Annotated in this window: 48 protein-coding genes (2 of these 48 only partly in view); 18 read left to right on the top strand and 30 right to left on the bottom strand. The window is 44.5% G+C overall.

Annotated elements, in window-relative coordinates; translation table 11 throughout:
• The 16 genes from ftsZ to rplM all read right to left on the bottom strand — a co-directional run.
• On the bottom strand, positions 1-200 hold the 5' end (the start) of the coding sequence (gene ftsZ / locus X939_RS0108725; RefSeq protein WP_052353429.1) for a cell division protein FtsZ. 1216 nt of this gene lie to the left of the window's left edge; the window shows 200 of its 1416 coding nt (coding positions 1-200); its start codon is at positions 198-200; the stop codon falls past the left edge of the window.
• Between the two features lie 37 nt (positions 201-237).
• Positions 238-1602: a cell division protein FtsA gene (ftsA, locus tag X939_RS0108720; protein ID WP_025762878.1), complete on the bottom strand. Its 1365-nt coding sequence runs from the start codon at positions 1600-1602 to the stop codon at positions 238-240.
• A gap of 17 nt (positions 1603-1619) precedes the next feature.
• Positions 1620-2390, bottom strand: coding sequence for a cell division protein FtsQ/DivIB (locus X939_RS0108715; protein WP_025762877.1), 771 nt, complete (start codon positions 2388-2390; stop codon positions 1620-1622).
• A 29-nt stretch (positions 2391-2419) separates the two neighbouring features.
• Positions 2420-3808 carry a UDP-N-acetylmuramate--L-alanine ligase gene (murC, locus tag X939_RS0108710; protein ID WP_044198845.1) on the bottom strand — a complete coding sequence of 463 codons (1389 nt, stop codon included), beginning with the start codon at positions 3806-3808 and terminating at the stop codon, positions 2420-2422.
• 27 nt (positions 3809-3835) lie between these two features.
• Positions 3836-4930 carry an undecaprenyldiphospho-muramoylpentapeptide beta-N-acetylglucosaminyltransferase gene (murG, locus tag X939_RS0108705; protein WP_025762875.1) on the bottom strand — a complete coding sequence of 365 codons (1095 nt, stop codon included), beginning with the start codon at positions 4928-4930 and terminating at the stop codon, positions 3836-3838.
• 11 nt (positions 4931-4941) lie between these two features.
• Positions 4942-6096: an FtsW/RodA/SpoVE family cell cycle protein gene (locus X939_RS0108700; RefSeq protein ID WP_044199036.1), complete on the bottom strand. Its 1155-nt coding sequence runs from the start codon at positions 6094-6096 to the stop codon at positions 4942-4944.
• Between the two features lie 26 nt (positions 6097-6122).
• Positions 6123-7484, bottom strand: coding sequence for a UDP-N-acetylmuramoyl-L-alanine--D-glutamate ligase (gene murD, locus X939_RS0108695; RefSeq protein ID WP_025762873.1), 1362 nt, complete (start codon positions 7482-7484; stop codon positions 6123-6125).
• 144 nt (positions 7485-7628) lie between these two features.
• The gene (gene mscL, locus X939_RS0108690) at positions 7629-7955 is read right to left on the bottom strand and encodes a large-conductance mechanosensitive channel protein MscL (protein WP_025762872.1); all 327 of its coding nucleotides are present in this window, start codon (positions 7953-7955) and stop codon (positions 7629-7631) included.
• Between the two features lie 27 nt (positions 7956-7982).
• Positions 7983-8927 carry a DUF3078 domain-containing protein gene (locus X939_RS0108685; protein ID WP_025762871.1) on the bottom strand — a complete coding sequence of 315 codons (945 nt, stop codon included), beginning with the start codon at positions 8925-8927 and terminating at the stop codon, positions 7983-7985.
• Positions 8928-8951: 24 nt separating this feature from the next.
• A complete protein-coding gene (locus X939_RS0108680) occupies positions 8952-9782 on the bottom strand; it encodes a mechanosensitive ion channel family protein (RefSeq protein WP_025762870.1) in 831 nt (276 codons plus the stop codon).
• A gap of 77 nt (positions 9783-9859) precedes the next feature.
• Positions 9860-10069, bottom strand: coding sequence for a hypothetical protein (locus tag X939_RS0108675; RefSeq protein WP_025762869.1), 210 nt, complete (start codon positions 10067-10069; stop codon positions 9860-9862).
• An 11-nt stretch (positions 10070-10080) separates the two neighbouring features.
• Positions 10081-10710 (bottom strand): RNA polymerase sigma factor, encoded by a 630-nt coding sequence (locus X939_RS0108670; RefSeq protein WP_044198841.1) that lies wholly within the window; start codon positions 10708-10710, stop codon positions 10081-10083.
• A 138-nt stretch (positions 10711-10848) separates the two neighbouring features.
• Positions 10849-11685 carry a translation elongation factor Ts gene (tsf, locus tag X939_RS0108665; RefSeq protein ID WP_025762867.1) on the bottom strand — a complete coding sequence of 279 codons (837 nt, stop codon included), beginning with the start codon at positions 11683-11685 and terminating at the stop codon, positions 10849-10851.
• A 188-nt stretch (positions 11686-11873) separates the two neighbouring features.
• Positions 11874-12686 (bottom strand): 30S ribosomal protein S2, encoded by an 813-nt coding sequence (rpsB, locus tag X939_RS0108660; protein WP_025762866.1) that lies wholly within the window; start codon positions 12684-12686, stop codon positions 11874-11876.
• Between the two features lie 143 nt (positions 12687-12829).
• Positions 12830-13216: a 30S ribosomal protein S9 gene (gene rpsI / locus X939_RS0108655; RefSeq protein WP_025762865.1), complete on the bottom strand. Its 387-nt coding sequence runs from the start codon at positions 13214-13216 to the stop codon at positions 12830-12832.
• Between the two features lie 3 nt (positions 13217-13219).
• Positions 13220-13663: a 50S ribosomal protein L13 gene (rplM, locus tag X939_RS0108650; protein ID WP_025762864.1), complete on the bottom strand. Its 444-nt coding sequence runs from the start codon at positions 13661-13663 to the stop codon at positions 13220-13222.
• A 248-nt stretch (positions 13664-13911) separates the two neighbouring features.
• Here rplM and X939_RS0108640 point away from each other — a divergent pair, with 248 nt between their 5' ends.
• From X939_RS0108640 to X939_RS0108625, 4 genes are all read left to right on the top strand, one after another.
• Positions 13912-14622 carry a 3-keto-disaccharide hydrolase gene (locus X939_RS0108640; RefSeq protein WP_131694724.1) on the top strand — a complete coding sequence of 237 codons (711 nt, stop codon included), beginning with the start codon at positions 13912-13914 and terminating at the stop codon, positions 14620-14622.
• Between the two features lie 54 nt (positions 14623-14676).
• A complete protein-coding gene (locus X939_RS0108635; protein ID WP_025762862.1) occupies positions 14677-15483 on the top strand; it encodes a Rossmann-like and DUF2520 domain-containing protein in 807 nt (268 codons plus the stop codon).
• 64 nt (positions 15484-15547) lie between these two features.
• On the top strand, positions 15548-16069 hold the full coding sequence (locus X939_RS0108630; protein WP_025762861.1) for a KdsC family phosphatase: 522 nt from the start codon (positions 15548-15550) through the stop codon (positions 16067-16069).
• Between the two features lie 52 nt (positions 16070-16121).
• Positions 16122-17246, top strand: coding sequence for an acyltransferase family protein (locus X939_RS0108625; RefSeq protein ID WP_025762860.1), 1125 nt, complete (start codon positions 16122-16124; stop codon positions 17244-17246).
• Between the two features lie 3 nt (positions 17247-17249).
• On the opposite strand, the gene X939_RS0108620 is transcribed toward X939_RS0108625, so the two are convergent.
• Complete coding sequence (locus X939_RS0108620; RefSeq protein WP_229236032.1) at positions 17250-18098, bottom strand: polysaccharide deacetylase family protein; 849 nt, start codon at positions 18096-18098, stop codon at positions 17250-17252.
• 44 nt (positions 18099-18142) lie between these two features.
• On the opposite strand from X939_RS0108620, the gene X939_RS0108615 reads away from it, so the two are divergent.
• Positions 18143-19363 (top strand): metallophosphoesterase family protein, encoded by a 1221-nt coding sequence (locus tag X939_RS0108615; protein ID WP_025762858.1) that lies wholly within the window; start codon positions 18143-18145, stop codon positions 19361-19363.
• A gap of 348 nt (positions 19364-19711) precedes the next feature.
• Here the strand turns inward: X939_RS0108615 and X939_RS0108610 are convergent, their stop codons facing one another.
• The 5 genes from X939_RS0108610 to X939_RS0108590 all read right to left on the bottom strand — a co-directional run bounded on the left by X939_RS0108610 (position 19712) and on the right by X939_RS0108590 (position 28328).
• Positions 19712-20095 carry a TraR/DksA family transcriptional regulator gene (locus X939_RS0108610; RefSeq protein ID WP_374754295.1) on the bottom strand — a complete coding sequence of 128 codons (384 nt, stop codon included), beginning with the start codon at positions 20093-20095 and terminating at the stop codon, positions 19712-19714.
• Between the two features lie 175 nt (positions 20096-20270).
• On the bottom strand, positions 20271-21251 hold the full coding sequence (locus tag X939_RS0108605) for a pyruvate dehydrogenase complex E1 component subunit beta (protein ID WP_025762856.1): 981 nt from the start codon (positions 21249-21251) through the stop codon (positions 20271-20273).
• Between the two features lie 179 nt (positions 21252-21430).
• Positions 21431-22306, bottom strand: a complete 876-nt coding sequence (locus X939_RS0108600; RefSeq protein WP_229236031.1) for a transglutaminase family protein — start codon at positions 22304-22306, stop codon at positions 21431-21433.
• Positions 22293-24845, bottom strand: a complete 2553-nt coding sequence (locus tag X939_RS0108595) for a circularly permuted type 2 ATP-grasp protein (protein WP_025762854.1) — start codon at positions 24843-24845, stop codon at positions 22293-22295. Before X939_RS0108595 ends, X939_RS0108600 begins: the two co-directional genes overlap by 14 nt.
• A 69-nt stretch (positions 24846-24914) precedes the next feature.
• Positions 24915-28328, bottom strand: coding sequence for a transglutaminase family protein (locus tag X939_RS0108590; RefSeq protein ID WP_025762853.1), 3414 nt, complete (start codon positions 28326-28328; stop codon positions 24915-24917).
• A 287-nt stretch (positions 28329-28615) separates the two neighbouring features.
• On the opposite strand from X939_RS0108590, the gene proC reads away from it, so the two are divergent.
• Positions 28616-29419: a pyrroline-5-carboxylate reductase gene (proC, locus tag X939_RS0108585; RefSeq protein ID WP_025762852.1), complete on the top strand. Its 804-nt coding sequence runs from the start codon at positions 28616-28618 to the stop codon at positions 29417-29419.
• A 353-nt stretch (positions 29420-29772) separates the two neighbouring features.
• On the top strand, positions 29773-32322 hold the full coding sequence (locus X939_RS0108580) for an adenosylcobalamin-dependent ribonucleoside-diphosphate reductase (protein WP_025762851.1): 2550 nt from the start codon (positions 29773-29775) through the stop codon (positions 32320-32322).
• A 75-nt stretch (positions 32323-32397) separates the two neighbouring features.
• Here X939_RS0108580 and purB read toward each other — a convergent pair whose 3' ends face one another.
• On the bottom strand, positions 32398-33753 hold the full coding sequence (purB, locus tag X939_RS0108575; RefSeq protein ID WP_025762850.1) for an adenylosuccinate lyase: 1356 nt from the start codon (positions 33751-33753) through the stop codon (positions 32398-32400).
• Between the two features lie 161 nt (positions 33754-33914).
• Between purB and X939_RS0108570 the strand changes: the two genes are divergently transcribed.
• Both X939_RS0108570 and X939_RS0108565 read left to right on the top strand, forming a co-directional pair.
• Positions 33915-34655, top strand: coding sequence for an MIP/aquaporin family protein (locus X939_RS0108570; RefSeq protein ID WP_025762849.1), 741 nt, complete (start codon positions 33915-33917; stop codon positions 34653-34655).
• Between the two features lie 39 nt (positions 34656-34694).
• Positions 34695-35183, top strand: coding sequence for a heme-binding domain-containing protein (locus X939_RS0108565; RefSeq protein ID WP_025762848.1), 489 nt, complete (start codon positions 34695-34697; stop codon positions 35181-35183).
• A gap of 91 nt (positions 35184-35274) precedes the next feature.
• Here X939_RS0108565 and X939_RS0108560 read toward each other — a convergent pair whose 3' ends face one another.
• The 3 genes from X939_RS0108560 to X939_RS0108550 all read right to left on the bottom strand — a co-directional run bounded on the left by X939_RS0108560 (position 35275) and on the right by X939_RS0108550 (position 41313).
• Positions 35275-37455, bottom strand: a complete 2181-nt coding sequence (locus X939_RS0108560) for an FN3 associated domain-containing protein (protein ID WP_025762847.1) — start codon at positions 37453-37455, stop codon at positions 35275-35277.
• Positions 37455-38909 carry a DUF1501 domain-containing protein gene (locus X939_RS0108555; protein WP_025762846.1) on the bottom strand — a complete coding sequence of 485 codons (1455 nt, stop codon included), beginning with the start codon at positions 38907-38909 and terminating at the stop codon, positions 37455-37457. Before X939_RS0108555 ends, X939_RS0108560 begins: the two co-directional genes overlap by 1 nt.
• Positions 38910-38991: 82 nt before the next feature.
• Complete coding sequence (locus X939_RS0108550; RefSeq protein WP_025762845.1) at positions 38992-41313, bottom strand: PSD1 and planctomycete cytochrome C domain-containing protein; 2322 nt, start codon at positions 41311-41313, stop codon at positions 38992-38994.
• A 199-nt stretch (positions 41314-41512) separates the two neighbouring features.
• On the opposite strand from X939_RS0108550, the gene X939_RS0108545 reads away from it, so the two are divergent.
• Positions 41513-42433: a DUF1338 domain-containing protein gene (locus X939_RS0108545; RefSeq protein WP_025762844.1), complete on the top strand. Its 921-nt coding sequence runs from the start codon at positions 41513-41515 to the stop codon at positions 42431-42433.
• 74 nt (positions 42434-42507) lie between these two features.
• Here the strand turns inward: X939_RS0108545 and X939_RS0108540 are convergent, their stop codons facing one another.
• Positions 42508-44445: an SGNH/GDSL hydrolase family protein gene (locus X939_RS0108540; RefSeq protein ID WP_025762843.1), complete on the bottom strand. Its 1938-nt coding sequence runs from the start codon at positions 44443-44445 to the stop codon at positions 42508-42510.
• Between the two features lie 269 nt (positions 44446-44714).
• Here X939_RS0108540 and X939_RS0108535 point away from each other — a divergent pair, with 269 nt between their 5' ends.
• The 3 genes from X939_RS0108535 (at position 44715) to X939_RS0108520 (ending at position 48533) form a co-directional block, all read left to right on the top strand.
• Positions 44715-46538: a cytochrome-c peroxidase gene (locus X939_RS0108535; protein ID WP_025762842.1), complete on the top strand. Its 1824-nt coding sequence runs from the start codon at positions 44715-44717 to the stop codon at positions 46536-46538.
• 21 nt (positions 46539-46559) lie between these two features.
• Positions 46560-48002: a purple acid phosphatase family protein gene (locus X939_RS0108530; protein WP_198034380.1), complete on the top strand. Its 1443-nt coding sequence runs from the start codon at positions 46560-46562 to the stop codon at positions 48000-48002.
• Between the two features lie 246 nt (positions 48003-48248).
• A complete protein-coding gene (locus X939_RS0108520; RefSeq protein ID WP_025762840.1) occupies positions 48249-48533 on the top strand; it encodes a hypothetical protein in 285 nt (94 codons plus the stop codon).
• 241 nt (positions 48534-48774) lie between these two features.
• On the opposite strand, the gene X939_RS0108515 is transcribed toward X939_RS0108520, so the two are convergent.
• Positions 48775-50388, bottom strand: coding sequence for an acyl-CoA carboxylase subunit beta (locus tag X939_RS0108515; protein ID WP_025762839.1), 1614 nt, complete (start codon positions 50386-50388; stop codon positions 48775-48777).
• A gap of 174 nt (positions 50389-50562) precedes the next feature.
• On the opposite strand from X939_RS0108515, the gene X939_RS0108505 reads away from it, so the two are divergent.
• The gene (locus X939_RS0108505) at positions 50563-51207 is read left to right on the top strand and encodes a flavin reductase family protein (RefSeq protein WP_025762838.1); all 645 of its coding nucleotides are present in this window, start codon (positions 50563-50565) and stop codon (positions 51205-51207) included.
• Positions 51208-51221: 14 nt separating this feature from the next.
• On the opposite strand, the gene X939_RS0108500 is transcribed toward X939_RS0108505, so the two are convergent.
• Positions 51222-51599 (bottom strand): TfoX/Sxy family protein, encoded by a 378-nt coding sequence (locus X939_RS0108500; protein ID WP_025762837.1) that lies wholly within the window; start codon positions 51597-51599, stop codon positions 51222-51224.
• A gap of 705 nt (positions 51600-52304) precedes the next feature.
• On the opposite strand from X939_RS0108500, the gene X939_RS0108495 reads away from it, so the two are divergent.
• The gene (locus tag X939_RS0108495; RefSeq protein ID WP_025762836.1) at positions 52305-53837 is read left to right on the top strand and encodes a SulP family inorganic anion transporter; all 1533 of its coding nucleotides are present in this window, start codon (positions 52305-52307) and stop codon (positions 53835-53837) included.
• 246 nt (positions 53838-54083) lie between these two features.
• On the opposite strand, the gene X939_RS0108490 is transcribed toward X939_RS0108495, so the two are convergent.
• Complete coding sequence (locus tag X939_RS0108490; protein ID WP_025762835.1) at positions 54084-55256, bottom strand: AIR synthase-related protein; 1173 nt, start codon at positions 55254-55256, stop codon at positions 54084-54086.
• A 184-nt stretch (positions 55257-55440) separates the two neighbouring features.
• Between X939_RS0108490 and X939_RS0108485 the strand changes: the two genes are divergently transcribed.
• From X939_RS0108485 to X939_RS22225, 3 genes are all read left to right on the top strand, one after another.
• Positions 55441-55938 (top strand): C40 family peptidase, encoded by a 498-nt coding sequence (locus X939_RS0108485; protein WP_025762834.1) that lies wholly within the window; start codon positions 55441-55443, stop codon positions 55936-55938.
• Between the two features lie 213 nt (positions 55939-56151).
• Positions 56152-57486, top strand: a complete 1335-nt coding sequence (gene argH, locus X939_RS0108480; protein ID WP_025762833.1) for an argininosuccinate lyase — start codon at positions 56152-56154, stop codon at positions 57484-57486.
• A gap of 82 nt (positions 57487-57568) precedes the next feature.
• A protein-coding gene (locus tag X939_RS22225; protein ID WP_025762832.1) for a thioredoxin domain-containing protein crosses the window boundary here: on the top strand, positions 57569-57671 show its 5' portion. It continues 476 nt past the right edge of the window; only the first 103 of its 579 coding nucleotides appear in the window; its start codon is at positions 57569-57571; the stop codon falls past the right edge of the window.

The following is a 57671-nucleotide window of genomic DNA, read 5'->3' as shown; positions in this document are numbered from 1 at the left end:
CGATCGGTATTGCATACTGCAAATTCTACATCTTTGATTTTTTTCTCAAACATGTAGTTTACAGCATTACTACCTCCACCTCCAACACCTATGACTTTGATAATGGCAGGTTCCAACTGGGAATTACCATTGGGTTGTTCTCTGACGATCTCATTCACGATATAATCTTGGTCTAATGCGTGTAATAAACTGCTGTTCATATGCTCCCTAAGTTAACGTTTCTCCCTTTCCTTTTTGCTAATACTCGTCTGCCTGCTGGTCTTTCTTTCCCAGCAAACTTTCCCAAAAATTCAAACCCGGTTTTTTGGGTTCTGGCTTTGGCTTTTGTTCTTGCCTGGCAGCTGCGGGCGCCGGTTGCCCGGTTGGCTGCCTCATCTTATCTTCATGAGAGGGTTTACAGACGGATTTCACTCGAGGGTCTATCGACTTCACGCCGGCCCAGGCTAAGCCTATGGCAGTCGTATAAGTAGAGTTACTTACGGCGTCAGCCTTGGAAGTATGCGCCAGATTTTCTGGGAAGCCTACCCGCACCGACATATTCGTAACTTTTTCGAACAACAATTCGATATCCGGAATATTGGCAGTACCACCTGTTAGGACAATACCACCGATTAACTTTTCTTCATAACCTGAATTCAAAATTTCGGCATAGATCATGGCCGCTATCTCCTTCAGGCGTTCTTCAATGATGAGCGCAACATTCTTTTTTAATACCTGTTTCGGGGGTCTCCCTGCCAAGAAGTTCACTAAAATCTCAATGTTCAAGGGGATATCTTCGGACAGGGCCGATCCATAGACCTTCTTAAGCTGCTCGGCATTGTCGGGTTGAATGCCACAGCCTATCGATAGGTCTCCGGTAATATGTCTTCCACCAATGGGGAAAGAGATAATATGTCTTACAATTTTGTCTTGATAGATAATCAGATCAGTAGTATGGTCGCCTATGTCTACCAGGGCGATTCCGGCCTTCATTTCATTCTCTGCCAAAACGGCTAATCCGGTCGCCAAAGGGGCAAAAATCATCTTATCATATCCCAGATGGGGGTCGGCATCTAACAGGCTTTTTCGCGTACGCTGAATAGACTGATTATTGCCAGAGACTATCAAAAAGTTAGCTCCCAGTTTGATACCCGTACGCCCCACCGGTTCTTTAACACCTGCGGAGTTGTCCACAACAAAATCCATGGGAAGCACATGAAGCACCTCATAATTAGGTTCGGTTTTGGCTCGGTACATATCTTCCACGAGCTGGTCTACATCCTTTTGGGTTACCTCCTCGCCCGTAGAGGCTGAGGGCCTGAGAACGCCGTCCGCTTGTTCGGTAACCTTCACGTGACTCCCGCTGAAACTAACATTGACGACTCCAATCTCCAGATCAGACAAGATAGCTGTTTCGGCCAGGGCCGTCCGTATAGCCTTACCTACTTGTTTTATATTTTCTACGGAACCGTTCACTACAGCTCCCGCTGGCATTAGCACCTCACTAAACCCTAATATCTCCATCGTATTCTGATAGCCATGATCGGCCTGCATCTGAGCAGCAACCACGGCTATTTTCGTACTTCCAATATCAACTCCAACTACAATATTTTCCTGTGCCATGCTATACCAGTGAATCTCTATTCACAAACTATTTGATCCTGAAATTTTACTACAATTTTGGAATATCTACCCCAATCCTGGCTGAGTACGTGTTCGTAAAACAGCCTTACTTTTTCCAATTTCTTTCGATAATCCTCCGCCGATCCAAAAACGACACGCTGATCGCCCAGTAAAGTTAATAAACTTATTTCTCCCTGCCCATCTATATTCATTTCGGTGACCTGTGCTTTCCAAAAAGGGTCCTGATCCAGAAACCGTATCATTTCCATCAAAGGACTTTCCGGATCCAGGCGCTCAATCTTAGAAAGATAAGAGCCTGAAAGCAACAAGGTCCGTGCAGAATAACTGTCGGACAACGGGAAAACCTGGCCCTCCTCATTTAGGTAATGGCCTTCGGCACTATGCCATTCGCCCACCGGAGCACTATTAATCCAGCGAGCTAATGGACGCTCCTGATCTACATTTACTACTATATTACCTTTAAGGTCACGAAAAACCTGACATTTTTTTATCAGTTTATTTCTAGATATCCTTTGTTCTACATCGGCCAGGTTAATTTCTTTTAATCTAGCTCCTGTTAATGGTGCCCCTCCGTTCTCGGTAGCCAGCAATAAAATAGCCCTTTGATCCAGAAAATTGGTGCCAGGGTCTCCTGCGATATTAATGACCAAATTCGCACAGCGCTGATGGTCAATTCGATGCTCGGCCATTCCTATACCCAGACAAGGTATAACAATCCAAAGGCTTTTTTTCAAAAAGTGCCAAGAATAATCAAATTTACGTAACATCTCAGTAATATTAAAAGGGTCCCGGCCAATTAATTAGTTAAAGGTCTATCAAATAAATTTTGGATTCCTTTGACCAAGGTATCGATATCTCCCGCTCCAATCGTTAGAAGGACTTCCACATCATCTGCTTTAAAGATATTTAAAACTTCCGACTTCGTCACTATCTGTTTATGTTCTATGTTCACCTTTTCCATCAACTGCTCTGAACTCACGCCCGGTATGGGCTGCTCCCTTGCCGGATAGATGTCCAATAGTAGCAGGCGATCGACTGCGGAAAGGCTTTCTGCAAAATCTTCCATAAAGTCCCGGGTCCGGGAGAATAAATGCGGCTGAAAAATGGCCGTAATTTTTTTCCCTGGATAAAGAGCCCTTACCGAAGAGATCAAGGCATTGATTTCGGTTGGGTGGTGCGCATAATCATCAATATATATCAAATCTTCCCGATCAATGTGATATTCAAATCGACGTTTCACACCTTTATAACTCTCTAATGCATTTTTTATTTCGTCGGGTGCTATGCCAAGATACAATCCTACACAGGCTGCCGCTATGGCATTTTCAATATTATGATAGCCAGGCACCCTCATTCGTATTTCTTTGATCTCCACATCAGGGTGAATGATATCGAAAACAAAACGTGCATTCTCGATACGTATATTTTCCGTCCTGGCGTCCCCATTTTCTAGAGAATAGGTGAGCACTGGCGCTTTCGACGCGCTGGCTAGCTCCAGGCTATCATGCATCACCAAAAGTCCTGTAGGTTCGGTTTGCCCAACAAAATCTCTGAACGAATCTAGTAGCTCCTCATGTCTGCCGTAGATATCCAGGTGATCGGCATCCGTTGAAGTTACAATGGACACTTCAGGAAACAGGGTTAAAAAAGACCGGTCGAACTCATCGGCTTCCACCACACAGACCACCTCGCTAAGTCGATCAGCGGGTTCATTCATCAGCATATTCGTTCCGTAATTTTGGGTGATACCACCTAAAAATGCCGCACTGTTGACCCCGCTAGCGCGAAGAATATGCGCCAACATCGACGAGGTTGTAGTCTTTCCATGCGTACCCGCTACCCCTATCGTCCGCATAACTCCTGCCATTTTACCCAGCACCTGCGAACGCTTTAATATCATAAAATTATGGTCTCTTAAATAGTTCAGTTGAACATGTTTAATAGGTATGGCCGGTGTATACACGACCAATGTAGCATCTACATCCTTACGAAACCGCTCAGGAATGGTATCTACCTCATCCATTAACGTAACTTCAACCCCTTCCTTTTGTAGTGTTTCTATCAGCGGAGTAGCCGTCTTATCATAGCCTGCCACATCATAACCGTTAGCCTTAAACCATCGTGCCAATGCGCTCATGCCTATACCACCTATCCCTACAAAATATACTTGCTTATACGTTTCCATAGATTTTTAATCGCTACCGTCCTATTATTATTTATCAACCAATCCTATAATTTCCTTCGCAATGTGCATAGCGGCATCAGGCTGTGCTAGGGTGCGGATATTCTTTGCCAGAATTTCTTGTTGCCCGACATCCGACAATAGTGCTAAGGTTTTGGTAATCAGCTCCGATGAAGCTAAGTCGTCCTTAACCATCCATGCTGCATTGATATTCACCAGACTCAATGCATTCTGCGTTTGATGATCCTCGGAGGCATATGGATAGGGGACCAGTATGCAAGGCTTGGCTACCAAACACAGCTCCGAAACGGATAGGGCTCCAGCTCTTGACACCACAACATCGGCAAGAGCATAGGCCAAATCCATATCATAAATAAAAGTCAAAGAACGCACTGGCCGACCCTTCATTTTGAGGATAAGTTCTTCTGCCTGACGAGCATAGCCCTTCCCTGTTTGCCAAAGGATCTGATATCCCTGATCCAGCAGACGCACTAGGCCTGCAGCAATACTCTCGTTGATAGAACGGGCACCCAGGCTACCTCCAATAATTAGCAAAGTTTTTTTAGAAGCATCCAGTTGAAAAAGCTTCGCGGCCTGATCGCGTTTACTAGAAATGTCTAGGATATCGCTCCGTACAGGATTTCCATAAAACAAAATTTTCTCATTAGGGAAAAACTTCTCCATATTGGGGTAAGCCACAAATATCTTTTTGGCCCATTTTGACAACACTTTGTTGGTTATTCCCGCATAAGAATTTTGCTCCTGAATCACGGTGGGCAGGCCCAGCATAGAAGCAACCAATAGCAAAGGTCCACTGGCATAGCCACCTACCCCCACCGCTATATCAGGTTTAAAATTCTTGATTATTCCCCTGGCCATCGCTAAGCTCTTTATTAATTTGAATGGGAAGGCCAGATTAGATAGACTCATACTTCTTTGGATTCCGGTAATGGGTAGCCCAATAATCAGATAACCTGCTTTTGGAACCTTTTCCATCTCCATTTTACCCTCCGCTCCCACAAATAATATTTCGATTGTAGGATCCAAAGACTTTAAGGCATTGGCTATGGCCACTGCCGGATAGATATGCCCTCCAGTTCCTCCTCCGCTAATTATCACCTTCATACTCAAAAATATTAAATTCGTTGTTCTTCTGCATTCTCTCCCCTGCTGACACTGAGGATCATTCCCATAGCAATGCCCGTAAACAATAAGGAGGTTCCTCCCTGGCTAAAGAATGGGAGGGTCTGACCTGTGACGGGCACCAATCCAACGGTTACAGCCATGGCCGATAATGCCTGTGAAACTACTGTGAAGGTAAGACCTGCCGAAAGTAACCCTCCAAAGGGTCTCTTGGTGAGTTCTATGGCTTTCAGTCCCCTGAAAAGGATAATCAGGTAAAAACAGATGAGAACTAATCCGCCAATGGTCCCATATTCCTCGACAGTCACGGCAAAAATAAAGTCCTTCTGAGGTTCGGGAAGGAAGCGTCTTTGCCGGCTTTTGGCTACCCCTTCACCATACAATCCCCCCCGGGCCATAGCCATATAGGATTGCTGTGATTGATATACCACAACATCTTTGTCCAGAAATGACGCAATACGATTCTGAGCCGTACCCGAGCGCTGGGTTGAATTGAGCAGGATTGCCACAGTAGCAAAGAACAAGACCCCCACTGCTGTCAGGGCCAGGTAATGAAGCGGGACCTTACCCACAAACATCAGCAGAAAGCAAATGCCGGCCAGCATTAGGGCGGTAGAAACATTGCTGGTGAAAATAAGGCCACATACCACGCCAACCAGGGCCAAAGGCTCCATAAATAATTCCCGTGTATTCCAGCCCCCCTTGATATGGCGAGCCAATATCAGAGATAAATGCGCAATCAGGGCGACTTTGGCCCATTCTGATGGTTGAAAGCGTTGGCCTATAATGGGTATTTCAATCCATCGGGAAGCCTCATTGACAGAGGTCCCAAAAAACATTGTAAAAATAAGCAGACAGATAGAACTCCAAACTGCCAAACGTGTCACATAGACAAATCGGATATATGGGATTTTATGAACAACATACATGATTACTAAAGAAAGCAAACATAAAAAAGAGTGCTTCAGAAGGTAATATTCTGTATCTCCCTGTTTGTGACTATAGGCATCTTTTACACTGGCACTGTATACTACAACAATACTCCATAAAAGCATGATGATACAGATAAACCAAATCCATCGATCCCCCTTCAGGTTACGTGCAAACCAGTTTTGTGTATAATCCTTTATTCTTAACAAAGCCTCCATGGCAACCATCGATTCTAGTATATGTATTATAAGCTAACGCCCATTTCATGGGCATATTCCTTTACTGCTTGTTTAAACTTTTCGCCCCGGTCCTGATAATTTTTAAATAAGTCGAAGCTGGCACAAGCTGGAGACAGTAGTACCACATCTCCAGACTCTGCCCATTTCGCTGCCGTTTGCACGGCCTCCTCCACTTTTTGAGTAACGAATATCTGGGGTACGATTCCCTCAAAATAGGTCTCTAGTTTTTGCGAATCAGGGGTAAGAATTATCAAACCCTTTACCTTTTGTCTTACCAAGTCTTCGATCTGGCTATAGTCGTTGCCTTTGTCTACTCCCCCTGCAATGAGTATGATGGGCTGCGTATAACTTCCTAAAGCATAGTAAACGGAGTCTACATTCGTGGCTTTGGAATCATTGACGAATGAAACACCTTGAATATTACCAACGGGCTCCAGCCGGTGAGGCGCATTCACAAATGTGGCCAGACTACTGCGTATCCTTTGAGATTCGACTCCTAAAAGTTGTGCTATGGTAATAGCTATCAGAGCATTCACTGCATTATGTGGCCCTTGGATCGGTAAGTTGGGAAAAGGTTCTATAAATTCTCCCTCCGGTAGCTGACTCACCAATATATCATCAGCCAGATACCCTCCTATGGGAGGCTGAGAAGCCAAGGAAACTGGAATAGCTCGGACAGGTAGCTTTCGCTTGGCGAACTCCGTGAGGAGCACCATACTATCAGCAAAATAGATGAAGGCGTCTTCCTCAGTCTGGTTTTTCGTAATGAGGAATTTGGAATTCACATATTTCTGGAAATCGTAGTCGTATCGATCTAAATGATCCGGCGTAATGTTCAGTATTACTGAAATATTAGGTTTAAATCGGTCAATATCGTCCAGCTGAAAACTACTAATTTCTAACACGTAATAATCGAAGGATTTTTCAGCTACCTGCCAGGCAAAGCTGTCGCCGACATTTCCTGCTAATCCAACCGACAACCCTGACTCCTTCAGCAGATGATAGGTAAGCATGGAAGTAGTCGTTTTGCCGTTGCTGCCAGTAATGGCAATAATTTTTGCGGAAGTGTACCAGCTGGCAAATTCAATTTCGGAAACTACAGGGATCGCTCGCTCCCGGATACGTTGGATTAGTGACGATTTCTCAGGTATGCCCGGACTCTTGATAATGAGCTCGGCTGTTAGTATCTTCTCCTCGGTATGACCCTTTTCTTCATAAACTATTTGGTAGTCCTTCAGTACCTGCTGATAATGCATCAAGATGGACTGACTATCGGACAAGAAGACCTGATAACCTTGCTTTCTGGCTAGAATTGCGGCTCCTACGCCACTCTCACCTCCTCCTAATATCACTACTTTTCTGGTCACTTTTTGCTATTGATGGTTGTTATGGGTCGTGAAAGACACGAAGGTAGAATTTTTTAAGGGAAGTTGTAGAAGGAGGCTTTAAAAATAAAGCAACACAAAAAAGGGACATGATATCACGTCCCTTTTTTGCTGTGTTAAGGCTTATTATTCCTTCTTTTCTTCGGTAAGTCGCATTCTGTTGGCTCCTTTCACAATCAGGAAAATAACCCATGCAATGAGCAAGAACTGGATAACGGATTGAATAAAATTACCATACATTATGGCCACTTCAGGTGTTTCTCCCACTGCCTCTTTCAAAACATATTTCAGCTGAGATAGGTCCGTGCCTCCGATCACAAGGCCAATTATTGGGTTAAGAATATCTTCTACCAGAGAGGTTGTTATTTTGCCGAAAGCTGCTCCGATGATGACACCTACGGCCAGATCTAATACATTTCCCTTGGCTATAAAGGTTTTAAACTCTTGTAACATGATTGTGTGCTGTTTAAATGAACTATATTATTTAATTTGATAAAGGAAACCAACCCCTAAACCCTGAGCGAACTGAACATTAGCATGCTGATCCTTATCGTAAACCAGGATAGCACTGAGATTCACATTAAAATATTTGGCGATCTTGGCATTTATGGAGGCATCGAAGCGGTGATCCCCGTTAAACTCCTTCTTATCCGTCAATATGTTTTTATTATAGGAGGTATAAACGAGGTATCTAAATTTCAGGTTGACATCCTTAGCTATATCCTTGTCAAAATTGGCCACCAGCTGAATGATACCTACCTCATTCCTGATTTTCTTATTGAAAGGAACCCCGTAATTGGTAGGTACCGACTCCTGAATATTCTTGTCTATCACAATGGTCTGACGGAGAGCCGCCGGAGCGAAATCTACAAAAAAGTAAGGGACAGGCTTATATTCTATACCAATAGCCTCAGTAAGATAAGCTGGCGAAAAAAGCCCGGAAACATGTTTGCGATATTCGGGTGCTCCATCTTCTGATACGTATTCAAAACCTTTGCCGAACTGGGATAGAAAGTTAAAATTACCAAACAAGCTCCAATGCTCAGATAACTCCCGATTGTATTTGCTGTCAAAATAGATTTTGTCAATATTCTTTCGGCTTTCCTGCCCCTTATTCTTTACGATACCGTACTGAGACTGGAAGTCGTTACGCCAGGAATGTACACCTTTTTTGTTTAGACTAAGTGCATTGAAAAACAAGCCCAAAGCTACAGAATTTACACCACCACCAGTCCAATTGGTACTAAAGGAGCCTTGATTGAGGTTAGCCCCAAATTCAATTTTTCTTGCGGTAGTGTCATTTGTAACGCTAAGCTTGGACTTACTTAGCTCGTTGTCGAGCTCTACCTTTTGTGCTTGAACCTGTATGGCCAAGCCCATACCGCATAGACTTAGCAGGCAGATTTTTTTTAAAGAAATGTGCATAAGTGAGAAAAAAAATAAAATAAACTATGAATTAAAGACTTCCACCTGGTGTGACTGGAACATTTGCAGGGGAACGATCGTGGTGGCGTGTTCACTGACGACTGTAACGGAAGTTGAATCAATCTTAGAGATTACACCTTTTACGTCGCCTATTTTAATTACCTGACCAATATGGTGATTTTTACGGCTGTAGAAAGAAGAAATGATATTGGCCAGCACATCGCGGGAAGCGATTCCATAGCCCAAGCCAAATGCTGCAATAGCCCCACCGAAGATGATGGTGAAACTAGACTCGAGCAGTGCAGTTTCAATGCCTACCTGCCCCAATGCCGTGATAAACGTAATGATTAAGAAAAATACAAAGACGATATTACCAATTAGCTTGGCTGCGGAGATGTTGAATGATTTACAGATAGAGATAACTCCCGTTTTCAACGCATCGGATAGCATGATTCCAACTTGAAGCATAATAGCTCCGGCTATTAGTTTGGGGATAAAACTTACCAACGAAAGTACCATATTGGTAATAGTATCCACCCCGAGGGTATCTGCCGCAAAGGTCAGAAAAATCAGTAATATGTAATAGTAGAATATGGTCGCTACGACATCACTTAACTTGATCTCTGTTTTAAGTTTCTTGATGATGTCAATTTCATTGAGCCTGTCTCCGATTCGATCGAGCCCTACTCTGCTCAGCACCTGGGAAATTAGGATCCGAACTCCTCGGGCCACTAGATAACCGACCACCAATATTACCAGACAGCCAATCACCCGAGGGACAAACTCTACAAATTGATTGATCAGGGTGTGAAAAGTGTTGAGTAAGATCTCAGTAATGTTCGGAAAATTATTCATAATCTAATAAGCGTTATAGTGCAATTATTGTTTCTATGGGTAAGATAAGTATAGTGTTATGGTCCTGGCTTTGCAACTCATGGGTTCTCCTGACGGCTTTCCGAATCATCTGTATCATCGGGAGAAAGCACAGCCACAAAGGTATTAAGGTAGTTTTCAGTAAAATGATTGAGAATTTGCATAGCATCTCGGATCGCATTGACCTCACTCACCAGTGCATTTTTAAGGTATTCCGGAACCTTAGCATCGGGAGCAATCTCTTTAAAAATATCATTACCATTTGGCATAACGATTCGGGTTAAACGATGACACGGATAATTTCAATTAGCTTTAAAGCAAGAATGCCCAGGAAAACAATGGTCTCCAGGTATTTCTTTCGTAACTTCTCTCTAGACCGTAAGAGCCTCATTTTAACCGCACTTTCGGTAATATCGAAAACCGTAGCAATGTCTTTGATGCTCATATCGTCCATGTATTTCATAAACAATATACCCTTTTCGTCGACGGTAAGATGGCTCATGGCCAATTTTAAATTTTTTACCTGAACGTCCTCCCCGTCAAAAATCGTGTCCAAATCTACATCGTCGGGCACCTCAATGGGGTCATCGCTGGTTACCTCGCCCCTTTTCTTATAGGTACGAAGCTGATCCATACACTGGTTATAGGTGATACTATACAGCCAAGTGGAGAACTTGGCATCTTGCTTGAAAGTCCCCAGCTTAAAAATAAGCTTTAAAAAAATATCATGTGTTAAATCTTCTGCTTTGGCAGGATCTTTAACAAAGGAAAGACATTTTTGATAAACCTTATCGGAATAGCGTTCATAGAGCACCTCAAAGTACTTATTCTGTTGAGAATCTACAAACATACTAACCAATTCCTCGTCAGAATGATTATTCAGGGCGTTGGACTTTGAAGCTTTAATCATAAGTGTGCGGTATTCAAGCTACGTAAAAGTATCAAATTTTTCACAAACTGATAAATATCATGTAAATATTAAAAAACAACGCCCAGTATACAAGACTATACCAGGCGTTGTTTCGAAATATTACGATAAAATACCTACTTAGGCACCTATCGCTACCCGCTTAAAGGATTTTACAGTAAGGCCTTTGGCCGTTTTTTCCAATAACTGGCGGATAGTCAAGGAAGAATCTTTTACAAACTCCTGATTCAACAAAGTATTGTCCTTGTAGAATTTCTGCAGCTTACCTTGGGCGATGCGCTCAAGCATGGCTTCAGGCTTACCTTCAGCTCTTGCCTGGTCCTTACCCACTTCTATTTCACGCTCAACAGTAGCTGAATCGACTTCGTCCTTATCCAAGGCGATAGGCTTCATGGCTGCAATTTGCATGGCCACATCTTTTCCTAATTCTGCAACGTCAACACCGTTTACGCCATCGAACGCTACCAATACACCCAATTTTCCATTTGAGTGGATATAAGGAACTACTTTATCAGCCTGAACAGATTCGAAAGAAATAATCTCTAGCTTCTCACCTAACTTACCAGTAAGGTCGATAATATGTTCAGAAACAGGACGACCATCTGCCAAAGGAGTTGCCATTAACGCCTCTTTGCTATCTGCACCAGAGGAAACGGCGACATCCAAAATGCTTTGTGCAAGATTTTTGAAGTCTTCCACATTAGAAACTGGTTCTGTTTCGCAGGCCAATGCCATCAATTTACCAGTAGATCCATCTTCACTGATGTTAACCAAAACGGTTCCTTCAGAAACGGCGTTGTCCGCACGCTTGGCAGCCACTTTCTGGCCTTGCTTACGTAGAATATCCACCGCTTTATCGAAGTCACCTTCAGCTTCTTGAAGAGCCTTCTTACAATCCATCATACCAGCACCGGTCATCTGGCGCAGCTTGTTTACATCTTGTGCAGTAATTGCCATGGTCTTATTTATGTTTATTCTTTGTAATAACGAACTGTAACAACCCCTAGCTTCAAAAGGGTGTTACGGGAATATCAATTTTATCAAAAAATTATATTCTAAAAATAATAGCCCATAGCATTGAGGCTATGGGCTACATGATCTATATTCAGACAGAAAGGATTATAAGCCTCTCCTTATCGCCCTGATTATTCTGCGTCGCCTTCGGCAACCTTAGCGGCTGCTGCTGGAGCTGCTGCTTCGGCTTGTGCCTTGTCGGCTTGTCTTTTAGCCTCTTCTTCTTCGGCTAGGCGCTGATCGTCCTTATCTTGCTTGCGCTCCATAAGTCCTTCTTCGATAGCCTTACCAACTGCCAGAGTAATTAACGATATTGCTTTGTAAGCATCATCGTTACTCGGGATGGGGAAGTCTACCAATTCAGGGTTAGAGTTGGTATCGCAGATAGCAAAAATGGGGATGTTCAACCGCTTGGCCTCTGAAACGGCAATGTGCTCGCGTTTTACATCAACGATGAAAAGAGCAGCTGGAAGGCGTGTTAGGTCCGCTACACCACCTAGAACTCGCTCCAATTTGTCCTTTTCACGTGTAAGCATCAGGCGTTCTCTCTTCGCAATATTGCTAACCGTGGTATCGTCTTTTAGCATCTTCTCAAGTGTCTGCATTTTCTTCAAAGACTTGCGAATCGTACCAAAGTTTGTAAGCATCCCACCCAACCAACGATCGGTAACATAAGGCATTTTCAACCTTTTTGCTTCTTCCGAAACGATTTCTTGAGCCTGTTTTTTGGTAGCTACAAACATGATCTTACGTCCTGAACGAACAATCTGCTTGATGGCTGCTTCCACTTCTGAAAGGCAGCTCAAGGTTTTGTTCAGGTCAATGATGTGGATCCCGTTCTTCTCCATAAAAATGTACGGAGCCATACGTGGATCCCACTTGCGGGTAAGGTGTCCAAAATGCACACCTGCATCCAATAAATCCTTATATTCTAACTGTGCCATTGCCTAGTTTGATTTAAAATATTAATAATTTGAATACGCAGCACAGCACATCGGGCACGATAAGTACTGTCTGGACTATTCAGCATGCGTTTCGTATCAGCTGACCAAAGGGCGCCAAAGCCCGAAACCCATGTACCGAAATATTAACGTTTCGAGAACTGGAATCTACGACGTGCTTTCCGACGACCGTATTTCTTACGCTCAACCATACGTGGGTCACGAGTAAGGAATCCTTCTTTCTTCAACGCTGGACGGAATTCTCCATTATACTCTACCAAAGCACGAGATACGGCCATACGGATAGCCTCAGCTTGTCCTGTAACACCACCACCTCTTACGTTAACTTTGACATCGTAACCATTGCCTTCTTCCAAAGTAACGAATGGCTGCTGAAGCACAATTTGGTGTACTTCAAATGGAAAATACTCCTTGAAATCACGGCCGTTCACCTTGATCTCTCCTTTGCCTGGCGTTAGGTAAATACGCGCTACGGCAGTTTTTCTTCTACCTATTGTGTTGATAACTTCCATGAATTACAACTGGATTTCTTTGGGCTGCTGAGCACTATGTGGGTGCTCACCGGCAGCATAAACAAACAGATTGGTGAACAAACGGCGACCTAAACGATTCTTAGGTAGCATGCCTTTTACGGCTTTCTCGATCACACGCTCTGGGTGTTTTTCGAGTAACTCGCGAGGAGTCTGAAAACGTTGACCTCCTGGGTAACCAGTGTGACGAACATAAACTTTGTCCGACATCTTCTTACCTGTCAACTTTACTTTATCGGCGTTGATAACGATCACGTTATCACCACAATCAACATGAGGAGTATAATTGGTCTTGTGCTTGCCTCTGATCATCTTTGCAATTTCACTGGCCAAACGACCTAAAACTGCATCCTTGGCATCGACAACGATCCACTCCTTGTTTACTGTGTTTTTGTTCGCCGAGATGGTTTTGTAGCTTAACGTATCCACGATTAACAAAAAATTTAATTGATTTTCAATAATTTACACCCCAGCAAGAACAGCTCACTGGAAAATGGAGTGCAAATATAGCGTTTAACATTTTGATTTACAAATATGTTTCGAAATGTCAAAAACAATCCTACGCTTCCTTGGGATGCCCAAATTATCATTATCCCATTTAATACAAGGTTTAGTCAGTATGAGCGCCTGTTTTCCTCCTTCTATTATTTCCAGTTCACCCGAATTATTTAACTTTTATGATTTCTATTCCCCACCTCCGCTTTTCCATGTGCCTGCTGCTTACCCTGCATATTTCTGCCATTTGCTCCGGCCAGGACCTGACTTTTCGACCTCTATTTAATGGAGATAATCTGGACGGTTGGGTGAATGTTAATACCGCAGAGGATACCTGGAAAGTAAAAGATGGCTTGCTTATCTGTTCAGGCTTACCTATCGGAGTCATGCGCACCGCCAGGCAGTACGAAAATTTTATCATGGAGATAGAATGGCGCCATATGGAAGCCGGCGGAAACTCAGGAGTATTCGTCTGGAGCGAAGGCACCCAATTTAAAGACGATCCGCTGACCAAGGCTATAGAAGTCCAAATGTTGGAGCTTCAATATGCCCCCCTTCACCAAGTTACAGACGATTATGTTCATGGCGAGCTTTTTCCGACTATGGGCATGACAGCCATCCCCGACAATCCCAGAGGAATCCGCAGCAAATCTTTGGAAAAAAGGTGTAAAGGTGCAGGCGAATGGAATAAATATGTGGTCGTTTGTGTGGATGGTGTGGTAAAATTATCGGTAAATGGCAAATTTGTTAACGGCCTACGGGAGTCTGAACGAAAGAGAGGCTATATCTGTCTGGAGGCAGAAGGTGCCGAAATCCACTTCCGCAATATACGAATCATGGAGTTACCCGATGGCATTACCTCCGCTCAACAAACCGCCCCACTCGTGGATTGATTTGGGAAAATTAGTTCCACCACTTAACTTGGCCATGATAAAATCACCAGTTTTATGAAAATATCAATTGTTGGCTCAGGCAACGTGGCCTGGCACCTCTCCCAAGCACTTGAAGATGCGGGCCATTGGATTTGTGAAATTTATAGCCGCAATCCGCATCATGCCGCTCTTCTCGCCGCTCAGCTATATGACACGGACGTAGTAGATTCCTTGAATTTTTCTGAAAGTCCTGCAGAGTTGATTCTGCTGGCAATCAGCGATCATGCCCTGGATGAAGTGATGCAGCAGATCGTGCTTCCAGAGAATACCATTCTGGTGAATACCTCGGGCACAACAACCTTGGCCGCTCTCCAAAATCTGGTAGATATATATAGCGACGTCGACGTACAGACTGGTATTTTTTATCCCCTACAAACCTTTACGAAAGGGGTACCTCTCAACTATAATACCATCCCATTCTGCATAGAAAGCCGAGACAAAGAAACCGAAGAAAGGCTCATCTCATTGGCAGAAACAATTAGCGGACAAGTAAAAGTTCTGAATTCCTACGAGCGGCTGGTGTATCATGTTGCTGCAGTGTTTGCCAGTAATTTCACCACGCATCTACTCGCTATTTCTCACCATATCGTGCAAAATGAGGATTTGGACTTCGAACTGCTCAAACCGTTGATCAGCGCCACTATTGAGAAAGCCCTCAGTGCTGAAGATCCGGCAGAAGGCCTAACCGGACCGGCCCTCAGGGGGGATAGTAATACCTTGGATCGACATCTGGAGTATCTCGAAGAAGCCGATCCAAATATTAGCGCAATATATAGCCTGCTCACACATCATATTCAGGAAAGCCAGGGACCTAATTCCTGACATTTTACGCATACCCCAAAAAAGATCGACTATATTTGCAAAAAAAGCCAATACACCCCCAATGATGGATCTTAACATTACCGACCGTTTTAAAAGGATAACCACATTCATTTTCGATATCGATGGCGTCATGACCGATGGCAGTGTAATCGCCCTTGAAAGTGGGGAACAACCTCGGGTCTTCAATGTTCGCGACGGATATGGAATTAACAGAGCCATCAAACTTGGCTACAGGGTAGCCATTATCTCGGCCCAAAATCAAACAGGGGTTCGCAAACGCCTGGAATATTTAGGTGTTTCAGATATTTACATAGGAGCCTCCCCCGACGGCAAACTTCCTATTTATAAAAAATATATGGCGGAACATGGGCTGACAGAGGATGAGGTCGTGTTTATGGGAGATGACCTGCCCGATTATGAGGTGATGCGCACCGGCGTGTTAGCAGCTTGCCCCGCAGACTCCGCTCCGGAAATTCTAGATCTGGCCGATTACATCTCTCCATGCAATGGAGGCCGCGGGGCTGTTCGCGACTTAGTAGAACAGATTTTAAAGGCTCAAAATAAGTGGATGAGCTGGTTTAACTAATCCTCTACTATCCTGAACACACATTATACTGATATCCCATAACTACGATCCCGTGTCGGCTGAGAAAAAACGCTATTTCCCCAATCTCAACGGCGTGCGCTGCATAGCTGCACTCCTGGTGGTATTTCACCATATAGAGCAAGCCAAGCATGCATTAAACATTCCTAACATCTACGACTCGGCTATCATCAAGCATGCCGGCCGACTCGGTGTGGGGCTATTTTTTGTGCTCAGTGGATTCCTGATTACCTACCTATTGCTGGACGAAAAAGCCCGATTTGGGAATATTGACGCCAAGAAATTTTATCTCAGAAGAGTGTTTCGTATTTGGCCCATCTATTTCCTGATGATCTTACTCAGCCTGTTCTGGTTCCCGCATCTTGCCTTGCTGGAATATCCAGGAATAGACAATACTCTTCAGCAATACTATCCTGAACGGCTGGCCTTGCTATTGCTCGTATTACCCAATTATGCTTTCGTATTATACGATCTTCCCTACTGGTGTGCCCAGGCCTGGTCTATCGGGGTGGAAGAACAGTTTTATTACCTATGGCCATGGCTGATTAAATATCCCAAACGAAAAATACTGATTCTTCTCCTCTTTTTGGCTGCAACTGCTTTACTACTTTGGATAGGTATTCACTTTAGAGGCGATATCCCTGTAAGCGAAAAACTACGAATTATCGGCACCTTTGTGGGCCAATTCCGTATCCAAACGATGGCTTTGGGCGGGGGCTGCGCCTGGCTCGTTTTCCATAACAAGGAGAAAATACTCAATATCCTGTTTAGAAAAGACAGCCAACTCCTTGTTTACACCTTGCTGCTGGTACTATTCTTCTCGGGATTACATTTTACGGGTTTCCTGGAAGTTTATGCCTTATTCTTCGGATTCTTCGTCTTAAATGTGTCTTGCAATCCTGACACCATCATCCATCTTGAGAACCCTGTGGTTAAATATATAGGGAAAATTTCCTACGGACTTTACCTCTACCATGTGGCTGTCTTGGTATTGCTGATGAATCTGCTGGAAAGGTATTTCCCAACTTTAGAGGGCTCCTTTTATCACATTATTCTGTACGTATTTACCGTATTGCTATCGGTAGGGGTCTCCGCTTTATCCTTTAACTATTTCGAAAAACCGCTATTAGCATATAAGGACAAGCGATTTGGACGGTAGAAACTAGTTTTTCACCAGATCGGACATTCGGTAAAATTTTAAATTACCGATTTTGGCTTCTTTAAGGATGCCTTCCAGCAAGCCAATATCAAAGCCGTATTGTCCCTGTTTTGCTTTACCTTGGAGAGGTTGGTGGCCAAACAGCATGAGGGCGGTCCCTGTATTTTTCGCTTTCTCCATAGCCTCCTTGATGGAGTCAATATCCACCCTGGCATCCATATCTATGGACAATGCATCTACGATAGGCGCCTGGTCAAAGGAATAGTAAATCCAGGGCATAATCCGTGGTGCCATCTGGTAAAGGGGAACGCCCTTGTATTCCCTACGTGAAAGGGCTACATCCCGCAGAATCTGAAAACCTTGGGCCAATAATACCGAATCTACCCGGGAATTGTGGTTGCCTCCAGGATGGGCGTAAGAGGTGGGGTAGAATCCTGCAGCACGCATATATCCTAACCCTGGCGTTAATTCTGTTTCAATATATCCCTCCGGACCATGGGCAGCTATCATTTCCGTAGCACGGCCATGTATGGTGCCATGAAATCCAATTTCATGCCCGTCGCTCTCCAATTCCTTTAACAACCGAATCTCACGGGTGGTCAGACTATCGGGACAGGTTATAAAAAAAGTAACTTTGGCATCATACCGGTCAAAAAGTGGCTTTAAAGCATACCAGTCTTCAATAAAGTGGTCGTCGAAGGAAATGGCTACACCCGCTTTAGAGACATCGCCTGAGCCCGAAATACAACCCGTAGCGATTAATGCCAGAATAACCCAACTATAAAGTGGGACGATAGAATACCCCGGAGTCCGAAAGCCCCCCATCCGAAATCTTACCTTGGTATATTTCAATTCTGTACGTTGATATGTTAGTTTTGCTAAATTAATGATTGAATATGAAAATACTGCATACCGCCGACTGGCATATTGGGAAAAAATTGGACTTGTATTCGCGTCTGGACGAACAACGTTTGGTGCTAGCTGAAATCTGTGATATCGCAGATCGGGAGTCGGTAGATGCCGTAGTAGTTGCCGGTGACCTCTTCGACAATTTCAACCCTTCGGCAGAAGCAACTGAGCTATTATATAGCACGCTTCACCGTCTCTCCGACCAGGGACGCAGGGCAGTGATTGCTATAGCCGGCAATCATGACTCCCCGGAACGCATCCAGGTTCCCGACGCCCTGGCACGGGTTTGCGGAATTATATTTGTAGGGTACCCCAACACCCAAATTCCCCAATTTACTACCCAGGGTGGCATTGCTGTTACGAAAACAGAGCCAGGATTTTTTGAATTGATGCTCCCCGCTTGTACTTTCCCCCTGCGTGTCGTACATACTCCCTATGCTAATGAGCAACGGCTAAAGACCTACCTGGGTAGCGACAAAGAGGAAGAGGCCTTGCGTACCGATCTACAGCATCATTGGGACACCATTGGCTCAACACACCTTGATGCTAATGGGTTTAATCTTCTGGTAACTCATCTTTATGTGATGAAAGAAGGGGGAGAGGCCCCCGAGGAGCCAGAGGACGAAAGACCTATCCTGCACATTGGGGGCGCTCAGGCGGTATATACTCATAACTTCCCTTCACAAGTGCATTATATTGCATTGGGTCACCTACATCGTTTCCAAACCGTGGATAGTCAACCTGCACCCTGTGTGTATGCGAGTAGCCCATTGGCTTACAGTTTTTCCGAGGCCGACCAACAAAAATACGTTGTCATCCTCGACGCCGAAATGGGACAATTAAAGGAATATCGTAAGCTTCCGCTCTTATCCGGTAAGAGACTCAAAAGAGCGAAATTCTATCAGATCGATGAGGCTTGTGCCTGGCTGGAGGCCAACCAAGATGCGCTCATTGAGCTCACGATATTTTCGGACTCTTACTTAGAAGCCAGTGACAAGAAACGCATGACCGACGCCCATACAGGCATTATCCAGATAATTCCACAGATCAAGAATATAGATACTCCGGATGATTCCTCCACCATAGACCTAAGTTTAAGTATGGATCAATTATTTGAGGCTTATTTCAAAAGTAAAAATAAAGGTCAGGTACCTTCAGAGGGATTGATGGAAGTATTTAAGGAAGTTCTGGGAGCTCAAGAGGATTAATATGGATATCTACTCTCCATATTCATGGGCTAGCTTGACAAATTGATTGAAGGTTACAACTTCAAAGCAACTAAACCAGCCGTCCAAGCGGAGACCTGCGGATTCGCTTTTGTGCATGGCGATCATTAACAGTTACCAGGGCACTCCCTCTAACGCCCTAAGCTTTAACTTTTGAAATGGAAGCAACGTCTCTGATATCAAATAATAGTTGTCACCAGATTCACTGAAAGCCATTACAAAAGGCCCAAAATTACGGGGCGTACCTCAATACCCGATTTGGGTGAAAACGAAAAGACGGCATATCAACTGAGGGTCAATATACCGTCTTCATCCTAAAGTTTTTTGAAACTAATTAGCCCTCTTCAATTTGGCTTCAATAGTTTGTTGTGTATGTGGTACAATGCGTAGTCGCTCTTTTGGAATTAACTTCCCTGTATCGATACAAACACCGTAGGTGCCATTCTTGATACGCACCAAGGCATTTTCCAACTGAATAGAATACTTCTGCAACCTGGAAGCCAATTGGCTTAAATTTTCACGCTCACTGGCATCGGCACCATCTTCCACGGCCTTCGTGGATCCCGAGGTGATATCCGTTCCTGTGTCATTCTTTTTGCTCAACCCGGTTTTAATGTAATTAAGCTCATTCATGGTATTTTCAAGCTTAGTACGTATAAGCTCTTCAAATTCCTTTAGTTCTTCTTCTGAATAACGGGTTCTTTCTTCTTGCATAATCTTCAATGATTAATTTAGGCTAACAAGTTAGTCAAATGTGAAATTACACATTTCTACTTAAAGGTACGTTTGCAAAGGAGGGGAGCAATTACTCCATTTTCCACCAGTTCGGCACTTCGTTGAGTAAACAACAGGGATGCTATAAAAGGTTTTACAGCATCCCATTATTTAATTATTTATACATCACTTGCTTCACAGCTTCTACTACCCGTTTCTGACTAGGCAAGATTTCTTCAATCAGGGTCGGAGCGTAAGGCAATGGCACATCGCGATTCGTAACTCTGATTACCGGAGCGTCCATATAGTCGAAGGCGTGGCGTTGGATATGGTAGGTAATTTCTGTCGAAATCGAGGCCAAAGGCCATGCTTCTTCTACCACTACTGCTCGGTTGGTTTTCTTCACCGACTCGATAATGGTGGCATAGTCGATAGGACGAACCGTACGCAGATCGATCACTTCCACATCGATACCCTCCTTTTCAAGTTCGGCTACCGCAGGATTAACCACTCTAGGAATCATTTTACCGAAAGAGATGATGGTAACATCCTTACCAGAGCGCTTTACATCTGCTTTCCCCAAAGGAATAATGTATTCTTCCTCAGGAACCATCATTTTATCTCCATACATCACTTCGGACTCCATGAAAATTACGGGGTTGTTGTCGCGAATGGAAGCTTTTAGCAGCCCTTTGGCATCGTACGGATTGGAAGGTACGACTACTTTCAAGCCAGGAGTATTCGCAAACCAGTTCTCGAAGTTTTGCGAATGTTGTGCCCCTAACTGGCCAGCATTTCCAGTAGGCCCTCTGAAAACGATGGGACAGCCATATTGGCCGCCTGACATGGAAAGGATTTTGGCTGCGCTGTTGATAATCTGGTCTATGGCGACTAGCGAAAAGTTGAAAGTCATAAACTCGATGATAGGGCGCAAACCATTTCCTGCAGCTCCTACTCCAATACCTGCAAAGCCAAGCTCAGCGATAGGCGTGTCGATTACACGCTCAGGACCAAACTCATCAAGCATTCCCTGGCTGGCTTTGTAAGCACCGTTATATTCGGCAACTTCTTCACCCATCAGAAATATATTTTCGTCCCGACGCATCTCTTCCGACATTGCGTCGCGAATGGCATCTCTAAATGCTATTTCTTTCATCCGTAATTTTATGATTATTAATTCACAGGCCAACTAAGTTCCAAAAGCATACCTACTTTCATTGCTCTATTTACTTCCTGTATTACTACTGGTTTCAAACACTCGCGTAAAATTAGAGAAACAAGGCCAATTCTCAAATTCTTTCAAAAAAAGCAATCCATTAATTTGACGCATAATCTCTAACTAAGGGGGATCACGTCCACTTCTACCTTTAATTTTTGCTGACCGGAGCTAAAAATAATCCCTTTCATGGGGGGTACATCACTATAGTCTCGCCCCCAGGCAGTGATAATATGCCGGCTACCAGGAACCAAATTATTGGTAGGATCAAAGTCACACCACCCGTATTGAGGGATATATACCGATATCCAGGCGTGGCTAGCGTCGGATCCCTGCAATTTTGCGCTTCCCGGCGCGGGGAGGGTTTCCAGATACCCACTTATGTATCGCACCGGAAAACCCAGCCCCCGAATACAAGCAATGGCCAGATGAGAAAAATCCTGGCAGACACCCTTTTTCGCCGCCAATACTTCTTTGATTGGTGTGTTTACCGTAGAGAATTGAGGAGTAAAATCGAAAACCACGAAAATTTTTTGACAAAAAGTCTTAACACAATCATACAAGGGGCGATGATCCTCAAAGCAGTCCTTTGCAAAAGACACGATCTCTTCATCCCATCTTACCATAGGACTGGCCAGCATGTATTCCAGCATTTTAATGCGCAAAGAACGGTCGTGGGCCAGCAAATCCTTGGCCTCTTTACAAGTAATAGCAGGATTCATCTTAACATCGGCAATAGCTTCCCTTTGTACCAGACTGGTGGCCGTTACCGATAGTTCAGTATGGGGCCGGTGCAAGGAGAAATAATGTGTACTGTTACCGTAGAAATCAGTCCTCTGGACAATTTCGGCGGGAGCAGGATCTATATCCAGCTGAAATGATTCACACTCCTGCCCCAGCATGGTCTTGGGTTCGAGGCATAACAGACTCTGATACCCTGTCACCAGACTGGGATATTTGTAAATAGTTTTATGGATAAGTTTATATTTCATCATCTTCCTTGGGAATAACAAAAGAATGCTGCATAAAGCTATGACTAAAATATAGGTTGGTCAATTCCACCGAAACCTGCTTTACCAGATCGCTTAGCCGCTCCAGCAAATCAACAAGTCTCTGGCGCTCCCCTCCCCCGTACACTAATGCGAGCTGTGTGACATCAGCAAGCTCAACCGTGGAAAGAGCCTTCAAAATTGCTTTTCCCGCTGCATTCAGGCGCTCCTTCTCCGATGTTCTTGGCAAACTTTTCAAACATTCATCCAACTCTTTTAACATACTCACAATAGAAAAAGGATGGGCTTTTTCTAATAAGACCATATCTAACATCGGGACCATATGCATCTGGGACTTATACAACTGGCGGTAATTGACCAGTAAATGCTGATTTAGTAGAACCGCTTCCACTAGCTCTTCCTGAGCAGTTTCCTGTTGCTGCAGGCAGAAACAGTATTTGATAACGGTAAGCTTCCCCAAAATACGTTCGATAAGTTTACCGGCATTTATTAAGGAGTAACTATGATCTCGGGGCATTGTTTCGGCAACAACACCTAGAAAGGTAAACATATTACTATAAAGCGAGTCCATATGCTTCTGGACGTTATGCTTGGTCACCGCTTCGGATTTTTGGGTCAGACTGTAACCATTTTCTATCTGATCAATAATTCGCCACACTTCTATATCCCACTGATTGCGTACTGAGCCTACCGCGTTGAGAAAGTAGGTAATACTGGCAGCGATAGAACCTACCCGCCCCTGATTGATAAACACATCAATAATTTCGGGATAAGGGTCCATGGATTCGGCATTACCTTCCAAAAATCCTGGTCTGGTTGCCGTTAAATGCGTCAGGGTTTGCAGCAATACCTTGATATGATCGGGCTTGGAAGTACCTGCGAAGTTGCGATCGAGGTTGAGTACGTTAACCAGAATATTCATAAATTTTATTCCCCCCATGGCACGCTCACAATACCGCCCCACCCAGAACAAATTCTCAGCACTGCGACTGGGAAGGCTTACCTGCTTAGGGGCTACTGTCAATCCGGGCAGCTTTATTTTTTCATTGCGGCGCTCCAGTTCATCGGACACGATCCAGGTATCCTTCGAAAGCCCCCCTTGCTGGTTAGAGACAACAAATCGATCCTTTACCGATGAACTTCTGGTAAGGCCGCCTTCCATCACCCGGTAACCTCCTTCCCCATCACTGACCATAAATGCCCTTAAAGCCGCATTTCTTGGCACGATCTTCCCCTCCACTAAAGAGGGTGTTGTCGACAAGCTAACCTCCTCCTGCGCCACATAATCGTGGGGGGCCCGCAGAATCTGCCGCTTCAGAATCTCCCTATCCTTGGCGGTAAGCATACGCCCGTATATGGATGGGAACTTGGATTTTCGATTGGCTTTTTTTATTATTAATCCGCCTAGGTTGTCCAACACATAACGTAACTCCTTAGCATGCCCACACCACCAGGTAGCTACAGAAGGCATTTTCAATTCCTCTCCTAAGAAATACCTACTGATATTGGGCATAAATGCCAAAAATGCATGGTTTTCAACCAAACTGACACCAGGAGGATTCATCACTTGTACCGTCCCTTTTCTGATAGCCTGAAGGAGTCCAGGAACTCCTAATTGAGAGTCTTCTCTCAACTCAAGCGGATCGGACCAGTCATCGTCTATACGCCTGACTATTACATCAACACGCTGTAATCCATCAATAGATTTCAGATAAACGGTACTATCCCGCACCAACAAATCTTCTCCCTGAGCCAGGGTATAGCCCAGATAGGAGGATAAATAGGCATGTTCGAAATACGATTCATTTCGGGGTCCGGGTGTAAGATATACGACATTGGACGAATCTTCCCCGCGTTCAGAAAGGGAAAGAACACGCTCCTGGACCCCACCAAAATAGGGAGACAACTTCTGAATATGCATTCCCTCGGCTAGCTCAGGAAGTAGTTTGCTGGTAACCAAACGATTTTCCAGAGCATAGCCCGATCCGGAAGGAGCCTGTGTACGATTATCGACGATCCACATACGCCCATCGGGCCCTCGCGACATGTCGGCAGCAAAAAGGGACAGCACCGGTCCCTTCCCCTGATACAAATCCGTGCAGGGCCTAAAAAAACCGGTGTTGGCGTAAAGCAGCTCAGCAGGAATCACAGCATCTTTAACCAGGTTTTGAGGCCCGTATAGATCTTTCAAAATCAATTCCATGAGTACGGCCCTCTGTTCAAGGCCTAAAGTGATTTCCCTCCATTCCTTTTGCTCTATCAGAAAAGGTATGGGATCCAGACGCCAGGGCCTTGCGGGCCCTTCTGCCGACTCATAAACGTGATAGGTTACTCCATTTTCTTTCAGCTTGGCAATGACTTCCTGATTGCGCTGGACAAGGTCGTCCATGCCCAAACGCTGCAGATTGGCAAAAAGAGCCATCCAATGAGGCTTAATTACCCCTTTGGAATCAAGTACTTCATCATAAGAATGTAGCGTATTTTTATAATCCTGAATGAGATTGGCAGTAGCTTCGGTAAACATAAATATTAACAATTAAACGTCCCTCCTAAATCATTCTAAATCAAAAAGGGACGTGGAGGTCAAGCACCCCTATTTCGCCTTCCAGAACTTGCGCAGATCGAGTGTATTGGGATATTCTGCATCGATCAACTCTTTAGGAGCATCCGCTTTTAACTCTTTCTTGGTTTCGGCTACGAATCTGGATACAGCACCGCTCTCCTTGGTGACTATGGGGATCTCTCCCTGGGTCGTAGGTGTATGGCCAAAGCCCTGGAACAAGCTGATTTTTCGGGATTCCGCCTCGAAACTATTGACGGGATAACGATCAAAGCTTCTACCGCCGGGGTGCGAAACAAAATAAGTACAACCGCCCAATATACGGTTATTCCAGGTATCTACAATATCGAATACCAACGGAGCATCTGCTCCAATGGTAGGATGCAGGGCCGATGGCGGATTCCAGGCTTTATACCGTATGCCTGCCACATACTCCGATTTCACTCCCGAACTACGCAAAGGCACTCTGCACCCATTGCAGAGCAGTAGATGACGACCTTCTACAAAGCCATTTATTTTTACCTGAAGGCGCTCCAAAGACGAGTCTACAAAACGGGCAGTTCCGGAACTCGAAAGCTCTTCGCCCAGAACATGCCAGGGTTCAATACCTAAACGGAGCTCTAACTTGATATTATCGACCTGAATACCACCATAATGCGGAAACCTAAACTCAAAGAAAGGATCGAACCAAGAGATATCGAAGTCGTAACCGGCCTCCTTTAAATCATTTACCACGTCAATCATATCTAAATATGCAAAGTGAGGTAAGAGAAACCGGTCATGGAGCTCGGTTCCCCAGCGTATGAGCTTATGTTTATAGGGTTTCTTCCAGAACTTGGCAATTAGTGCACGAATCAAGAGAGTCTGCACCAGGTTCATATGTTTATGAGGAGGCATATCGAAGGCTCTAAATTCCAAAATCCCCAGCCTACCCGTGGAGGAATCCGGAGAGTACAGCTTGTCCATACAAAACTCTGAACGATGGGTATTTCCGGTTATATCTACCAACAGATTTCGAAATACGCGGTCCACCATCCAGAAAGGAATTTCCTTCCCCTCCGGGATTTGGTCGAAAGCGAGTTCAATCTCATAAAGTCTTTCATCACGGCCTTCATCTATTCTTGGGGCCTGACTGGTGGGGCCTATGAATGGTCCAGCGAATAGATAGCTTAACGCCGGGTGATGTTGCCAGTAAGTTATAAGGCTTCGGAGCAGGTCAGGGCGTCGCAATATGGGACTGTCAGCAGGGGTGGCACCTCCGATGGTCACATGATTTCCCCCTCCAGTACCCGTCTGCCGTCCATCAACCATAAATTTCTCTGTCCCTAAACGAGCGAAGAAAGCTTCTTCATATAAGGCACTGATATTATCCACCAATTCGGTCCAGTTTTTTGCCGGATGGATATTAACCTCAATAACCCCAGGATCTGGCGTCACATTGAGTTTTTGGATCCGACTATCAGATGGTAATGCATAGCCCTCAATGCGTACTGGGCATTTTAGTTTTTCTGCCGTAGCTTCTACGGAAGCAATCAAATCGAGATACTGCTCCAGATAATCGGTCGGGGGTAGAAATACGTAGATAATTCCCTCCCTCTCTTCTACGGTCAGAGCCGTTCTGATTACCGGGACTTCAAACACTACCTGCTCGTCTTTTTTCTTATCGCCTTTCTCTTCCTTATCCACAGCCGGTTGGGCCGCAGGAATGGTATAGGCACTAGAGATACGACCATACCGATCCTTAACGGCTTTATGGAAGTCGGGCAGACTGGGTAAAACTTCGAAAGGGCTCCGTTCTACTGGGGGCTCCTGTTTGTCTGAAGCCACCTTAGGGAGAGAATCCAAAGGAAGCCTGAACCCCATGGCAGAATTACCAGGAATCAGAAAACAGTGTCCTCGACGAAATGTCCAGGGGCAACTCAACCATTCCTGACTTTTATAGTCCCACTTCAGAGGCAGAACGAAACCGGCCGGATGATTAAGTCCCTTCTCCAGTAAGCGCGCGAGCGTCCGTCTTTCTATCGGATCTTTAAGATTAACTTTTAAGGGATCAATATTAATTGGAAGCTTTTCTTCCTCCATGGCCCAAAATACTGGATCTTCATAAGTTGCCATGAGATTGCTCCGATCGATACCTAGGAAACTGGTAAGCTCCTGGGCAAAAACCTTAGCGTCTTTATAATCTCGCTTCGGATCATCTTCTTTGGCCACCAGTGCATCATTATTCCAAATAGTTGCCCCGTCTTTTCTCCAGTAGAGTGCATATTGCCAGCGGGGGAAAGGTTCTCCAGGATACCATTTGCCCTGGCCGAAATGCATTAACCCTCCAAATGCGAAGCGATTTTTGAGGCGTAAGGAAAGGTCATAGGCTAGCTTACGCTTGAGGGTTCCGTCGGCCGCTGTATTCCACTCTGGCGATTCATAGTCATCTATTGAAACGAAGGTGGGCTCTCCACCCATGGTAAGCCTGACATCATTCTCCTGTAAGTCTCTTTCCACCACTTCTCCTACGGCCATTACGTTGGCCCATTGCGCTTCGGAATAGGGTTTGGTCACCCTGGGATCTTCGTGGATCCGAAAAACTTTGTTTTCAAATTCGAAACTTACCTCACAACGGTCGGTGGCTCCGGTTACGGGTGCCGCACTTTGGTAGTCAGGAGTGCAGCTCAAAGGTATATGTCCCTCACTGGCAAACAGGCCCGAGGTAGGATCCAAACCAATCCAGCCTGCCCCTGGCACATAGGCCTCTGCCCAGGCATGAAGATCAGTAAAATCCTCTTCGGGCCCCGAGGGCCCATCCAAGGACTTAAGGTCGGAGGTTAGCTGAACCAGATACCCCGAAACGAAACGAGCAGCAATCCCCAGGTTCCGGAGCAGCTGAACTAATAACCAGGCCGAATCCCTACAGGATCCAGATCGGGATGTGAGTGTTTCTTCGCAGGTCTGAACACCCACTTCCATGCGAATATTATACTGAAGGTAATTGTAGATTTTCTGGTTAAGATACACCAGGAAGTCTACCGTCTTCATATCTTGAACATTACTGGCCTCCTGTACCCATTGCATCAACGAATTTCCGTTCTCAGTGGGTTTTAAATAAGGCCCCAGCTCATTCTGCAGTCCCGCTTCATAGGAAAAAGGATAAAGCTCTGCATATTCTTCCACAAAAAAATCGAAGGGATTGATAACCTGTAGCTTAGCCATCACCTCCACCTCTATTTCTAATTCGGTAGTTTTTTCCGGAAAGACCACCCGCGCCTGATAGTTCCCAAAGGGGTCCTGCTGCCAATTAATAAAATGATTCTCAGGTTTTATCTTTAGGGAATACCCCTCTATAGCCGTTCGCGAGTGAGGCGCAGGGCGTAACCTGAAAATATGAGGTGACAATGAAACATTACGATCAAATTTATACTTTGTTTTATGCGAAATAGCAACTTTTATAGCCATAATTGAATCATTACAAGGAACAGGTTTTATTTTGAATTCTCGATAAAAATATACGTCAAATTACTGTACAGCCCCTACATTTTAAAATAAATATAAGACAAAGATTCAATTTACAGAATAATCCTCCAACCAGCACTATAAATTCGATTCTTCATTACCAACCGGTCGAAATATTAATGTCAAAAAACAAAACCAGTTAAATTGAGCCTTCTTTCTACTTTATATATTAAATTCGATCTTTCTAGCCTTTACCCAAAAAAGTATTTCATCCTTTCCTAATTCATTAAATGAAAATTGCAATTATAGGCTGTGGCAACATGGGAATGGCCTTCGCCAAGGCATTCTTAAAGTTTGACCTCGTCAAAAAAGAAGATTTTTTACTAGTAGAAAAGAGTGATGACCGACTCGAGAAGCTAGCTAGTTTTCAACCAGGCGTAATAACCGGCACGATAGGCCCTAAGCTCGCCGAATATGATCTGGTGATCTTATCGGTTAAGCCTCAGGACTTTCATTCCGTGGCTCCGTCGCTCCAGGAGGTTATGCGTTCCGATCAGGTAGTATTATCGATTATGGCCGGAATTACCATTCAAACGATCCAAAAGGCCTTACAACATGCTGCTGTAATCAGAGCCATGCCCAATACCCCGGCCATGTTAGGAATGGGTATTACAGCCTATGCCGCCTCGCCTGAGGTAAACCTGAACCATATGCGTAAGATCGAAAATCTGATCAACGCCACTGGCCGATCTGTCTTTTTGGAAGATGAGGCTCAACTTAACGCGGTTACCGCCCTAAGCGGAAGCGGACCAGCCTACTTCTTTTATATGGTGAAGGCGATGATCGATGCCGGCAAGGCCATGGGCTTCGAGGAATCGGTTGCTGCACTCCTAGTCAAACAAACCATGCTCGGCTCCTACCACCTGATCCAGACAGCCGACCGCTCCCTGGATGAACTGATTACGGCCGTTACTTCTAAAGGCGGAACAACTGAAGCAGCCCTTAACCAATTTGTAGCGGGGGGACTAGCCGAAACGCTCAAAAAGGGAATTGAATCGGCTCAAAAAAGGTCCGAAGAACTTTCAAATGGCTAAGGCTTACAGCCTCCCATAAGTGTTCATGCAAAAGACCTGATTTTTCTTCTTTTGCATGAACTTATTTGGTCCAGACTTGTTAGTATTAGCCCATCCAATACAGGCTATTATCCGAATTTCGACTTAATACTCCAATAAGAATCGAACACAGCTAAAACTGTAGCAGAAACTCCCCATCGCCATCCCCAATTATTTCATTTTTTTGTAAAGGAAATTGACCTGGAAAAATACAAGTGCCTTATTATCATAATATTATAAAAAAGTTTGGAGAACTTTTAAACAAAAGCGCTATCGATAGTTTATAATTCTGTAAATTTGCGACCTACATTTTTGTCACGAAAACACACCACAGAATGGCCATCGAGATAGAACAATCCGCCAAAACTTACAGTACAGAGGAAGCCTACGAGGCTTCTTTAAAGTATTTTAAAGGTGACGACCTTGCAGCCAGGGTTTGGGTAAATAAATATGCCCTAAAAGATTCATATGGACATCTATATGAGGCTACTCCTGACGATATGCACCGTCGGATTGCCGGGGAAATAGCACGCATAGAGAGTAAGTATCCTAATCCGCTTACTGAGGAAGAAATATTCGGACTGATTAAGGATTTCAAATATATAATTCCGCAAGGGAGTCCTATGACGGGCATAGGAAACCCCTACCAAATCGCTTCCTTGTCCAATTGCTTTGTAATCGGCAATAATGGGGAGTCAGACTCCTATGGAGGCATCATGAAAATCGATCAGGAACAGGTGCAGTTGATGAAGCGCCGGGGCGGAGTAGGTCATGACCTCTCACACGTACGCCCCAAAGGTTCGCCGGTAAAAAACTCCGCATTGACCTCTACCGGAATCGTTCCATTTATGGAAAGGTACTCCAACTCCACACGGGAAGTAGCGCAGGATGGTCGCCGGGGTGCTCTAATGTTATCCGTAGCCATCAAACACCCCGATTCGGAGAGCTTTATTGATGCAAAAATGGAGCAAGGGAAAGTCACTGGAGCCAACGTATCGGTGCGGATCGATGACGCTTTTATGGAAGCTGTAGAAAGTGGCAGCAGCTACACCCAGCAATACCCCATCCATGGTGATTCGCCCCTTTATCAAAAACAGGTAGATGCTGCAGTACTTTGGAAAAAGATTATCCATAATGCCTGGAAGTCGGCCGAGCCCGGTATACTTTTCTGGGACACCATTATCCGGGAATCTGTTCCCGATTGTTATGCCGACCTAGGCTATCGCACGGTTTCAACAAATCCGTGTGGAGAAATCCCCTTATGTCCATATGACTCTTGTCGCCTACTAGCCATCAACCTATTTTCATATGTAGATTCACCATTCACTGCTCAGGCGAATTTTAATTTTGAACGATTTAAGAAACATATTGCCGCTGCACAGCGCATTATGGATGACATAATTGATCTGGAGCTAGAGAAAATAGATGGTATCCTCCTGAAAATCGACCAAGATCCGGAAGAGGATGAGGTGAAAAGAATTGAAAAAAACCTATGGTTAAATATTCGCACAAAGGCCCTTGAAGGACGTCGTACCGGAATAGGCATTACCGCAGAAGGCGATATGCTGGCCGCCTTAGGCTTACGTTACGGCAGTGATGAAGGAACGGAATTCTCTGTAGAAATTCATAAGACAGTAGCTTTGGAAGCGTATCGTGCTTCGGTGCATACGGCTAAAGAGCGGGGAGCATTCGCAATCTTTGATGCGGAAAGAGAGAAAAACAATCCTTTTATTCTCCGGTTAAAGGAGGCTGACGCCCAACTATATTACGAAATGCTTGAGCATGGCCGACGTAATATAGCCTTACTCACCATAGCCCCTACGGGTACCACCAGTCTGATGTCTCAGACTACTTCAGGCATCGAACCCGTATTTATGCCTGTATATAAGCGCCGCCGCAAGGTAAACCCTAATGATAAGGATAGTCGCGTCGATTTCGTTGATGAGGTTGGCGATTCTTGGGAGGAATATGTGGTCTTCCACCACCGTTTCAAAGAATGGATGCAGGTAAATGGGCACGACACCAGTATCAATTACTCTGAAAAAGAATTGGAAGAACTGGTAAGAATTTCTCCTTATTATAAGGCTACGTCCAATGATGTCGACTATCTGAAGAAGGTGAAAATGCAAGGTGCTATTCAAAAGTGGGTGGACCACTCCATTAGTGTTACTATCAATATGCCCAATGAGGTGACCGAAGAGACAGTAGGACAGTGTTACCTGGAAGCCTGGAAATCTGGCTGTAAGGGCGTTACGGTTTATCGCGATGGATCTAGGTCTGGTGTATTGATTTCTAACTCAGAAAAAAAGGAATCCCCCCAGGCAAGTAATACTCCATTTCCAACTACCAGGCCTCAGACTTTGAAGGCAGATGTGGTTCGCTTCCAGAATAAAAAAGATAAGTGGATAGCCTTTATTGGCCTAATCGACGATCAACCCTATGAGATTTTTACCGGATTTTCTGATGATGAAGATGGTATCCTCATCCCTCGTTGGGTCAATGAAGGATTAATTATTAAGAACCGGGAAGCCGATGGGAGCTCTCGTTACGACTTCCAATATAAAAACACCCGGGGGTATAAAACCACCATAGAAGGCCTGTCTCATAAGTTCAATCCTGAGTATTGGAATTATGCCAAACTTATTTCCAGCACTCTGCGCCATGGTATGCCAATCGAAAAAATTGTCGACCTTATTGGTAGCTTGCAACTCGATACAGAGTCGATCAATACTTGGAAAAACGGAGTTACCCGTGCGCTGAAGCGCTACGTTCCAGATGGCACTGAAGCTACCAAACAGAAGTGCCAAAACTGTCAATCAACCAATCTGATGTATCAGGAAGGTTGCCTGACCTGTAAAGACTGCGGGTCCTCAAAATGTGGCTAAGCTGGTAAATTATAATAAAAGAAAAGGCCTTCTGGTGATCCAGAAGGCCTTTTCTTTTATTATATATAATGGAAATCAGTGCGTATCTTCCACAATTCCCAAATAGTTAAAGGGGGTAATCTGGCGCAATTCTTCGCGAATCTCTTCGGATACATCCAGCGTTTCTACGAAACGAGAAATGGCCTCCTGATTAATCTTTTCGTTAGTCCGGGTCAATGCTTTCAAGGCCTCGTAAGGTTTTGGATAGCCTTCCCGACGTAGAATAGTCTGAATCGCTTCAGATACTACCGCCCAGTTATCTTCTAATTCAGACTTCAGTCGGTCGGCATTCAGTTCCACTTTTCCTAAACCTTTAATTAGAGAGTTCAGTGCGATCACCAAATGCGAAATAGGCACTCCTATATTGCGAAGGACAGTGGAATCAGTGAGATCGCGCTGTAAACGAGAGATAGGCAACTTGCCAGCAAAGTGCTCAAATAAGGCAGAAGCCATACCGAGGTTACCCTCCGAATTCTCAAAATCTATAGGATTTACCTTATGAGGCATCGCCGAAGAACCAACTTCTCCTGCCTTTATTTTTTGCTTGAAATAACCCATGGAGATATAGGTCCACATGTCCCGATTGCAATCCAAAAGAATGGTATTGATTCTTTTCAGGTTATCAAATAAGGCGGCTAAATTGTCATAATGTTCAATTTGAGTCGTATGCCTGCTGCGTACCATGCCCAAGCTCTCTACAAACCGATGACCAAATGCCATCCAATCCTGCTGGGGATAGGCCACATGATGGGCATTGAAATTACCGGTAGCTCCACCGAATTTGGCAGAATAAGGAATTTTATCCAGCATCTCCAGCTGACGCTCCATTCTTTCTACATACACTAAAAATTCCTTTCCAACTCTGGTAGGCGAAGCCGGCTGACCATGCGTATAGGCTAGCATCGGTACATTTTTCCATTCGATAGACATGCGCTTGAGCACAAATAATACCTGACGGAATAAAGGCTTTACCTGGCGCTCCACAGCATCTTTCAGAGATAGTGGGATAGCCGTATTATTGATATCCTGAGAAGTCAAACCAAAATGAATAAATTCAGAGTAGGCTTCAATTCCTAATTTCTCGAATTGCAGCTTGATAAAGTATTCAACGGCTTTAACATCATGATTGGTCTCCTTTTCAATTTCCTTAATCTGAAGTGCATCAGCCTCACCAAAATTCTGGTAAATCTGACGCAAGGAAGGATAAACTTTCTTGTCGACGGATGATAATTGGGGGAGGGGAATTTCGCATAAGGCGATAAAATACTCAACCTCTACATATACCCGGTAGTAAATCAGCGCATATTCCGAAAAATAACTAGAAAGCTCCGAAACTTGCTTGTAATAGCGGCCGTCGACGGGAGATATAGCCGTAAGTTGGTTCAATAACATGATAGTCAGTACTAAAATAATAGATTATATGACAAAGTTAGCAGATTTCGGCGTCCTATACTGGTAAACCTCCCACGAATTATTCTTTCTATAAATTGTAGGCGAAAAATTAAAACTATTCGCATATTCGCAATCACATTAATAACCTTACCAACTTCATGATGCAACCCACTCCATTTTTAGGCGAGCTCATTGGCACCATGGTCCTGATTTTATTAGGCAATGGAGTCGTGGCTAACGTCGTATTAAACAAAACCAAAGGCCAGAATGGTGGCTGGATCGTTATTACTGCTGGGTGGGCTTTTGCCGTTATGGCAGGAGTCTTTACGGCCACCGCTCTGGGTAGTCCCGGAGCCCACCTCAACCCGGCCGTGACGATTGGCTTTGCTTTTTTACAACAAGACTTCAGCCTAATTACTACCTTTATTCCTGCTCAAATATTAGGAGGCATTCTGGGCGCTACTATCGTCTGGATCCAATACTACCCCCATTGGGCTGTTACTGACGATCCAGGGGCCAAGCTCGCCTGTTTTGCCACCGGGCCGGCCATCCGTGCTACAATCCCTAATTTCTTAAGTGAATTCATTGCTACAGGAATGCTCATACTTGGGATAGTGGCCATAGGCTATTCTAATGTCATCGGTGCGGCACAAGGGGGCATTCCTCCGGCTTTAGGTCCCTATCTGGTAGGTATGTTGGTATGGAGCATAGGGCTCTCTCTGGGCGGGACTACGGGCTACGCTATCAATCCTGCCAGGGATTTGGGCCCCCGAATCGCCCATACTATTCTGCCTATAGCCAACAAAGGAACTTCCGACTGGGGTTACGGATGGATCCCGATTGTAGCACCCCTGCTGGGAGCAGCCATTTTCGGATTGGTACTTCGTTTATTTTCTTTTTAAATTCGACCTTTTTTCTAACCTAATCCCAAAGATATTACGATGAAAAAAGTTTTGATTGCAATACTCCTGATATTGGTAGCCATTCAGTTTATAAGACCAACCCCCAATGTTTCGGCTGAAATGAGCCTTAATGATGTAGAAGAACATTATTACGTACCCGAAGGGGTAAAGATAAGTCTGGACAAAGCCTGTAGAGATTGCCATTCAAGCAATACCCGTTACCCTTGGTATAGCCAGATCCAACCCGTCGCCTGGTGGCTCAACAGCCATATAGAAGATGGAAAAAAACACTTTAATCTCTCGGAATTTGCCGCATATTCCCCCAAGAAAGCCGACCATAAACTGGAAGAGCTAATAGAGTCCCAAACGGACCATTGGATGCCCTTAGAGTCCTATACCTTTATTCATTCGGAAGCTAAACTAACCGAAACCGAAAGACAGGAAATGATTGACTGGGCCACCGCCCTGAGAAGAGAAATACAGAAGTCTCACCCGGAAGAATTCGGAAAAACATTGGAACAACAATAAGTATTACTACCCCGATTTTTATTATAAATACCCAAACAGTATGGATTAAAGCCATTCCGTTTGGGTATTTAGATTTTCTGAATGTCAAGATTTAATTGACCAGAATTTCGTCTATAAATATCCAAGCCTTTTCACCCTTCCCCCGGTGCCACTTCGGCAATTTGGCAAGAGGTCGGGCCAGTACTTTAAAACAGGTATATTGGGCGGAAGGAAACTCTGCAGTATAGGACTCATTTGCCAGATCTTTCGATTTTTCTCCTGGGATTTGTGGCTGAAGAACCTTTAAAAGCTTCATGCTCTTCTCCTCTACCCCTCCCCATACTTCAACCCTGGTGGGTGGGAAGATATATGAATCCAGTTTTCTTAACATACTGATGGTAATACTCTGGGCTTGTATGGGTTTATCGAAATACAAAAAGGTTTCAAAATCGCTATTACGGTATCCCAGCCATTGGCCCGAGCCCATACTAGGCCCACTTTTGATACCATCCTTCAAAGTTCCTGCTCCATGGGCCCTATACTGCTTTTCAGGCTCGTAAACTAATCGGACGCTGTCGATAGGCACTCCGGCAATAATAAATAATTTTTCCTGCTCCTTGCTCCCGTACCAACCCTCTTTATAAGCCTTCGTCCTCAAGGTGGTATTTTTTTCTACCCGAATAGGTTTCTGATATTCTAATGCCCGAATACTATCGGGTTCGGTACCATCGAGTGTATATCGAATGGACACGCCTGGAATCTGATGCCGGATCCGGATCAGGTCCCCCCTCTTTAATATGGTCTCCTCATTTTCGATGGCTGGAGGATTCAGCGCCAATATAATCGTATCACCTTTAAAGCCCGTTTCGAACCGAGGATTCGGGATGCTTCGGAGCTTCTGTATTTCCTCGTTGCTAAGTCCTGTGCTCCATACGTAGACGGTTTGTAAAGCAGGTAGTTGTTTTAAGGCTTCCAGCTGATCCAATTTCAGACGAGTACCACTCAGGGAAAGCTCTCGTAATTTCCTTAGGCCCTTTAGTTCAGCTAGTCCCCCTCCTTTCAAGTCTGTAAAGTTGAGAATTAAGGTACGCAGTTCAGTGAACGAGCCTATCAATTTCAAATCCGCATCCTGCACTGGCATTTTGCTCAAGTCCATTTGTACCACCTGTTCCTTAAGCGGCAATAAATCTTTAATATCCGAGGCTTTGAAGCCAGCTCTATTATAAAAATTCACCATCAAAGCGGGAGATTCCGTAGCCAGTGGGCTAATAATTCTATAACTCGTATTTAACTTCTCGATCTGATCGGCACTGGCCGCAGGGAAATCATATATTTCCTCTGGTCGCCCCCCTCCAATTAACTTTTGAGCATAAGTATAAATGGGATCGGTAGCCTGCAAGTCCGCAACCCTCAGGTCGAAACGCGAACCCGAGCGCACCCAAGCCGCCAAAAGCATAACCTCTTCATCTGAAAGCTGAGGTTTTCCACGAGGAGGCATATGCTTTTTATCGTCTACCGGCAAATGCAAACGGCTGATAAGCAGTCCAAGATCGGCTTGGGCAGTATCCCATAACATGCCGCTCTTCCCCCCTTTAATCAGTAGCTCCTGGGTATGCAGGCGTAAATCTCCCTTTGTCTTCTGGTCATTGTGACAAGAATAACATTTCTGTTCCAGAATAGGCTGAACCAGATCATCATAAACCAGAGCTTGCTGGATATCTATCTTAATTTCTGATTGTTGCTGAGGTATTAATTTGGCAGTAAGAAAATCTTCTCCATGCGTTAGGTTTCCCCCAAGATGTCCCCCAACCATCAATACGACCACCATCAATCCTGCGGCTAATTTGGCAGATATCCGCCAGGGAGGCAGATAGTCAAGGAAACTATACCAGACGACACTCCCAATGGAAATGGCCACTCCCAGCCATTTATGCCAGGCCAAGGCCTGGGCATCGTAGCCTTCTTCTTTAGACAGGATGAATCCGGAAAAAGCAGCGATAACGGCCGTAAAGACTCCTAATAAGAGCAAAATCCTGGATAAATCTGGATGCCAGTGTTTGGACTCCGGCTTTTTAGTGATAATCACCCAACTGGCATATAGCAGTAGTATAACCAATGGGAAGTGTAGCACCAATGGATGCATTCTTCCTATCGGCTCCATCCAAGAAGGCACCAGGAATTGCTCTTCAAAAAACAAAAGGAATATTAACAGACCATTCAAAAAGAAGGCGATATTATAAAATACACTCTTCCAAAAGGAGGAGATAATAGAGTCGTGGGCTGATGGGGTCATTAGGCGATAATATCCTTTACAATTTTTCCGGCAACGTCGGTAAGTCGATAGCGACGTCCCTGATGTTTGAATACGAGTTTTTCGTGATCCAGACCCATCTGATTCATGATGGTGGCATGAAAATCGTGAACATGAACCGGGTCTTTAACAATATTATATCCAAAGTCGTCTGTTTCTCCATATACAATTCCCGGCTTGATGCCCCCTCCGGCCATCCAGACGGTAAAGGCTCTGGGATGATGATCCCGGCCATAATTATCCTTGGTGAGCGTGCCCTGACAGTAATTAGTCCGGCCAAATTCTCCTCCCCAGATCACCAGCGTTTCGTCTAACAAGCCACGTTGTTTCAGGTCGGTAACCAGGGCCGCTGAGGCCTGATCCGCATCCATGCACTGTCCTCTAATTTCATTGGGTAGCCCCCCGTGACTGTCCCAGCCCTGGTGGTAAAGCTGGATAAAACGCACCCCTTGTTCCGAAAGTTTTCGGGCTAGCAGGCAATTGGCGGCATACGTACCCGGCACCAGGCATTCGGGGCCATACAGCTTCACGATAGATTCCGGCTCCTTACTCATATCTGTAATTTCCGGAACTGCGGTCTGCATGCGATAGGCCATCTCGTATTGCTGAATTTTCGTAGCAATCTCCGGATCGCCAAATTCGTCCAGGGTTCCCTGATTAAGTTCAGCAAGTTTGTCCAGCATCTTCCGCCTTTGTTGCCGGTCCATACCTTCAGGATCGCCCAGGTATAGTACCGGATTCTCTCCACTACTAAACTGAACCCCCTGATGAACTGAGTCTAAGAAACCATTGGTCCATAACTTGGAATACACCCCCTGACCATTTCCCTTACCCCTGGAAAGCAGGACGCAAAATCCTGGCAAATTCTTATTTTCACTACCCAGTCCATAACTTAACCAGGCTCCCATACTAGGCCGGTTGCCTACCTGAGCACCCGTCTGAAAGAATGTCAACGCCGGATCATGATTGATTGCCTCTGTATGCATAGATTTTATAAAACATAGGTCGTCGGCGATGCCGGCTGTATAAGGGAGGAGTTCACTTATCCAGGCCCCTGACTTCCCATATTGTTTAAAATTGAACATAGAACCCGCCAAGGGGAATTTTGCTTGGTTGGCCGTCATGCCCGTCAGGCGTTGCCCCCCTCTGATAGATTCGGGCAGATCTTCCCCATGCATCTTATTGAGCATTGGTTTATAGTCGAATAGATCTAGTTGAGACGGTGCCCCATTCTGAAAAAGATAAATTATACGCTTCGCTTTAGGAGCAAAATGGGGCAATCCCGCGATAATTTCGCTAGGATCTGCCTCCCCACCCTTAAAAATATCGGGAATAAGCATCGACCCCAAGGCTGCACTGCCCAATCCCATGCTAAGCTTAGACAGGAAGTGCCTGCGGTTGGTATTCATTCCAAAATCAAATATTTGTTTTTCCATATCATTGCGCTAATTTTTTCATTAAAATACCTAAGGGTATTTTTCCAAAATGATGGTAAATACTCTTTATCCTACCTATTCTCTAGGACTTTGTAATGGTTTCCTCCATATTGTATAACATATTGATTACCCGCATCATCGCCGCTGTCTCTTCTTGCTTCACCTTGGCCTGGTGGGGGTATTCTCCTACGGCAAGCACTTGCTCAGCTCCTTTTTTATTTTTTGCAAAATAGGATGCCTCTTCCTTGTAATATGTCAGCAAAAGGGTCATCTCTTTTTCCGTTGGCTGGCGGCAGACTATTCGCTGAAACGACTCCCTGATTTTCTCTTCTACTTTGCTATTTTTTAGCATCATATGTTCAGCCATAACCCGGGAGGCCTCCAGGACTGTCGGGTCGTTGAGCATCACCAAAGCCTGTAAAGGCGTATTCGTATTGGTGCGCTGAACCTCACACTGATCCCGGTTACTGCCATCGAATATGATCATCGTTGGCGGGGGGACAGTTAGCTTAATAAAAGTATACATGCCACGACGATACAGCTGGTCACCCTTGTCTTGTATATAAGTCGCCAGCACACCTCTTCCCGATGTAGCGGATTCCCAGAGTCCTTTTGGTTGATATGGCTTTACACTGAAGCCGCCAATTTTTTGGTTGAGCAGGCCGCTGGAAGCTAGCACAGCATCCCTTATAAACTCAGCGGGAAGTCGTACTCTTGAACCTCTGGAAAGATAAATATTGTCCGGATCCTTTTCTGTTTTTTTAGGATCAGCCACTGCCGACTGCCGATATGTAGCAGACATCACGATTTGCTTCACAAGGCGTTTCATGTCCCAGCCATGATTCATAAAATCGACTGCGAGCCAATCTAAGAGAGCAGGATGGCTGGGTAAATCCCCCTGCATTCCAAAGTCACCAGTACTCTTCACAATGCCCTTTCCAAAAAACTCCTGCCAAATCTGATTGACAAATACCCGGGCGGTAAGCGGATTTTCTTTGCTCACCGTCCATTGTGCCAAACCTAATCTGTTTTGAGCATAGCGAGTGGTATCGAATTTCATAACTGCCTTTAAGGCCTTTGCCGTAACGACTTTCCCAGGCGCATCATAAACCCCTCTATCGAGAATATGAGTAGGACGAAGCGTTTCATTTTCGCCCATTACCGATACCAAAAGTCTACTCGTATCCGCATGATTGATAAAACGAAGCTTATCTTCTATCTCCGCCTTGGTGATGGTAAGAATGGGCGTCTTTGCAGGAACACTCTGGGAAACATCCCCCTCGAATCCTTTTTCCTTGGAATTATTGAAAAAGGCAAACATCCGATAATAATCTTCTTGTGAAATAGGATCATATTTATGGTCGTGACACTGGGCACATTCTACCGTAAGTCCCAAAAGTCCGGAACTATATGTCTTAGTTTTGTCCAGGTTATACTCTATTCGGTACTCCTCGGGGATGACCCCTCCTTCCTCCGTATATTTATGATTACGCAAAAAAGCAGTCGCCAGAACCTGTTCTTTGTTTGCATTGGGCAACATATCACCAGCCAACTGCCAAGTGACAAATTTGTCATAAGGCATATTTTCATTAAAAGCCTTGATGACCCAATCTCTCCAAGGCCACTGAGTCCGGATCTCGTCATCCTGATAGCCATAAGAATCGGCATAACGAGCGATATCCAACCACCGTACCGACATTTTTTCACCAAAGGCCGCTTTAGAAATCAGGGCATCTACAATTTTTTCGTAGGCTGATCCCGAATCATCCTTTTCAAATTGCTGCTGGAGAGCCAGAGAAGGGGGAAGACCATTCAGATCGAATGACAAACGCTTGAGTAAATAGGCCTTTTGGGCAGTAGCGCTAGGGGCGAACCCCTGCTCCTCCATTTTGGCGAGGACGAAATAATCAATTTCGTTTTTGGGCCAGTCGGTATCCGATACTTCTGGAAGCTTACCTTGCTTAGGGGCAGTGAAAGCCCAGTGATTTTCATATTTGGCCCCTTTTTCAATCCATTCCCTCATCAACGCTATTTCGTCTTCATTCAGTAGCCCCAAATGTGATCCTGGGGTTGGCATTTGATATTCCGGATCCAAGGAGGTGATTCTTTTGAAAACTTCGGATTGCTCAGGACTGCCAGGTACGATGGCAAATCCATTGCCATCTTTTAATTTAGAATAGGCTCCCTCAGCGACATCCAGCCTTAATCCAGCCTCTCTTTTCTGGGCATCCGGTCCATGACAAGCAAAACATTTATCTGAAAGTATGGGTCGAATATGAAAATTGTACGACACTTCTTCCAGGTCAGTGCTCGTTTTCAGCGTCCCGTTTTTTTGGAAGCAGGAAACAATCATAACCCCTAGTGCTAACAGTCCTATTGAAGCCAATAGAATTCGTCTTAACATATCGCAAAACCATTTAATTGTAAATTTTTTCTTACTTTAATGATAATTTACAAATTTTACAAAAAATATGCAAATTATCAGATGTTTTATTAAAATAAATTAAAAACAGGGCAGGTAGATCATCGCGCTTGCAGAAATTCATTAGCTAGAAGCAGAAAAATGTCCTTATCTAATTGTCTAAAACAAAATAAATCACACTATGAAACATAAATCTGACACACCCCACTCCACGCTCGACTACGTTCTTAACGGCCTGATGAGCAGGTATAAAGAACGTGTACCGGCAGTTTCTCAAATATTTAAAGCGATGATTCAGGCAGGCATTATCGACGATAGTTCGGAAATAGAGAACGACCATATCGCCTTCCGCACCTTAGGAGTACCTCATTTAGGAGTCCAGTCGTTTGAGAAAATATTCCTCCACTACGGCTATCAAAAACGTGACCGTTATTTTTTTGAAGGAAAAAAGCTTGATGCCTGGTGGTACAGCCCCCCAGCGGAAAGCTATCCCCGAATATTTGTTAGCGAACTCCGGGTCGGCGATCTGTCGCGAGAATGTCAGCGTTTCATCGGGCGCTATTCCAGTGAAGTAAAAAGTGATCCGGTCGACTCATTGGATTTGGATGATGGACCCGCCGTAGATCAATTCCTGCATAGTCCTTTATGGAGCACGCCCTGTATCGACGACTATAATACCTTACTGGAAGAAAGTGAGTATGCGGCCTGGGTAATATTCAACCGATACTACCTTAATCATTTCACCATAAGTCTGCACAATCTTCCTACAGGTTATAATACCGTCGCAGAATTCAATGTATTTTTAGAAAACCATGGCATCCGACTCAACAGTGCGGGAGGAAAGATTAAAACCAGCCCAGATGGTGGCTTAATCCAAAGCGCCACGGTGGCCCAGATGATTGAAGCGGATTTCGCAAAAGAGGAGAAACGTTTTATTGCCGGCTCATATGTTGAGTTTGCCGAACGAAAGGTTCTCCCACAGTTTCAAAACCTAAAAAAGTCAGATATCGACAGGAGCCATCGCCGTGATGGTTTTGAAGCGGCCAATGCCGACAAAATCTTTGAGAGTACCTATAGTACACAAACGGCTCTGGATTTCTAGTGCATCACATACCCATACCAGAAGCCTTTTCAATGCTTCATAAAAAGTGAAATGGGCTTCTGGTTATGCTATTATTAATTAACAAGGAAATGAACGATCCTAACGGCATGCCCTTTACTTTTTGCATGCTGCTCATCAAGAACTTCGACTTTTAACCGATGCTTGCCTTGCTTAAGCTGATCTGCAAAGAGCAGATAAAAAGGAAGATGTAGTTGCGGGCTCCACTGGGTAAACAGGTCTCGCTTTTCTGCTTTTTTCCCATCGATGGAAAAGGAAATACTTCCGGCATCGGGCCCCGAAATAATGGCAATCCCCACAGCACTCCCTTCAAAATCAAGTTCGAATGAGCTCCCTGCCTCTTCGGCTACCAGCATAGGCACGTCTACAAAGCCAGCACGGGTACCTACCTTGTCTTTTGGTTTCCAGGCCGAATCAATGCTAAAGCCCTTTCTCGATATAGCCTTTTCTAGTGACACATAATGACCATTGGTGTAAGCATATTTATCTAAAGGAGCGGATAGCTTCATGGCCCCGGCTGCTGGAGGTTGCTGGTCACGCATTAAAGTTTTAATAGTCTGAAAATACACTTCCTGCCCATATGGAGAAGGATGTAGGTTAATAAAATCGTACTCCCAGGTAAACTCACCCGCCTGCATCCGGTCGTAAACCTCTCGAGATAGATTGATAAAAGCGGCTCCATACTTCTTGGCAATAAGCTGATGTACGAGCACCTCTACGGGCTCCCGACCTGCTGCATAGTCGGCATTTTTATCAGGGTCTGCGAAAGCCATCATTACGACGCTGGCCTTGGGGTTTTGGGTATACATTTGTCGCAAAATCCCTTCCAAAGCTCTTATCTGAGCTTCTTTGCTAAATCCATTGGATCGGTCGTTTACGGCAGACTCCACAAACAATAAATCAGGAGTGCCTTTCTGAAGTACATCTTTAGAAAATCGAAAGGCATGAGGAGTGCTGCCTAAGGATGGAATCCCGGCTGCAATAAAATTAAATGTTGTTTCTGGAAACCGCTCCTGAAGATACTGAGCGGTCTTTTCTCTCCAGCCTGGATTATGGGTTATAGAGCCTCCCAAGAATGCAACCGTCCCCTTTTTTGTGCGTGTAAAGGTTTCAAAGGCATTGGCCAGGCCTGCATTCTTTTCCAAATATGGAGCTCTGGTAAGCGGAGATTTTACTGGAACAGAATTATTGTAGATAAAATCTGCTAGTTTCTCTGGATTTTCAATTTCAAAATGATGCCCTTTCAACTTCTGCGGTCCTCGCGTCATGGGGTACACCGCAGCCGGTCCACCCAGCTTAATATATTGTGAAACCAGCAATTCAGTGTTTTCTGCCACCGGCACAACCTCATCGCTCAGACCAACCACATGCAAGATGGGAACTTTATATGCGGCCAAACCTTTTAAATCTTGTATCGGGTAGTCAGTAAAGGAAGTGGCCTGAGTATCCGTAAGTCCGTATAATGCCAGCCATTCTGCCCATTGCTTAGGAGCTCCTTCACCTTTACCCTTCCCGCCCGGCCAGCTACGAGGGTCGCAAACCGGAGCTTCGGCATATATGCAGCTTACCTTGTCGGGATTGCGCTTAGCCCAGCCATATACATATAAGCCTCCCCGGCTAACCCCCTCCAGCGCCACCTTAGGCGAAAAACCCTTATCGCTTATTAAATGGCCGTAAAAATCATCCCAAACCTGCATCGCTTTGGGGTGCCCATACAAATCGTTGGCGTTGATATAAGCAATATGAAAACCTCGGGAGAGGAGAATACTATCCATATCGGTATGCCAGTTAGGAAAATGGGCCCGCCAGACCCAAGGCTTTCCTGGCAATGCCTGCTGCGGCTCAACGTACCAGGCTTGTCTGTCGGAATATTTAAATTCATATTTTTTAAAACCCTTCCAGTCCGTAACAGTATTCTCAGTAGTAGTTTGCCCACATGTAGGATAAAACCCTAAAAGAGTCATCAGCATAAGGGCCAAGTATTTTTTCTTCATAGCAGTAATTCGAACGAATTTTTTCTCTTGACGTATTGATAGTTCTTTTAACAAGTATTGGGTATTGTATTTTTACTTGTTGGAGAAAAGTGAAATAAGGTCTTAAAAGCGGCATCTGGCAATAATTAACTTTATGCCCAGAATTTTGGGCCAATAGAAATATATCCCCGTTTCTGAATGGGCGGCAGTTTGGCAGAAAAATAATACTTGATAAAAAATTGGTCACATTCAGTTATTATGCCGTATTATCTCAGCATGTCTTAACTGTAATGAATCGGATTTTAAAACTTTTCCTGATCTTCACTGCCATTCTTCTGATCGCCTTTCAGACAGAAAATTCCCATGAGGCCCACAGCAGGATAGGAACGGAAGCGACATTGAAATATTATCGAACCCATGCGAAGGCATTTTATGAAACAACCCAACGGCTAGAAAAGCAGATCAGTAAGTTGTCAGCCGACACAGTCTCTAGGAACCAAGCTTTGGCTCAATTAGCGTCATGCCGAATCGCCTACAAAAAAATTGACTTTTTCACTTCTTATTTTTTCAAAAACGAAACGAGAATGATCAATGCGGCTCCCGTGGTTGAGGTGGAAGAACCCACTTTGGAATATATAGAAGCAATGGGGTTACAGGCCATTGAATCCTTGTTGGCGGATGAAAGTTTTTTTGATCATAAGTCGGAGCTTTTACTCCAGACCGGACTCTTAAATAGTACTGCTTCGCAGTTAACCGCCCTTCTATACAACTTTGAACTTACCGATAGTCAAATACTAGAAAGTCTAAAAGTAGATTTGATTCGAGTAATGACCCTTTCAATTTCCGGATACGACGCCCCCGAATTGAAAACAGGTGTGCTAGAAGCTGCTGTTTCCTTAGAAACCCTAGAAACCATTTTAAGACCCTATTTAGAGGCTCAATCTGATCAAATATCATCGGAATTGGCTCAACAATTAACAAGTACCCTTTCCTTTATAAGGCAAAACCCTGATTTTAATAGTTTCGATAGGATTCAATTCTTGCGGCAATATGCATTGCCCTTACAAGCAATGCTAACCGAAGCTATTCGATGTTGGCAACTAGAAATCCATAGCCAAAAATATCTGAATTACGAACGACCCCATCTTTTTTCGACTAATGCGATTCGTATTCAGTCAGCATTACCGAGCGGGAAAGTACTAGATGAGAGGATAAAACTAGGGAAGAAACTTTTTAGCAACACCTCACTATCAGGAAACGGCAAGGTGAGTTGTGCGACCTGCCACCAGCCAAATAATTATTTTAACGATAACCTCAAAAAAAGTGCGGCCATACACCTCGATTCCATATTAAAAAGAAACACACCCACTCTACTTTACGCAGGCTTTCAACATAATCAGTTTTGGGACGGCCGTTCGGCAAGCTTAGAAGCCCAGATCGAGGAGGTTATTTTCAACCCTCTCGAAATGGATGGTAAAATAAGCAGAATTTCTCAAGAATTATTGGCCGATAGTTTGTATCAGGTGGCCTTCGCTCAGGCATTTCCCGAACTACCCCATGGGAAAGCCGGTCTCTCGGAGATAGGGATGGCCCTGGCGGCTTTCATTACTAATTTACAACCCCACAGCTCCCGATTCGATCGTTATATGAACGGGGATTCCGGGGCGCTAACGGAGAGAGAAAAAAATGGTTTCAATATATTTATGGGAAAAGGCCAATGTGGAACCTGTCATTTTTCCCCATACTTCAACGGCTTACTACCCCCGCATTTTGATGTTACGGAAGTGGAGATATTAGGGTCACCTGCCCATGCAGATTTAGAAAATCCGATAATAGATAGCGATCGTGGCCGATATGACTTGTATAAAGTAAAATACTACGACGGGGCCTTCAAAACACCAACTGTGCGAAATGCATCGAAAACTGCTCCATATATGCATAATGGCGCATTCAATACCCTAATGGAAGTCGTTGAATTTTATGACAGAGGTGGTGGAGCGGGGCTCGGGCTTAACATCCCCAATCAAACCCTTTCGGCCCAACCCCTCAACCTAACAGCGACTGAAAAAGAAGATATTTGCTTATTTATAGAATCACTAACCGATAATAATTAGACCTCAATGACCCTTAGACCCATGAAATTACTTTCTACAGCATTTTTCCTGTGCATGGCCTTCGTTTCTTTTGGCCAGACCGCCAATGAAATAAGTAAGATCAAACACTCTTCCCGGCGCTTCTTAATGGGGACCCAACCCGAACTATTGCGGGGCCCCTATCTCCAGAAGGCAACCCCTACCAGTATCACAGTACGCTGGCGAACCAATGTATATGACCGAAGTCGGGTAATGTATGGAACCAAATTTAACCAACCCGAATATTTTGTTGACGATTCGACCCTGGTGGCCGAACATAAAATTGAGCTGAATAACCTGAAACCTAATACCAAGTATTATTATACCATTGGGAATTTGGCCGACACCACCTTACAAGGAAACGAGGATAATTATTTTGTCACCTTACCGGAATATGGAAGCGATCAGCTCATTCGCATAGCCGGTTTCGGTGATTGTGGCAATAACTCCATCAACCAAATTAAGGTGCGCAATGCCATGGAACAATACATTGCCGACAAACCATTAACAGCCTGGATTTTAATGGGGGATAACGCCTACTCAGACGGCTCTGACGCGGAATATCAATTAAAATTTTTCAACAACTACAAGGATAACTTATTAAAAAAATACGCCGTATTCCCCTCTCCGGGCAATCATGACTATCGGGACTACCCATCTGCTTCATTTAAGGATCAGCATAAAATGGCTTATTTCCAGAATTTCACTATGCCCACCGCCGGGGAATGCGGAGGTACGCCCTCGGGTACCCAGGCTTACTATTCCTACGACATAGGTAACACACACTTTCTATCCCTGGATAGCTATGGTCAGGATGCCAACGACACTTATATGTACGACGTATTGAGTGGGCAGGCCGAATGGGTAAAAGAAGATCTTAAAGCAAATAAAAGTAAATGGGTTGTGGCCTACTGGCACCATCCCCCATATACCATGGGGTCTCACAATTCAGACACCGAGGATGACCTAGTGGCTATACGGGAGAATTTCATTAAAGTACTGGAGGACTTAGGAGTCGATCTGATCATATGTGGACATAGCCATGTGTATGAGAGAAGCAGGTTAATTAAAGGCCATTATGGAATGGAAGAGACCTACGACCCTAAAAAGCACGAAATCAGCTCTTCTACAGGACTGTATAATACCAGCAAAAATTCGGCGCCTTATCTTAAGAATAGCAATAATAATCAAGGTACGGTCTATGTGGTAAGCGGATCATCAGGTGCATTAGGTGGCCATAAGGATGGTTACCCTCATAATGCTATGTATTATTCAGAAAATAAAGTCGGAGGAGCAGTAGTACTTGAAATTCAAGGCAATCAGCTGGAGCTGAAATGGGTATGCTCCGACGGCGAAATCAGGGATCAATTTACCATGATGAAAGATGTTTCCAAAGCCGAGGAAAAACTTCTCTTGAAGGATAAAAAGCTAGATCGAAGCAAATAGATTTAGGTTTTAAATTCAATATATCAATCCAGTTTCACCCCCCCAAGGGCTACTATTCTTGGCGAAAAAATGACTGAGCTTACCATCCTGAAGTTATAACTTCCCGCTACCAAACTTCTGGCCAGCGGAGTCGTAGGGCCAGGACAGGCTTGAGCCATCATTTTAGCAAATCAGTCTGAAAGTATTCCACAAAGACCATGGATCTTACTCTATAATTTACTATTTTACATAAAAATATTTACAACTATGAATAAAATAGAAAAATTCAAGACCATGGAGAAGATCCTCCGGGAGGTAGAAGATCTTAAGAACAGCCAAACCGCAGTACTAAAAAAAATTGGTGTGATAGAAACCGAAAATATGAATATCAATGACCAGCAATTGGAAAAGTCATTGAATACGATCTACGATGGGGTTCATAAGAACCTGCAGGTAGTTGAGCAGCTATTTCATTCCTATACGGATAACGTAGCGGCCTTTAAACTAAAAGAGAATATTACCGATGAAATGTTGATGGATATTAAGGCATAGAGAGTCAGCCTACACTACCTTTCTCCTTATATTGAAAACGAAGAATATTGCAACTGATGTGGCAATTGGGAGTCTGCTCAAAACCTTGTAATAGTAGAGGCCTTCTAGATCCGAAGGATTTAGAAGGCCTCTACTTTAAATGGGATATGTCTAAACCTATATGGAAACCCATATTCAAATACAATTTAGAGTATGTCTGGCATAGGCTGACAAGGAACTAAAAAACCAAATAAGTTTTTCCTCATACTTGTATCACGCCTACATTAAAGGGTTTCTGTATGGGCGCTTGGTTAGCTGCTTTAATTCCTTCCGAAATAATCTGGCGTGTTTCCACAGGATCGATGATGCCATCAACCCACAGACGAGCAGCGGCATAATAGGGAGATAACTCATCATTATACCGATTGGTTATTTCATCCAACAACTCTTTTTGAGCCTCGGGCGTAATGGTTTCTCCCTTGGCTTTATGCTTGGCTGTTTCGATTTGCAGTAGGGTATTGGCAGCAGTTGCTCCGCTCATTACGGCCATTTGCGCAGTAGGCCAGGCAAAAATCAGACGAGGATCATAGGCTTTTCCACACATGGCATAATTGCCTGCACCATATGAATTCCCCACAATAAAAGTGAATTTAGGAACCACAGAGTTGGCTACAGCATTTACCATTTTAGCACCATCCTTGATGATCCCACTTTGTTCGGCCCGACTTCCTACCATAAAGCCGGTGACATCCTGGAAGAAAATTAATGGGATTTTTTTCTGGTTACAGTTCATGATAAATCGAGCCGCCTTGTCTGCCGCTTCTCCATAAATTACTCCCCCCAGCTGCACCTCCCCTTTCCCTGATTTTACGATAGTACGCTGGTTAGCCACTATGCCTACCGCCCAACCATCTACACGGGCATAGGTACAAATTAACGTTTTCCCGTAATCGGGCTTATATTCTTCTAGCTCCGATGCATCTACAATACAGCGAAGTATATCCTTCATATCATAGGGCTTAAGACGATCGGCGGGTAGTATATTATAAATTTCCTGGGGATCTTTTTCCGGATTTTTAGCCTCTTTCCTATTAAATCCAGCCTGTTGGGGAGCACCTATCTTGTCCATATGTGAACGGATGGCGTCTAAGCAAGACTGATCGTCGGGAAACTTGTTGTCGGTAACACCCGATATTTCAGAATGCATGGTAGCGCCACCTAGGGTTTCGGAGTCCACTACTTCGCCTATTGAGGAACGCACCAGATAGGAGCCCGCCAGATAAACGGAACCTGTTCCCTCAACGATAAATGCTTCGTCCGACATAATAGGCAAATAGGCTCCTCCAGCCACGCAGCTCCCCATGATAGCGGAAATCTGCACGATACCCATGGCTGACATTTGGGCATTATTACGGAATATCCGGCCAAAGTGCTCCTTATCAGCGAACACTTCGGCCTGCATAGGTAGGAATACCCCCGCACTGTCTACCAGATATATCGTAGGCAAATGATTTTCCATGGCTATCTCCTGGGCCCGCAAGTTCTTTTTGGCGGCGATAGGGAACCAGGCCCCCGCTTTTACAGTAGCATCGTTGGCTACAATCATGCATTGGCGACCCGCCACATAACCTATCCCTGTTACTACTCCTGCCGACGGACAGCCCCCTTCTTCGGCATACATACCGTCGGCCACTAAGGTACCAATTTCTAAGAATTGAGAATCGGTATCAATCAAATAGGCGATCCTTTCCCTGGCGGTTAATTTCCCTTTTTTATGTTGTGCATCAATTCGTTTGGTACCACCTCCCAAACGCGCTATTTCTACTTTCTTATGAAGTGTATCCAGCAAATTCTGTAACGACTGCCTGTTTTCCATATTTCCTTTAGTTCAATTGACCAGTAAAGTAAGCAATGAAATGAAGATTACAAACCGTCCATACCTTTAAAATATAAATATTTCAGAAACTTATTTAATCTAAATTCTATTAGTCTTAGCAGTCGACCCATGCTTTGACCAACTTCATTCATCTCACCAAAAAGCCATCTGTGCATGCATTATTCTAAGGAAGAACTTCAAAACCTTGACAAGGTTAAGCGTCTCAATATCATTAACTCTGTTTCAGGAGTTAAACCTGCCAACCTCATTGGAACAATATCTTCCGATGGAGCGACTAATTTGGCTATTTTTAGTTCTGTGGTCCACTTGGGGAGTAACCCAGGCCTTTTGGGCATGATCTTACGCCCCGCCCAGGATGTACGCAGGCATACCTATGAGAATATCATGGAAACGGGGTATTATACGATCAATCATGTACAGCGCAGCTTCGCAGAAAATGCCCATTTTACTTCCGTAAAATTTGAAAAGGATGAATCAGAATTCGAAAAATGCGGACTTACCGAAGCCTTTCTCTTCGACTTTCCTGCACCTTTTGTAGCGGAAAGTCAGGTAAAAATCGGTCTTAAATTTCTGGAAGAAATCTCCATTCCAGTGAATGGAACCAGCATGCTCATCGGGGAGATTCTGCATATAGAGATTTTCGACAATGCCATCAATGACTTAGGCTACATCGATCTTTCGCTGATGGATCATGTGGGTGTTTCGGGCCTGAACACTTACTATAGTCTCTCAAAGGTTGACTCCTTTCCCTATGCCCGAAGGAGCAACCTTCCCGATTTCACGAAAAAAGATCGTTGATACCTTCTAAGAGCTTAGCGGTTAACTTTAATCGCTGAGTCCTTCGTTTTGGATTTTCTTTTATTGGATTGTTTCGCAATAGGATTGAAGGCCAGGCATAGGTCGATCCAGTATTGCAGCTCCTGTTTGCTGCGCATGGCAGCATCCGATACATAAACAAATCCTCGAAGCGGTCTGCCACTGAAGACCATTTCCCGGCATCCTGGTTTTTCTAAGCAGGCTTCATACTGCTCTGGTCCTACCCGGCACATAACCTCATCTTTTACCACGCCGATACACATTTTACCATCGACCATATAGCATACCCCTCCAAACATATGTCGTTCTTCTAACAGAGGGACGGCCTGTAATGCCTCTCGAAGCCGATCGTTAATTGTCGTGTTAAAAGCCATAGGATTACAATGGATTAGGAGACAGTCAATTTCAATGGTCAATTTCAATGGTCAATTTAACATATTTTGGAGAGAAGTTATCCTATAGGATGAGTAAAAAAGCAACTTAAAACGACTGTCTTTCTTTTGCATTAGATTTTCAGAGGCCTTACACTATACAGTTTTTTATTAAAATAATACTAATTATAACTTTATTAACATCTATTTATTCAGGGATACCGCAATCCTATATTCCCGCCTCCTGCCAGCATCAGATAGGAAGATAAAACCATTATCGATTGATTAATCACCTAACTGTAAAGCCTTTTCATTTAAAAATGTTAACTTGCGGAAAATTTGGGATAGCAGACAGAATGAAATGCTTCTTATTTACTCAACCAAAATAATTTGATTTTATTAGGCTTCGGGACTTGATGAAATATTAGTTTTGTCATACTCACCTAAGCCTCCTTTTTACGTTATCCAAAATTTATTCATGAAAAACGGTACTCCACCCTGAATACAAATCATTGAATGCTATAAGGTAGCAGTACAAAATGGTACTGAATAAAAATTACTGAATAGCATGTCTATAGACTTTCACACAAGTTGGTCTGATCATTTCGCATCGCCTCTGCATGAATAGATCTGTTACGGTCTTGTTTTCTTTCAGAGCCGTGTGTGCTTTTCACTATTCTATTACTCAAATAATATATTCCTCATTTTATGAATGGATATTTAAATCTTTTTGATTTCTCACAAAAAGTAAATTATAAAACAGAAATTCTATCGGGGCTCACAGTGGCTTTGGCATTGGTACCCGAAGCAGTAGCCTTTGCCCTGATTGCAGGGCTATCGCCACTCACGGGCTTGTATGCTGCCTTTGTGATGGGTCTTATCACCTCGATATTTGGCGGCCGTCCGGGTATGATCTCCGGAGCTACCGGCGCGGTAGCAGTAGTGATCGTAGCGCTGGCCAAAACCCACGGAGTTGAGTATATCTTCGCTACGGTAGTGCTTGCTGGCCTGATCCAGGTATTGGCAGGGATATTGAAGTTAGGGAAATTCATCCGGCTGGTGCCACATCCCGTTATGTTCGGTTTTGTAAATGGACTGGCCATCGTTATTTTCATGTCCCAGATCGTTCAATTCCAAACCTTGGATGCCGACGGAAATGCATCCTGGCTCACAGGCTCCGCGATGTACACCATGCTAGGCCTGGTGCTGATTACCATGCTGATCATTTGGGGCCTCCCCAAAATTACCAAAGCCTTTCCATCATCTCTGGCGGCAATTCTAGCGATTTCGGCTATTGTCATTGGCTTGGATATAGACACAAGAACCGTAGGAGACATAGCCTCCATTCAAGGTGGTTTTCCTCCTTTTCACATCCCTTCAGTGCCTTTTACACTAGAAACCCTACAGGTAATACTCCCCTATGCTGCCATCGTTGCCGGAGTGGGTCTGATCGAGAGCTTATTAACCTTGAACCTGATAGACGAGATAACGGAAACCCGTGGTAGTGGGAACAGAGAGGCGGTAGCCCAGGGAGCAGCAAATATGCTGTCGGGCGTATTTTCTGGTATGGGTGGATGCGCTATGATCGGCCAGAGCCTTATCAACATATCCTCAGGAGCGAGAGCGAGACTTTCCGGTATTGTGGCGTCACTGCTTTTACTAACCTTCATCATGTTCGGCTCGGGACTGATCGAACAAATTCCCATGGCAGCCTTGACAGGAGTAATGATCATGGTGGCTATAGGAACCTTCGAATGGGCTAGTTTCAAAATGATTGGACGCATGCCCCGCCATGATATTTTTGTGGGTATGCTGGTAGCAGCCGTAACCGTATTGCTACATAACCTGGCTCTTGCCGTGCTCGTAGGGGTAATTATTTCAGCATTGGTTTTTGCCTGGGAAAATGCCAAACGTATTAGGGCCAAGAAATTTGTAGACGACAAGGGTGTTAAGCATTATCAGATTTATGGTCCTTTATTCTTCGGTTCTGTAACGGCTTTCAACGAAAAATTTGAGGTTTTAAACGATCCGAGCGAAGTAATAATTGATTTTTCAGAAAGCCGGGTTACCGACATGTCGGGTATAGAAGCACTGAACAGAATTACTGAACGCTATCATAAAGCCGGCAAAAAAGTACATCTGAAGCACCTGAGTCCCGACTGCCGCGCCTTACTTCATAATGCTAATGAAGTCATAGATGTCAACATCATTGAGGATCCTACTTATCATGTGGTAGTATGAGGCGGAGGCTATACTGAACTCTATCTACCTCAAAAAAATAACCGGAAGGCCTGGGCCTTCCGGTTATTTTTGTTTTAATCTATTCCCTAAACAGACCATTGTCGGGGCGAATATATGCTTCCTAGCGATAATCCATAAGGACACCAGACTACAAGGGAAGGGAGCCCCGGAGAAATTGTATTGGCCCCTAGGTTAATTCATCGGTGGGAAATATCCTGAAAAACGCAAGCCCCGGGTTTCATGCTGCTATTGATAATAAAAGGTTCCATTTTCACTCTTAATGGTAAGCTCGCGTTTATCCGAAGCTTCAACCCTTCCGATAATCTGGGCTGGAATCCCAAAGGACTCAGAGATCTCAATCACCTTTTGTGCCTTAGCCGGGTCGAGATAGAGCTCTAGTCGGTGTCCCATATTAAACACCTTATACATCTCCTGCCAATCGGTACCACTCTCCTTCTGGATAAGAGAAAATAGTGGAGGTACCGGTAACATATTATCCTTAATTATATGCAGCTTATCTACGAAATGAAGTATTTTCGTTTGGGCTCCACCGCTGCAATGTACCATTCCATGGATATCGCCCCGCATTTGATCCAATAATGCTTTAGCCACAGGAGCATAGGTACGGGTAGGAGACAGAATTAGTTTACCCGCATCCAGAACAGCACCTTCAATAGGATCCGTCAGGTTCTTGGTCCCGCTGTATATCAATTCTTTATTCACTTCCGGATCGAAGCTTTCAGGGTACTTATCGGCCAGATATTTCCCTAATACATCATGCCGGGCAGAAGTAAGCCCATTACTACCCATTCCGCCATTATATTCATTTTCGTAAGTAGCCTGGCCATAAGACGCCAGTCCGACGATAACATCTCCAGCCTTGATATTGGCATTGTCGACGACCTCAGAGCGCTTCATCCTCGCGATTACGGTGCTGTTAACGGTAATGGTTCTCACCAAATCGCCCACATCGGCGGTCTCTCCACCTGTACTATAGATTTCCACTCCGTAGCTGCGCAGCATATCCAGTACCTCTTCGGCACCATTGATAATCTGGGCGATGACTTCCCCGGGGATTCTATTTTTATTCCGATCAATCGTAGAAGAATAGAGCATGGGGCCGGTGGCACCCACGCAAAGCAGATCGTCGGTATTCATTACAATTGCGTCCTGAGCTATTCCCTTCCAAACCGAAAGGTCTCCCGTTTCTTTCCAATACAGGTAAGCAAGGGAGGTTTTTGTTCCAGCCCCATCGGCATGCATCACCGTGCAATAGGCAGGATCCCCTGCCAGAATATCGGGCACAATTTTGCAAAATGCCTGAGGATAAATACCCTTATCAATCTTTTCTATGGCCTTGTGGACATCTTCTTTGGAGGCAGACACGCCACGTTGTAAATACCGTTCGGAGCTATTCATGCGATCTTTTATTGCTGTTTCAGACTGCAAAAGTAGTAAAAAACCAGGTGGGGGCGATTAAAAATGTGAGAAGGGCATTTCCGTTTCATTTCCTTCTTATCTTTGTGCAGGAGGATACAAGCGTATCTATGAGGGTTCTGAGCGATTCGGGACCTTTTCCTAACCCCAGCATCGTCACTTAAGTATGAATATTATGATCTATTGCCGCATACTTTTCATTGCATCAGTACTGCTACTTTCTCAAACGACTTTACAAGCACAAAACATATCTACGACTAAGTCCGATAGCCTTACTACCATCGACCATCTGGTGGCGTTTGCATCCAAACATCTTCACATTCCTTATCGCTCGGGAGGTTCTTCCAAAAAAGGATTCGATTGCTCAGGCTTCGTTCGATATTGCTACGATCAATTTAATATATTACTTCCTCATTCCAGTGCACAACAAGCCAAGCATGGAGCTAATATCCCATTAGAAGAAGCCAAACCAGGAGACCTGGTCTTTTTTAACGGGCAACGCAGTGGCAGTAAGAATATTGGCCATGTGGGGATCATTACAGATGTATCGGGTCCCTCCATCCGATTCATTCATTCCGCTTTTAAAGGAGGCATCCGTTATGATATGATCGATGCCGCTTATTATAGAAAACGTCTGGTGGCTATCCGTCGCCTGGTACAATAATGCAGCGTTTCTCTTTGCCCGACCGGAATAGATATTGCCTGCTGCAGGTCAGGAGCTAAGTTACCAGGACTGCAACTGATACAAAGGAAAAGAAAGTCAGTTAATTCCATTCCTGCAAAAATCAACTTAGTTTTGTACCTTAATTATCCATGGGCAAAGTGTTTTCACTGAAGGCCTTGCCCTACCTATTACACTCTAACCACCGCATATATTTTGAAACTCTGGCAAAAAGAAAATACAGTCACCGCCGAAAAAATCGATCGCTTCACAGTAGGCCGAGATCGGGAACTGGACTTATATCTGGCTGAATTTGATATACTAGGCAATCTGGCCCATGCTCAAATGCTGGAATCAATTGGGCTGCTTACTAATGAGGAGCTTACTCAACTGCAGCACGAACTTAAAGCCATATACCAACAAACTCAAGACGGCAGCTTTTTAATCGAAGATGGCGTGGAAGATGTTCACTCTCAGGTGGAACTCCTGCTGACCCGCAAACTCGGGGACACTGGAAAGAAAATCCATAGCGGGCGTTCTCGTAATGACCAGGTTTTGGTGGACATGAAGCTGTTTACCCGGCAGAGATTAACGGAAGTGGTAATGGCTACAGAAAAGCTTTTCAAAACCCTAATCAGCCGATCCAATTCTCATAAAAATGATCTGATCCCTGGCTATACACATTTGCAAATTGCCATGCCTTCTTCATTTGGCCTTTGGTTCGGAGCCTATGCGGAGGGACTTATCGATGATGTGGTACAGCTGCAAGCCGCATATAGATTAGCCAACCGTAACCCGCTTGGATCTGGAGCAGGTTATGGTTCTTCCTTTCCCCTCAACCGTCAGATGACCACCGAACTCCTTGGGTTCGAAGGCATGCATCATAATGTAGTGTATGCACAGATGAGTAGAGGCCGAACCGAACAAGCGGCGCTTACTGCAGTAGCTTCCCTGGCAGCCACCCTTTCACGGCTAGCCATGGATGTATGCCTTTACAACAGTCAGAATTTTGGCTTCATCGTTTTACCCGATGATATGACTACAGGCAGCAGTATAATGCCGCATAAAAAAAATCCGGACGTAGCCGAGCTGTTAAGGGCGAAAACCAACCGCATGAAAGCCTTACCTATGGAAGTGACCATGGTATTAAGCAATCTCCCTTCTGGCTATCATCGAGACATGCAACTGTTAAAGGAAATACTCATGCCAGCTCTGGATGAGATTATGGACTGTCTGGACATTGCAAATTTCATGTTGGAGCATATGCAGATAAAGCAAAATCTTCTGGCCGACCCCAAATACGACCTTTTATTCAGTGTGGAGCGGGTTAACGAGCTGGTAATTGCTGGAGTCCCGTTCCGAGATGCCTACCGACAGGTGGGTACCGAGATTGCTGATGGCTCTTACCAAGCCTCCAGAGACTTGAAGCACAGTCACGAAGGCAGCATCGGAAACCTGCAAAATATGGAAATTAGTCAGAGAATGGATCAGGAAATTGGTCGTTTTAATATAAAGCAAACAGAAGAGGCCCTGGCGCGTTTACTAGCATAAACGGCAAACATTCTTTAACTTGTATACACCATAATAGCTCGTGTACCCGGGCATTATGGTGTATATTTTTTAGAACTATATTATGGCTACTAATCCGCAGATAAATATTTTTGGTCGAAATTTTCATGCTTATCCTGTACACTCAAGGGTATGGTTGGGGTTTGTGCTAGGGCTCTTACCCCTAT

It is taken from the genome of Dyadobacter tibetensis Y620-1 (assembly GCF_000566685.1).
Taxonomy (GTDB): domain Bacteria; phylum Bacteroidota; class Bacteroidia; order Cytophagales; family Spirosomataceae; genus Dyadobacter; species Dyadobacter tibetensis.
Note: the sequence above shows the minus strand (reverse complement) of the source record. Positions and strands in the feature narration are given on the sequence as shown.

Excerpts from the sequence above, each read along its gene's own strand:
- ftsA (WP_025762878.1), bottom strand. The coding sequence starts at position 1,602 with ATGGCACAGGAAAATATTGTAGTTGGAGTTGATATTGGAAGTACGAAA.
- X939_RS0108715 (WP_025762877.1), bottom strand. The coding sequence starts at position 2,390 with ATGTTACGTAAATTTGATTATTCTTGGCACTTTTTGAAAAAAAGCCTT.
- murC (WP_044198845.1), bottom strand. The coding sequence starts at position 3,808 with ATGGAAACGTATAAGCAAGTATATTTTGTAGGGATAGGTGGTATAGGC.
- murG (WP_025762875.1), bottom strand. The coding sequence starts at position 4,930 with ATGAAGGTGATAATTAGCGGAGGAGGAACTGGAGGGCATATCTATCCG.
- X939_RS0108700 (WP_044199036.1), bottom strand. The coding sequence starts at position 6,096 with ATGGAGGCTTTGTTAAGAATAAAGGATTATACACAAAACTGGTTTGCA.
- mscL (WP_025762872.1), bottom strand. The coding sequence starts at position 7,955 with ATGTTACAAGAGTTTAAAACCTTTATAGCCAAGGGAAATGTATTAGAT.
- X939_RS0108685 (WP_025762871.1), bottom strand. The coding sequence starts at position 8,927 with ATGCACATTTCTTTAAAAAAAATCTGCCTGCTAAGTCTATGCGGTATG.
- X939_RS0108680 (WP_025762870.1), bottom strand. The coding sequence starts at position 9,782 with ATGAATAATTTTCCGAACATTACTGAGATCTTACTCAACACTTTTCAC.
- X939_RS0108675 (WP_025762869.1), bottom strand. The coding sequence starts at position 10,069 with ATGCCAAATGGTAATGATATTTTTAAAGAGATTGCTCCCGATGCTAAG.
- X939_RS0108670 (WP_044198841.1), bottom strand. The coding sequence starts at position 10,710 with ATGATTAAAGCTTCAAAGTCCAACGCCCTGAATAATCATTCTGACGAG.
- tsf (WP_025762867.1), bottom strand. The coding sequence starts at position 11,685 with ATGGCAATTACTGCACAAGATGTAAACAAGCTGCGCCAGATGACCGGT.
- rpsB (WP_025762866.1), bottom strand. The coding sequence starts at position 12,686 with ATGGCACAGTTAGAATATAAGGATTTATTGGATGCAGGTGTGCATTTT.
- rpsI (WP_025762865.1), bottom strand. The coding sequence starts at position 13,216 with ATGGAAGTTATCAACACAATAGGTAGAAGAAAAACTGCCGTAGCGCGT.
- X939_RS0108640 (WP_131694724.1), top strand. The coding sequence starts at position 13,912 with ATGATTTCTATTCCCCACCTCCGCTTTTCCATGTGCCTGCTGCTTACC.
- X939_RS0108635 (WP_025762862.1), top strand. The coding sequence starts at position 14,677 with ATGAAAATATCAATTGTTGGCTCAGGCAACGTGGCCTGGCACCTCTCC.
- X939_RS0108630 (WP_025762861.1), top strand. The coding sequence starts at position 15,548 with ATGGATCTTAACATTACCGACCGTTTTAAAAGGATAACCACATTCATT.
- X939_RS0108615 (WP_025762858.1), top strand. The coding sequence starts at position 18,143 with ATGAAAATACTGCATACCGCCGACTGGCATATTGGGAAAAAATTGGAC.
- X939_RS0108610 (WP_374754295.1), bottom strand. The coding sequence starts at position 20,095 with ATGCAAGAAGAAAGAACCCGTTATTCAGAAGAAGAACTAAAGGAATTT.
- X939_RS0108605 (WP_025762856.1), bottom strand. The coding sequence starts at position 21,251 with ATGAAAGAAATAGCATTTAGAGATGCCATTCGCGACGCAATGTCGGAA.
- X939_RS0108600 (WP_229236031.1), bottom strand. The coding sequence starts at position 22,306 with ATGATGAAATATAAACTTATCCATAAAACTATTTACAAATATCCCAGT.
- X939_RS0108595 (WP_025762854.1), bottom strand. The coding sequence starts at position 24,845 with ATGTTTACCGAAGCTACTGCCAATCTCATTCAGGATTATAAAAATACG.
- X939_RS0108590 (WP_025762853.1), bottom strand. The coding sequence starts at position 28,328 with ATGGCTATAAAAGTTGCTATTTCGCATAAAACAAAGTATAAATTTGAT.
- proC (WP_025762852.1), top strand. The coding sequence starts at position 28,616 with ATGAAAATTGCAATTATAGGCTGTGGCAACATGGGAATGGCCTTCGCC.
- X939_RS0108580 (WP_025762851.1), top strand. The coding sequence starts at position 29,773 with ATGGCCATCGAGATAGAACAATCCGCCAAAACTTACAGTACAGAGGAA.
- purB (WP_025762850.1), bottom strand. The coding sequence starts at position 33,753 with ATGTTATTGAACCAACTTACGGCTATATCTCCCGTCGACGGCCGCTAT.
- X939_RS0108570 (WP_025762849.1), top strand. The coding sequence starts at position 33,915 with ATGCAACCCACTCCATTTTTAGGCGAGCTCATTGGCACCATGGTCCTG.
- X939_RS0108565 (WP_025762848.1), top strand. The coding sequence starts at position 34,695 with ATGAAAAAAGTTTTGATTGCAATACTCCTGATATTGGTAGCCATTCAG.
- X939_RS0108560 (WP_025762847.1), bottom strand. The coding sequence starts at position 37,455 with ATGACCCCATCAGCCCACGACTCTATTATCTCCTCCTTTTGGAAGAGT.
- X939_RS0108555 (WP_025762846.1), bottom strand. The coding sequence starts at position 38,909 with ATGGAAAAACAAATATTTGATTTTGGAATGAATACCAACCGCAGGCAC.
- X939_RS0108550 (WP_025762845.1), bottom strand. The coding sequence starts at position 41,313 with ATGTTAAGACGAATTCTATTGGCTTCAATAGGACTGTTAGCACTAGGG.
- X939_RS0108545 (WP_025762844.1), top strand. The coding sequence starts at position 41,513 with ATGAAACATAAATCTGACACACCCCACTCCACGCTCGACTACGTTCTT.
- X939_RS0108540 (WP_025762843.1), bottom strand. The coding sequence starts at position 44,445 with ATGAAGAAAAAATACTTGGCCCTTATGCTGATGACTCTTTTAGGGTTT.
- X939_RS0108535 (WP_025762842.1), top strand. The coding sequence starts at position 44,715 with ATGAATCGGATTTTAAAACTTTTCCTGATCTTCACTGCCATTCTTCTG.
- X939_RS0108530 (WP_198034380.1), top strand. The coding sequence starts at position 46,560 with ATGAAATTACTTTCTACAGCATTTTTCCTGTGCATGGCCTTCGTTTCT.
- X939_RS0108520 (WP_025762840.1), top strand. The coding sequence starts at position 48,249 with ATGAATAAAATAGAAAAATTCAAGACCATGGAGAAGATCCTCCGGGAG.
- X939_RS0108515 (WP_025762839.1), bottom strand. The coding sequence starts at position 50,388 with ATGGAAAACAGGCAGTCGTTACAGAATTTGCTGGATACACTTCATAAG.
- X939_RS0108505 (WP_025762838.1), top strand. The coding sequence starts at position 50,563 with ATGCATTATTCTAAGGAAGAACTTCAAAACCTTGACAAGGTTAAGCGT.
- X939_RS0108500 (WP_025762837.1), bottom strand. The coding sequence starts at position 51,599 with ATGGCTTTTAACACGACAATTAACGATCGGCTTCGAGAGGCATTACAG.
- X939_RS0108495 (WP_025762836.1), top strand. The coding sequence starts at position 52,305 with ATGAATGGATATTTAAATCTTTTTGATTTCTCACAAAAAGTAAATTAT.
- X939_RS0108490 (WP_025762835.1), bottom strand. The coding sequence starts at position 55,256 with ATGAATAGCTCCGAACGGTATTTACAACGTGGCGTGTCTGCCTCCAAA.
- X939_RS0108485 (WP_025762834.1), top strand. The coding sequence starts at position 55,441 with ATGAATATTATGATCTATTGCCGCATACTTTTCATTGCATCAGTACTG.